This is a genomic window from Pseudomonas sp. SZ57, from assembly GCF_009495975.1.
Lineage (GTDB): Bacteria > Pseudomonadota > Gammaproteobacteria > Pseudomonadales > Pseudomonadaceae > Aquipseudomonas > Aquipseudomonas syringae.
Genome location: NZ_WIBD01000032.1, coordinates 1 through 57,671, shown reverse-complemented (window position 1 = coordinate 57,671; position 57,671 = coordinate 1). Strand labels below are relative to the sequence as shown.

The 57,671-nt window shown below is 58.8% G+C and carries 52 protein-coding genes (1 of these 52 running past the window's edge); 44 read left to right on the top strand and 8 right to left on the bottom strand.

Annotation, left to right across the window (positions count from 1 at the left end; all coding sequences use genetic code 11):
- Positions 1-394, top strand: partial view of a helix-turn-helix domain-containing protein gene (locus GE543_RS24670; protein WP_153222573.1) — the final stretch only. It extends 476 nt beyond the left edge of the window; the window shows 394 of its 870 coding nt (coding positions 477-870); its start codon lies off the left edge, out of view; the stop codon is at positions 392-394.
- 51 nt (positions 395-445) lie between these two features.
- On the opposite strand, the gene ppnN is transcribed toward GE543_RS24670, so the two are convergent.
- Positions 446-1,819, bottom strand: coding sequence for a nucleotide 5'-monophosphate nucleosidase PpnN (gene ppnN / locus GE543_RS24665; protein WP_003391287.1), 1,374 nt, complete (start codon positions 1,817-1,819; stop codon positions 446-448).
- Between the two features lie 450 nt (positions 1,820-2,269).
- On the opposite strand from ppnN, the gene GE543_RS24660 reads away from it, so the two are divergent.
- From GE543_RS24660 to GE543_RS24650, 3 genes are all read left to right on the top strand, one after another.
- Positions 2,270-2,944 carry a TIGR04211 family SH3 domain-containing protein gene (locus GE543_RS24660; RefSeq protein WP_003316760.1) on the top strand — a complete coding sequence of 225 codons (675 nt, stop codon included), beginning with the start codon at positions 2,270-2,272 and terminating at the stop codon, positions 2,942-2,944.
- Positions 2,945-3,329: 385 nt separating this feature from the next.
- Positions 3,330-4,931, top strand: a complete 1,602-nt coding sequence (locus GE543_RS24655; protein WP_153222572.1) for a tetratricopeptide repeat-containing response regulator — start codon at positions 3,330-3,332, stop codon at positions 4,929-4,931.
- Complete coding sequence (locus GE543_RS24650) at positions 4,928-5,623, top strand: sensor histidine kinase KdpD (RefSeq protein ID WP_003412487.1); 696 nt, start codon at positions 4,928-4,930, stop codon at positions 5,621-5,623. Before GE543_RS24655 ends, GE543_RS24650 begins: the two co-directional genes overlap by 4 nt.
- A gap of 63 nt (positions 5,624-5,686) precedes the next feature.
- Here the strand turns inward: GE543_RS24650 and GE543_RS24645 are convergent, their stop codons facing one another.
- On the bottom strand, positions 5,687-6,496 hold the full coding sequence (locus GE543_RS24645; protein WP_046237342.1) for a glycosyltransferase family 2 protein: 810 nt from the start codon (positions 6,494-6,496) through the stop codon (positions 5,687-5,689).
- Positions 6,497-6,731: 235 nt separating this feature from the next.
- On the opposite strand from GE543_RS24645, the gene GE543_RS24640 reads away from it, so the two are divergent.
- The 3 genes from GE543_RS24640 (at position 6,732) to GE543_RS24630 (ending at position 10,551) form a co-directional block, all read left to right on the top strand.
- Positions 6,732-7,643, top strand: coding sequence for a methyltransferase domain-containing protein (locus GE543_RS24640; protein ID WP_032699188.1), 912 nt, complete (start codon positions 6,732-6,734; stop codon positions 7,641-7,643).
- Positions 7,644-7,839: 196 nt separating this feature from the next.
- Positions 7,840-9,081 (top strand): glutamine synthetase family protein, encoded by a 1,242-nt coding sequence (locus GE543_RS24635; RefSeq protein ID WP_178118668.1) that lies wholly within the window; start codon positions 7,840-7,842, stop codon positions 9,079-9,081.
- A 54-nt stretch (positions 9,082-9,135) separates the two neighbouring features.
- Positions 9,136-10,551: an MFS transporter gene (locus GE543_RS24630; RefSeq protein WP_153222570.1), complete on the top strand. Its 1,416-nt coding sequence runs from the start codon at positions 9,136-9,138 to the stop codon at positions 10,549-10,551.
- Between the two features lie 67 nt (positions 10,552-10,618).
- Here the strand turns inward: GE543_RS24630 and GE543_RS24625 are convergent, their stop codons facing one another.
- The 4 genes from GE543_RS24625 to flgA form a co-directional block, all read right to left on the bottom strand.
- Positions 10,619-11,365: a flagellar brake protein gene (locus GE543_RS24625; protein ID WP_046269231.1), complete on the bottom strand. Its 747-nt coding sequence runs from the start codon at positions 11,363-11,365 to the stop codon at positions 10,619-10,621.
- A gap of 82 nt (positions 11,366-11,447) precedes the next feature.
- Positions 11,448-11,915, bottom strand: coding sequence for a flagella synthesis protein FlgN (locus GE543_RS24620; RefSeq protein ID WP_003316769.1), 468 nt, complete (start codon positions 11,913-11,915; stop codon positions 11,448-11,450).
- Positions 11,916-11,964: 49 nt separating this feature from the next.
- Positions 11,965-12,279 (bottom strand): flagellar biosynthesis anti-sigma factor FlgM, encoded by a 315-nt coding sequence (gene flgM / locus GE543_RS24615; protein ID WP_003404324.1) that lies wholly within the window; start codon positions 12,277-12,279, stop codon positions 11,965-11,967.
- Between the two features lie 161 nt (positions 12,280-12,440).
- A complete protein-coding gene (gene flgA, locus GE543_RS24610; RefSeq protein ID WP_003417867.1) occupies positions 12,441-13,199 on the bottom strand; it encodes a flagellar basal body P-ring formation chaperone FlgA in 759 nt (252 codons plus the stop codon).
- A 77-nt stretch (positions 13,200-13,276) separates the two neighbouring features.
- Between flgA and GE543_RS24605 the strand changes: the two genes are divergently transcribed.
- Positions 13,277-14,203 carry a chemotaxis protein CheV gene (locus GE543_RS24605; protein ID WP_003316772.1) on the top strand — a complete coding sequence of 309 codons (927 nt, stop codon included), beginning with the start codon at positions 13,277-13,279 and terminating at the stop codon, positions 14,201-14,203.
- A 51-nt stretch (positions 14,204-14,254) separates the two neighbouring features.
- Positions 14,255-15,082, top strand: a complete 828-nt coding sequence (gene cheR / locus GE543_RS24600) for a protein-glutamate O-methyltransferase CheR (protein ID WP_003347319.1) — start codon at positions 14,255-14,257, stop codon at positions 15,080-15,082.
- 93 nt (positions 15,083-15,175) lie between these two features.
- Here cheR and cynR read toward each other — a convergent pair whose 3' ends face one another.
- The gene (gene cynR / locus GE543_RS24595; protein WP_153222569.1) at positions 15,176-16,090 is read right to left on the bottom strand and encodes a transcriptional regulator CynR; all 915 of its coding nucleotides are present in this window, start codon (positions 16,088-16,090) and stop codon (positions 15,176-15,178) included.
- A 73-nt stretch (positions 16,091-16,163) separates the two neighbouring features.
- Between cynR and cynS the strand changes: the two genes are divergently transcribed.
- From cynS to GE543_RS24560, 7 genes are all read left to right on the top strand, one after another.
- Positions 16,164-16,631 carry a cyanase gene (cynS, locus tag GE543_RS24590; RefSeq protein WP_003412468.1) on the top strand — a complete coding sequence of 156 codons (468 nt, stop codon included), beginning with the start codon at positions 16,164-16,166 and terminating at the stop codon, positions 16,629-16,631.
- Between the two features lie 10 nt (positions 16,632-16,641).
- Positions 16,642-17,115, top strand: coding sequence for a nuclear transport factor 2 family protein (locus GE543_RS24585; protein ID WP_153222568.1), 474 nt, complete (start codon positions 16,642-16,644; stop codon positions 17,113-17,115).
- Positions 17,116-17,392: 277 nt separating this feature from the next.
- Positions 17,393-17,800, top strand: a complete 408-nt coding sequence (flgB, locus tag GE543_RS24580) for a flagellar basal body rod protein FlgB (protein WP_003316778.1) — start codon at positions 17,393-17,395, stop codon at positions 17,798-17,800.
- A 3-nt stretch (positions 17,801-17,803) separates the two neighbouring features.
- Positions 17,804-18,244 (top strand): flagellar basal body rod protein FlgC, encoded by a 441-nt coding sequence (gene flgC, locus GE543_RS24575; RefSeq protein WP_002554316.1) that lies wholly within the window; start codon positions 17,804-17,806, stop codon positions 18,242-18,244.
- Positions 18,245-18,259: 15 nt separating this feature from the next.
- Positions 18,260-18,949 carry a flagellar hook assembly protein FlgD gene (flgD, locus tag GE543_RS24570; RefSeq protein ID WP_003412461.1) on the top strand — a complete coding sequence of 230 codons (690 nt, stop codon included), beginning with the start codon at positions 18,260-18,262 and terminating at the stop codon, positions 18,947-18,949.
- 25 nt (positions 18,950-18,974) lie between these two features.
- Positions 18,975-20,303 (top strand): flagellar hook protein FlgE, encoded by a 1,329-nt coding sequence (gene flgE, locus GE543_RS24565; RefSeq protein WP_003412459.1) that lies wholly within the window; start codon positions 18,975-18,977, stop codon positions 20,301-20,303.
- Between the two features lie 197 nt (positions 20,304-20,500).
- Positions 20,501-22,246 (top strand): flagellar hook-basal body complex protein, encoded by a 1,746-nt coding sequence (locus GE543_RS24560; RefSeq protein ID WP_153222567.1) that lies wholly within the window; start codon positions 20,501-20,503, stop codon positions 22,244-22,246.
- On the opposite strand, the gene GE543_RS27190 is transcribed toward GE543_RS24560, so the two are convergent.
- The gene (locus GE543_RS27190) at positions 22,247-22,438 is read right to left on the bottom strand and encodes a hypothetical protein (protein ID WP_032699181.1); all 192 of its coding nucleotides are present in this window, start codon (positions 22,436-22,438) and stop codon (positions 22,247-22,249) included.
- 283 nt (positions 22,439-22,721) lie between these two features.
- Here GE543_RS27190 and GE543_RS24550 point away from each other — a divergent pair, with 283 nt between their 5' ends.
- The 28 genes from GE543_RS24550 (at position 22,722) to GE543_RS24415 (ending at position 57,505) form a co-directional block, all read left to right on the top strand.
- Positions 22,722-23,462: a flagellar basal body rod protein FlgF gene (locus GE543_RS24550; protein ID WP_371927257.1), complete on the top strand. Its 741-nt coding sequence runs from the start codon at positions 22,722-22,724 to the stop codon at positions 23,460-23,462.
- Positions 23,463-23,508: 46 nt separating this feature from the next.
- A complete protein-coding gene (gene flgG, locus GE543_RS24545) occupies positions 23,509-24,297 on the top strand; it encodes a flagellar basal-body rod protein FlgG (RefSeq protein WP_003404338.1) in 789 nt (262 codons plus the stop codon).
- Between the two features lie 84 nt (positions 24,298-24,381).
- Positions 24,382-25,095 (top strand): flagellar basal body L-ring protein FlgH, encoded by a 714-nt coding sequence (flgH, locus tag GE543_RS24540; RefSeq protein ID WP_003370084.1) that lies wholly within the window; start codon positions 24,382-24,384, stop codon positions 25,093-25,095.
- A 13-nt stretch (positions 25,096-25,108) separates the two neighbouring features.
- Positions 25,109-26,218: a flagellar basal body P-ring protein FlgI gene (locus GE543_RS24535; RefSeq protein WP_003404340.1), complete on the top strand. Its 1,110-nt coding sequence runs from the start codon at positions 25,109-25,111 to the stop codon at positions 26,216-26,218.
- 10 nt (positions 26,219-26,228) lie between these two features.
- The gene (gene flgJ, locus GE543_RS24530; RefSeq protein WP_153222566.1) at positions 26,229-27,473 is read left to right on the top strand and encodes a flagellar assembly peptidoglycan hydrolase FlgJ; all 1,245 of its coding nucleotides are present in this window, start codon (positions 26,229-26,231) and stop codon (positions 27,471-27,473) included.
- A 10-nt stretch (positions 27,474-27,483) separates the two neighbouring features.
- The gene (gene flgK / locus GE543_RS24525; protein WP_003404346.1) at positions 27,484-29,544 is read left to right on the top strand and encodes a flagellar hook-associated protein FlgK; all 2,061 of its coding nucleotides are present in this window, start codon (positions 27,484-27,486) and stop codon (positions 29,542-29,544) included.
- Between the two features lie 13 nt (positions 29,545-29,557).
- Entirely contained in the window at positions 29,558-31,150 is a 1,593-nt protein-coding gene (locus tag GE543_RS24520; RefSeq protein ID WP_153222565.1) for a flagellar hook-associated protein 3, read from the top strand.
- A gap of 89 nt (positions 31,151-31,239) precedes the next feature.
- Positions 31,240-34,812, top strand: a complete 3,573-nt coding sequence (locus GE543_RS24515) for a glycosyltransferase (protein ID WP_371927256.1) — start codon at positions 31,240-31,242, stop codon at positions 34,810-34,812.
- 113 nt (positions 34,813-34,925) lie between these two features.
- Positions 34,926-37,832, top strand: a complete 2,907-nt coding sequence (locus tag GE543_RS24510; RefSeq protein ID WP_153222564.1) for a TIGR00180 family glycosyltransferase — start codon at positions 34,926-34,928, stop codon at positions 37,830-37,832.
- A gap of 307 nt (positions 37,833-38,139) precedes the next feature.
- On the top strand, positions 38,140-39,066 hold the full coding sequence (locus tag GE543_RS24505; RefSeq protein ID WP_003316797.1) for a ketoacyl-ACP synthase III: 927 nt from the start codon (positions 38,140-38,142) through the stop codon (positions 39,064-39,066).
- Between the two features lie 328 nt (positions 39,067-39,394).
- Positions 39,395-40,243, top strand: coding sequence for a flagellin domain-containing protein (locus GE543_RS24500; protein WP_003417847.1), 849 nt, complete (start codon positions 39,395-39,397; stop codon positions 40,241-40,243).
- A gap of 72 nt (positions 40,244-40,315) precedes the next feature.
- Positions 40,316-40,708 carry a flagellar protein FlaG gene (locus GE543_RS24495; protein ID WP_003412442.1) on the top strand — a complete coding sequence of 131 codons (393 nt, stop codon included), beginning with the start codon at positions 40,316-40,318 and terminating at the stop codon, positions 40,706-40,708.
- Positions 40,709-40,791: 83 nt separating this feature from the next.
- Positions 40,792-42,243 carry a flagellar filament capping protein FliD gene (fliD, locus tag GE543_RS24490; RefSeq protein ID WP_003412440.1) on the top strand — a complete coding sequence of 484 codons (1,452 nt, stop codon included), beginning with the start codon at positions 40,792-40,794 and terminating at the stop codon, positions 42,241-42,243.
- 123 nt (positions 42,244-42,366) lie between these two features.
- Positions 42,367-42,756, top strand: a complete 390-nt coding sequence (gene fliS / locus GE543_RS24485; RefSeq protein ID WP_032699175.1) for a flagellar export chaperone FliS — start codon at positions 42,367-42,369, stop codon at positions 42,754-42,756.
- 24 nt (positions 42,757-42,780) lie between these two features.
- Positions 42,781-43,077 carry a flagellar protein FliT gene (gene fliT / locus GE543_RS24480; protein WP_003316802.1) on the top strand — a complete coding sequence of 99 codons (297 nt, stop codon included), beginning with the start codon at positions 42,781-42,783 and terminating at the stop codon, positions 43,075-43,077.
- 178 nt (positions 43,078-43,255) lie between these two features.
- Positions 43,256-44,731: a transcriptional regulator FleQ gene (gene fleQ / locus GE543_RS24475; RefSeq protein ID WP_003316803.1), complete on the top strand. Its 1,476-nt coding sequence runs from the start codon at positions 43,256-43,258 to the stop codon at positions 44,729-44,731.
- 122 nt (positions 44,732-44,853) lie between these two features.
- Positions 44,854-46,068 carry a PAS domain-containing sensor histidine kinase gene (locus tag GE543_RS24470; protein ID WP_003417845.1) on the top strand — a complete coding sequence of 405 codons (1,215 nt, stop codon included), beginning with the start codon at positions 44,854-44,856 and terminating at the stop codon, positions 46,066-46,068.
- Positions 46,068-47,483, top strand: a complete 1,416-nt coding sequence (locus tag GE543_RS24465; RefSeq protein WP_003417844.1) for a sigma-54 dependent transcriptional regulator — start codon at positions 46,068-46,070, stop codon at positions 47,481-47,483. The genes GE543_RS24470 and GE543_RS24465 overlap by 1 nt, the downstream gene beginning before the upstream one ends.
- Before the next feature lie 242 nt (positions 47,484-47,725).
- Positions 47,726-48,055: a flagellar hook-basal body complex protein FliE gene (gene fliE, locus GE543_RS24460; protein WP_003344011.1), complete on the top strand. Its 330-nt coding sequence runs from the start codon at positions 47,726-47,728 to the stop codon at positions 48,053-48,055.
- Positions 48,056-48,070: 15 nt separating this feature from the next.
- Positions 48,071-49,855: a flagellar basal-body MS-ring/collar protein FliF gene (fliF, locus tag GE543_RS24455; RefSeq protein ID WP_003412431.1), complete on the top strand. Its 1,785-nt coding sequence runs from the start codon at positions 48,071-48,073 to the stop codon at positions 49,853-49,855.
- Entirely contained in the window at positions 49,848-50,864 is a 1,017-nt protein-coding gene (gene fliG / locus GE543_RS24450; RefSeq protein WP_003316807.1) for a flagellar motor switch protein FliG, read from the top strand. The genes fliF and fliG overlap by 8 nt, the downstream gene beginning before the upstream one ends.
- Positions 50,865-50,879: 15 nt before the next feature.
- Positions 50,880-51,698 carry a flagellar assembly protein FliH gene (gene fliH / locus GE543_RS24445; RefSeq protein ID WP_003417840.1) on the top strand — a complete coding sequence of 273 codons (819 nt, stop codon included), beginning with the start codon at positions 50,880-50,882 and terminating at the stop codon, positions 51,696-51,698.
- Positions 51,688-53,046: a flagellar protein export ATPase FliI gene (gene fliI / locus GE543_RS24440; protein ID WP_003417838.1), complete on the top strand. Its 1,359-nt coding sequence runs from the start codon at positions 51,688-51,690 to the stop codon at positions 53,044-53,046. The genes fliH and fliI overlap by 11 nt, the downstream gene beginning before the upstream one ends.
- Before the next feature lie 6 nt (positions 53,047-53,052).
- On the top strand, positions 53,053-53,502 hold the full coding sequence (gene fliJ, locus GE543_RS24435) for a flagellar export protein FliJ (protein ID WP_003412422.1): 450 nt from the start codon (positions 53,053-53,055) through the stop codon (positions 53,500-53,502).
- A gap of 84 nt (positions 53,503-53,586) precedes the next feature.
- The gene (locus tag GE543_RS24430; RefSeq protein WP_153222563.1) at positions 53,587-53,934 is read left to right on the top strand and encodes an STAS domain-containing protein; all 348 of its coding nucleotides are present in this window, start codon (positions 53,587-53,589) and stop codon (positions 53,932-53,934) included.
- Positions 53,894-55,600, top strand: a complete 1,707-nt coding sequence (locus GE543_RS24425) for a SpoIIE family protein phosphatase (protein WP_371927254.1) — start codon at positions 53,894-53,896, stop codon at positions 55,598-55,600. The genes GE543_RS24430 and GE543_RS24425 overlap by 41 nt, the downstream gene beginning before the upstream one ends.
- Before the next feature lie 34 nt (positions 55,601-55,634).
- Positions 55,635-55,991: an Hpt domain-containing protein gene (locus GE543_RS24420; protein ID WP_003412415.1), complete on the top strand. Its 357-nt coding sequence runs from the start codon at positions 55,635-55,637 to the stop codon at positions 55,989-55,991.
- Positions 55,992-56,101: 110 nt separating this feature from the next.
- A complete protein-coding gene (locus GE543_RS24415) occupies positions 56,102-57,505 on the top strand; it encodes a flagellar hook-length control protein FliK (protein WP_153222562.1) in 1,404 nt (467 codons plus the stop codon).
- The last annotated feature ends 166 nt before the right edge of the window (positions 57,506-57,671 follow it).

Genomic DNA, 57,671 nt, shown 5'->3' with positions numbered 1-57,671 from the left:
GGTCAATGTGCTGGCGGTGTGGCTCAGTCGGCGCAGCAGTGAGCATGCCGGCGAAGAGACTCATGCGATGGATCGCGGCCGCGAGCATTTGCAGGTGTTCATGCATCAACTGGAGGCGAGTTTTCGCGAGCACTGGTCGATTGACCAGCATGCTCGGGCGATGGGTATCAGCGCCGCGCACTTGAATGCACTGTGTCGGCGGCTGTGCAACCAGTCGGCCTTGCAGATCATCAGTGAGCGCTTGTTGCTGGAGGCCAAGCGCAACCTGATCTACACCACCCTGACCATCAATCAGGTCTCAGACAGCCTGGGTTTTTCCGAGCCGGCGTATTTTTCGCGCTTCTTCAAACGCTCTACCGGGCAGTCGCCCAAGGCCTTTCGCCAGCAGAAATAGAAACGGGGTGCTCAAGAGCACCCCGTCGGCTTGCAGCATGCCGTTATGCGGTCAGGTCACGACCTGGTAGCACGGCACATACGCCGCGCCGCCTGGCAGCTTCATGCGGTGCTGATCGACGAAGGCCTGCAACAGCTTGTCCAGCGGGCCCATGATCGATGGGTCGCCGTGGATCTGATAAGGACCATGCTGCTCGATCAGACGAATGCCCTTGTCCTTGACGTTGCCGGCGACGATGCCGGAAAACGCCCGGCGCAGGTTGGCGGCCAGTTCGTGAGTCGGCACATCGTGGTTCAGTTGCAGTCTGGACATGTTCTCGTGGGTCGGATCGAAAGGGTGCTGGAAGCTTTCCTCGATCTTCAGCAGCCAGTTGAAGTGAAACGCGTCGTTACGCTCGCGGCGGAACTGCTTCACTTCCTTCAGGCCCTGCGTCATCTGCCGGGCAACGTCCGCCGGGTTGTCGATGATGATCTGGTAGTGACGCTGCGCCTCTTCACCCAGCGTGGCACCGACAAACGCGTGCAGTTGCTGCAGGTAGGGTTCGGTGTTTTTCGGGCCGGTCAGGATTACCGGGAATGGCACATCCTTATTGTCCGGATGCATCAGAATGCCCAGCAGATACAGGAACTCTTCGGCCGTGCCTGCGCCACCGGGGAAGATGATGATGCCGTGGCCGACGCGGACGAACGCTTCGAGGCGTTTTTCGATGTCCGGCAGGATGACCAGCTCATTGACGATCGGGTTGGGCGCTTCGGCGGCGATGATGCCCGGTTCGGTCAGGCCCAGGTAGCGACCGCCAACGATGCGCTGCTTGGCGTGCGCGATGGTCGCGCCTTTCATCGGGCCTTTCATCACGCCGGGGCCGCAGCCGGTGCAGATGTCCAGGCTGCGCAGGCCCAGTTCATGGCCGACTTTCTTGGTGTATTTGTATTCTTCGGTATTGATCGAATGGCCGCCCCAGCACACCACCATCTTCGGCTCGACACCGGCGCGCAGGGTACGAGCGTTGCGCAGCAGGTGGAACACGTAGTCGGTGATGCCCTGGGAATTGCTCAGGTCGATGCGCTGGCTGTCCAGCTCGCTTTCGGTATAAACGATGTCGCGCAAGGCGCTGAACAGCATTTCGCGGGTGCTGGCGATCATTTCGCCGTCGACGAATGCATCGGCCGGAGCGTTGAGCAGCTCCAGGCGAACGCCGCGGTCCTGTTGATGGATGCGGACTTCAAAACTCTCGTACGCTTCAAGAATGGTCTTGGCGTTATCGACGTGGGCGCCGGTATTGAGAATGGCCAGGGCGCACTGGCGAAACAGGGTATAGGTGCTGCCTGAACCGGCCGCGCTGAGCTGCTGCACTTCACGTTGGGACAGGGTTTCAAGGCTGCCTTTCGGGCTTACGGTGGCGTTAATCACTTGTCTTGGGATCATTCTATTTTCCATTAGAGCGATGCAGTCGAGCATCAGGATGGCGAATATCGAGAACATTCGCCCCTGTGGAGCCTTTTCTACAGCACTTGGCCGGGAAAGCAAACGTCGGACCGCAGACGTCCCCTGTTTGAGCCGTTGTGCGTCATCGCAGATTGAATCGGCAGGCGAATTCTTTTGAAAGCAGGCACTTGCTTCGCTGACCGTGCGGCTGAATTTTGACGCGGACAACGGGCAATAGTGAACCTGACCCCTTTAACGGAGTCTGTTAGCTGATGGACTTTCTGGACGGCCTGCATGAAAGGGATCATCAGGTGCTTTTTCAACGCGCCTGATAGGCAGACATTCCGTCCGGGCAGGAGTTGCAAAACCGTTGATCACTTGCCGCTCCCATCCTTAGCCGGCCCGTTAAACGAGGCTTTATTTTCATTTCAGATAAAGATAATTATCGCCATGTCTCGTCATTTTTCCGCACTTCTTTCCCGAGCCCCTGGCCTGTTCGCCGTTTCGCGTCGCTTGCTCGGCGCAGGCCTGGTTGGCGCTGCATTGACCGTTGTCATGCCTGGCAGCGCACAGGCCGCAGGCAGCGATCGCTGGGTCAGCGACAGCCTCACCACCTATGTACGCAGCGGACCAACCGATGATCACCGGATCGTGGGGACGCTGAAATCCGGGCAGAAGGTCGAGCTGCTCAGCGCTTCGGGCAAGTTCAGCCAGGTGCGTGGCGAAGGCGGTTCCACGGTGTGGATTCCGAGCAGCGACTTGCAGGAAGTCCCTGGGCAGGCCGAGCGTGTGCCACAGCTGACTCAGCAGGTCGCCGATCTGACCGAGCAACTGGCGGGCATCGACAATACCTGGAAGACCCGCGTGCAAGGCATGCAGGAAACGCTGGACGCGCGTAAGAAACTGGTCGATGAACTGGAGGCGCGCACCAAGACCCTCAACGATCAACTGGCCGACTCTCAGGCTGAATTGCGTGCCACTCAGGCGCGACTTGGCGATGAGAACAAGCAGGTGATGATGCGTTACATGGTCTACGGCGGCAGCATTGCCGGTGCCGGCTTGCTGGTCGGCCTGATCCTTCCGGCGTTGACCAAGGGCCGCAAGAAGAACGACGGCTGGGTGTAAACCGCCTGCACCACCTCACATGCCAGCGCCCCGCGCTGGCATGTTGTCCGCCGCGCTGTGCGTTGCCGATGTGTGACAGACCTCTCCGAAAATGCCTTTCCCCTGCCGCAATTACGACCCAGCCCACACTCTTTATGCCTGCCTGACACCGGGTTCGTGCGCGAAGTTGATGTTCGTTCTACAGTTTCTGCGTGGATGGTCGAAAAACTGAGTGTTGCCCTCAACCTCGCGCTCTGACGCATAGGGGGAGGGTGACGGCAAGTTGTATTGTGGCTCTTTGCCATCAGTTATTATGTGCGTCCTGAAAAATGGGCTGCCGAGTCGGGCCTGAATGATTTTCAGGCCGCGGGTCTCATATTTCACCCTCTCCTGTGCAGGAATCCGGATGCTGGCGTACAACCAAAAAAGCTTTCTTATCGTTGATGATTTCTCTGACTTTCGCAGTTCAGTGAGATCGATGCTGCGTGAGCTGGGCGTCAAGGAAGTGGACACCGCCGACACCGGCGAGCAGGCTCTGCGCATGTGCTCGCAAAAGCGTTATGACTTCGTGCTGCACGATTTCAACCTGGGTGATGGCCGCAAGAACGGCCAGCAGGTGCTGGAAGACCTGATGATCGAGCGCCTGCTGAGTTACGAAAGCGTATTCATCATGGTCACTGCCGAAAACAGTCAAGCGATGGTCATGAGTGCGCTTGAGTGGGAGCCGGATGGTTACCTGACCAAGCCGTTCAACCGCGCCGGGCTGGCCCAGCGGCTGGAAAAGCTGGTGCAGCGCAAGACCTTGCTCAAGCCGATTCTGCAGGCCCTCGACCGTCGCAAACCGGCCGAGGTGCTGGCCGCGTGTGACAAGCTGATCGAGCAGGACCCGCGTTATGCGCCGTTGTGCCTGCGCTACAAGGCCGATGCCTTGCGTGACCTGAAGCAGAACGAGCCCCTGGAAGCGTTCCTCAAGACCATTCTGGCTGATCGGGCCACGCCGTGGGCCTATGGTGCATTGGGCAGCCTGCTGCTCAAGCGCGGCAAGACCGCTGATGCACTGGCTGTCTACGAACAGGCAATCAAGGCATTTCCAACCATGCCTGTGCTGTTCGACGGCCTGGCTGATGTGCTGGTGGCACTTGGCGATGGCAAGCGCGCGCAGTCTGTGCTGGAAAGCGCAGTGCGCCTGTCGCCGCTGGCGGTGCGTCGACAGAAGCTGCTGGGCAAGCTGGCATTGGGCAACGATGACTTCGAAAGTGCCTCCAAGGCCTATCGCCAGGCCGTCTCCCAAGGTCAGCATTCGCGTTTCAAGGATCCGGAAACCAACCTCGGGTTGGCGCATGCCTTGATCAGCAAGGGTGGCGATCAGGGGCTCGATGCGCGTACCCGTGTCGAGATCAACAACGCCCTCGTCGATGTCGCCAAGGAGCATGGCGATGACGAGGGGCTGCAAGTACGTACCCGGCTAATGAAGGCGGCCAGCCTGCAGCATTCGGACCCGGAAGCCGCAGCAAAGCTCACCGAGCAGGCAATGGCCAGGCTGGATGGCATGGAGCAGGTGCTCAGTGCCGACGCCGCACTGATGGTGGCTGCGCAACTGAAGAAGCTCGGTCAGGAAGAGGCCGGTGCCGGCGTCTTGAAGAGTTGTGCCGGGGCCTACGGCGACGATCCAGCGGTGATGAAAAGCATTGCCAGCATGACCGATGATCCGGCGATTCTGGGGGCCAGCAAGGCGGCTGTCGATTTCAACCTGCAAGGCGTGCGCAGCTACAAGGCCGGCAACCTCACCGAAGCACAGGCGTTTTTCCGCAGTGCGCTTGGCTTGCAGCCAAAGAACATCAGTATTGCGCTGAACATGGTGCAGTCGCTGCTTCACCCTGGCCAGAACCTGGGCCAGGCCGGAATTGACGAGTGTCGTGCCAGCCTGACCACGCTTGGCAAGATTCCGGAAAGCGATCCACGCTATGAGCGCTACCATAAACTCAGGGAGAGGGCGTTTAGCGCATGAGTGAAGAGACAGAGCAGGGCCTCGACTTTTCCATGGTGATCGCCTCCACGGTGCACGACATGAAGAACTCGCTGGCGACCCTGACCCAGGCACATAGCCAGTGGCAGGCGAAGCTTTCGGTCCAGCAGCGCGACACCTCGGAGCATGGCGTCATCGACTATGAGTTTGCCAACCTCAACGGCATGCTCGTGCAGTTGCTCGGCCTCTACAAACTGGGTGTCAACCAGATGCCGTTGCGTCCTGACTACCACGAACTGGACGATTTCATCGAAGCGCAACTGGCCCATCACCAGGACGTGCTGGCCAGCCGCGGGATTGCCGCGCGTCATGCGATCGATGTGGCAAGCCCCTTGGGCTTTTTCGACCGCGAACTGATCGGCTCGGTGGTGGGCAATATCATCGTCAACGCCATCGGCTTTGCCCGCGAGCAGATTTCTGTGAGTGTCGGTGATGAAGGCGGGCAGTTGAAGATCACCATCAATGACGACGGTCCGGGCTACCCGGCGTATCTGATCGAGCGCCAGACCGACTATGTGCAGGGCATCAACCAGGGCAGCGGCAGTACCGGCCTGGGCTTGTACTTCGCTGCACACATTGCCCGGCTGCATGTACGCAACGGCATGCGCGGGCGCATTGAAATCGCCAACGGCGGCGTGCTGGGCGGGGCGATGTTCAGTATGACCCTGCCCTGAGGCAGCGGTCTTTCAACGAGTACCCCGCAACGCCTTGTCAGGATTGCGGGGCGGGCTCGGCGCTTAGATATTCAATCCGAAGTTCTGTTTGATGCTGTTCAGGCTGTCCATCAGTTCCTGATCAGACGCCAACGGATGTCTGACCGGTTCGCAGCCGTGCTTGAGCGTGAAGTGTTCAATGGCTGCGAGGGCGTTTTTGCGGTGCAGGGTGTCGGACGAAATCGTTGAGCCCTCGAGCGTCCAGGGCTCGTCCCCCAGATACAGCTGTGAATTATCGATGTCGGCAAAAAACCAGAAAGGCGGGTGCATGTTCTGGTTGATGATGGCCAGGGTGTGATCGACGTGTTCAAAGGCGTTGTGATACGTCTCGTCCATCAGGCCGGCGGCTTCCAGGCTGCGTCTGGAATAGTAGGAAAACGCGCCGACGCAATGGCGGTACAAGGGCAGGTTGATGCCATTGCCGTAGTCAATCCTGTACACCGCGTTGGCCTCGCCGGACGGCGTCTTGTTCATCAGACCATGCTGGCTGTAATTGAGGTGCTGAATGCCGGTCAGCGTCGAGGTCAGAATATAAAGCTCGAATACTTCCGGACTTTTTATATAGATGTCGTCTTCGATCAGGAACAGGTGTTCACACCCCGCATCCATCAGTCGCGACAAGGCTCTGTTCTTGGATTTTCCAACGCCGAGGTTGGTTTCGTTGTTGAAGAAGACCTCGCTGTCATACGCGGAAAACTCCGGGTACACCTCGCCGTCATTGATGATGACAACGCAGTCGATGATCTCGGCAGGCAGGGAATCGTAAAGCTTTTTCAGCAGCGCAGGACGGTTGTAGGTGATGATTCCGCAGCCAACCTTTTGACCATTGATCATGGTGATCCTCTGTTCTCTCGGGCGTTAGCGTGATTGTTGTTGATTGGCGTCGCAGCGTGGCGGGCAGTTCAAGCCCGCGCTGACGTAAATCGATGTATGTACGCGGTGGATTGCAATATTTGCGCCAATTGCTGGCACGCCAAAGGCCTGGGGCGGTGCTGGTTAAAGTTTTAGCGGACACCGCCGAAATCGTTGAAAGGCTGTATTCGATATCACGATGAGCGGTGGGTGGGTGATGCTGTTAGCTAAAAAGTACTGCCAGGGGCACGGTATAGAGTTGGGCGCAGCGGCTCACAACGCGTTCAATCTTGCCCATTGCCTGAACGTTGCGCCGTGCAACGGCGTCGATTTTCTGCACCCTCGTGACATGGAAGACTATCAGCAGTACTTCGTCGAGCAGATGAAAGTGTCGGGCGATGTTTCGAAGGTCGACATGCTGGGCGATTTTCAATGCATCCATACGGCAGACTCGTCGGTTGACTATCTGATCAGCTCGCACGTCATCGAGCACGTCCCCAACCTGCTTTCTGCCTACGTCGAATCCTTCCGAGTGCTGAAGAACGGCGGGGTGTTCTTCTGCATCTTTCCCAAGCGCACCGCAGCCAAGACTGATCGGGCGCGTCGTTTGACGACGCTGGCGCAGATGATCGAGGACTATGAAAACAAGGTCGACATGACCACCGTCACTGAAGGCGAGTGGCGCGGTCACTATCAGGTCTTTTCCCTGCAAAGCATGCTCCGTGCGGTCAATTACGTTAACTCGTCAGGCCTGGGGTGCTGGTACATCGAGTGCGTGGAAGAAACCGATTCGAAAGTAGGCAACGGCCACACCGTCGTGCTGCGCAAAGTGGAGGGCCTGTCTGCCGAAAAGTGGCAGGACGTCGGCGACTTCAACACCCAGTTCAACCAATTGTTGATGGTAGGCAAGCTTGAGAACGCGCTGACGCTGACCAAGATCATGCTGTCATTCAATTTTTTCGATGCCACCAGGCTGCATCTCGCCGGCGCCCTGAGTCGTCAATTGGGCAATGTGGCCGAAGGCGTCGAATTCCTGCGTCAGGCCCTTGTGGTCGACCCGGAAAACGAAGACTACCGAAAAGAGTTCATCGAAGTGACCGGGACGCCTTTCCATAACCCGGTTCTCTGACGCGGCAGGCCGACAGCCTGAAGCGGGATGCTTGAAGATTGCAGTCTGAAGGTTGAAGCTTGGCGTTTGCAGCTCAACTGAAAAGGACTGACCCATGACAGGCAATGACCCCCATTCGCAGCAAGAGATGCTGATGGGCATTGATGAAGTGGAGTGTGTAACCCCGGATTTGAATGGTGTGCCGCGCGGCAAGGTGATGACGGCTGAAGGTTTTCTCGAGGGCCGCCGTTTGCAGCTGGCGCGCGGCGTGTTGTTGCAATGCATCATGGGCGGCTATCCGCCGGCGCGCTTTTACGGCAGTGATGACGGCGATCTGGCGCTGATCAGTGATCCACAGCAGCTCCACCGTCTGCCCTGGAGCACGTCGCCGCGTGCCCTGGCCATCTGTGATGCGCAGGACCTTGATGGCCAGCCCTGCATGCTCTCTACCCGTAATCAGCTCAAGGCGGTTATCGCCCGTTACGCTGCGCAGGACCTGGTGCCAGTGGTGGCCACCGAACTCGAGTTTTTTGTCTTCGCGCCCAATCCCGAGCCGCTTTATCCGTTTGAGCCGCCGACAGGGCTGGACGGGCGATGCGAACAGGGGCACTCGGCATTCAGCGTCAGTTCCAACAACGGTTTGCGACCTTTCTTCGCCGAGGTGTACGCCTGCATGGCAGCGTTGGGGCTGCCGCGTGACACCGTGATGCACGAGATGGGGGTCAGCCAGTTCGAGATCAACCTGCTGCATGGCGATCCGCTGCTACTGGCCGATCAGACTTTTCTGTTCAAGCACCTGCTCAAGGAGGTTGCGCTCAAGCACGGGCTCATCGTGGTGTGCATGGCCAAACCGCTCGCGCATACGGCGGGCAGTTCGATGCATATTCATCAGAGCGTGGTGGCAGCAGAGACCGCAATGAACGTCTTCAGTGATGCGCAGGGTGAGCCGACCGACACGTTTCGTCATTTCATTGCTGGCCAGCAAGCCTGCATGGCGGACTTCACCGCGCTGTTCGCGCCCAATGTGAATTCCTACCAGCGCCTGTGCCATCCGTATGCGTCGCCCAATAACGCCTGCTGGTCCTACGACAATCGCGCTGCCGGATTACGTATTCCGTCGAGTGCAGCGGCGGCCAGAAGGGTGGAGAATCGCCTGCCGGGCGCTGACGCCAATCCTTATCTGGCCATCGCTGCAAGTTTGGCGGCCGGGCTGCATGGCATCGAGCAACGACTGGAACCGACGCCGCCGTTGCAGGGCGAACTGGAGGTGCCGGAAGAATTGTCGTTGCCGTGTACCTTGCACGCTGCTCTGGAGCGTCTGAAAAGCAGTCAGTTGGCCAAGGAACTGTTTGGTCATGAATTCATCGAAGGCTACATCGCGTCGAAGGCCCTGGAACTGACCAGTTTTCTTGACGAGATAACCCCCTGGGAACGGCGCGTGCTGGCTGCTCAGGTTTAAGAATCGCAGTGTCGGGCTCGCCCAGTCGGGCGACTCCCTATTTTTGGAAAGTTGATGCGCCAAATCTGGAAGTCCTTTCGAGCGCTTTATTTTGCCTCGTTGATGATGTTGATCGGCTCGGGTCTGCTGAGCACTTATCTGGCCCTGCGCCTGGCCGCCGATCAGGTTGACAGCCTGTGGGTTGGTGCGTTGATGGCTGCCAACTATTTCGGTCTGGTACTGGGCGGCAAGATCGGTCACCGCCTGATCGGCCGTGTCGGGCATATTCGCGCCTACGCCACCTGTGCCGGCATCGTCGGTGCGGCAGTGCTCGGGCATGGCCTGATCAGCTGGTTACCCGCCTGGCTGGTGCTGAGGGTGATCGTCGGTCTGGGCATGATGTGCCAATACATGGTCATCGAGAGCTGGCTGAACGAGCAGGCGGCCGCCAAACAGCGCGGCATGGTCTTCAGCGGTTACATGATTGCATCCTATCTGGGGCTAGTGCTGGGTCAGCTAGTGCTGGTGGTGCACCCGCAACTGGGGCCTGAGCTGCTGATGCTGGTAGCGCTGTGTTTCGCACTGTGCCTGGTGCCGGTCGCCATGACCCGCGCGATTCACCCGGCACCGCTGCATCCGGCGCCACTGGAGCCGCGCTTCTTCATGAAGCGTGTGCCGCAGTCGCTGACGGCGGTACTGGGCGCCGGTCTGATCATCGGTTCGTTCTATGGTCTGGCACCGGTCTACGCCGCCGAGCAGGGGCTGTCCACCGAGCAGGTCGGTCTGTTCATGGGCTGCTGCATTCTGGCCGGGTTTCTGGTGCAGTGGCCGTTGGGCCTGCTGTCCGACCGCTATGACCGTTCCGTGCTGATGCGCATCTTTGCCGCGGCACTGGTGGTGGCGTCATTACCGCTGGCGGTGTTTCCCAGCGTGCCCGTCGAGGTGCTATTCGGTGTCGGTTTTCTGGCTTCGCTGATGCAATTCTGCCTCTATCCGCTGGCAGTGGCCTTCGCCAATGACCACGTCGAGGCCGAGCGCCGAGTGTCGCTGACGGCCATGTTGCTCATGACCTACGGCATCGGCGCCAGTATCGGTCCGCTGGCTGCGGGTGTGGTGATGAAGCTGTTTGGCGGGCACATGCTGTATGCGTTCGTGTGTGGCGCTGGTGTGATTCTGGTACTGCTGATCAGGCCAAAGGCGGTCACTCACCTGCACCAGGTCGAAAACGCACCGCTGCACCACGTTGCGATGCCGGACAGTATGTCCAGTTCGCCACTGGTGGTTGCACTTGACCCGCGTGTCGACGAGCAGGTGGTTCAGGAACAGATGCAGGCAACCGTTGAGCCAGAGCCGGATTCCGAGGTCGTGTCCGAAGCAGAGGTCGATACGGAAAGCGAGGTTCTGGTTCAGGCCGAGCCGGCTGCCGAGGCGGAAACGGCTGAAGCCGATGAGCATGAACGCGAGCGTGAAAGCGAGACCTGGAAGGCCTGACGAGTAGCGCAGGGCAGTGCACGATTGCGGCAGCAATGCCGCAATCGTTGGGCGATTCAGCTGAATGTCAGAAGTCGTCGTCTTTGTCGAAGCGTCGTGCTTCGCGCTGTAACTGATAGACGAAACGTTCGACCTGACGCTGCACCAGCCCACTCATGTTGTGGAAGCGCACGCCGGCAAAGGTAGTGTTGATTCTTTCTTCGAAATGCAGATGGCGTAACTCGACGGGCGCTGTCATGGCGCCGAAAGGCAGCTTGGCAACGAAACGCTCGTATACCTGGCCCAATTGCATGCGATCAGACACGTCGCCCTCGAAGCGCAATTTGCAACCGGTGGCAGAAATGTCCAGCAGCTTGCCGGCCAGCGTGAATTTCAGGCGGTCACCGCCAATTTCGACATCGACCAGCTGCGCCAGCTTCAGCGCGGCGCGGAAGGCGTTGCGGCGCTGGTGATAAACCACTTCCTCAGGCATCGGGCCACGGTACATGCGTTGACCGTCGGTGCTGAGGATGTCCATCTGCGCAGTACTTTCCCAGGCAATCCGCACGCCGTCGTGAAAGCCTTCGACACGGAAGGACTCGCCGTTGCTCAGAAAGCGTTCACCATCGCGGGGGATCATTTCGTCGAGAGCCATGACATTGTTGTCACGGTCGACTTCAAGCAGATAACTCTGAAAGCGCTGGGGACGCTCATGAAAGGTAATGATCAGAGGATCATGACTCTCGAGTAGCAGCCGCAGGTTAGCGGCAATTTCCAAAGGTGTATTGAGAACCTTCGGGGGCTGCGGAGCATCGTCCGCGCTTGAGCCATTCACGTTCTTGAATCTCCAGGCAAAATACTACGGCAACGCAACAGCAGGCATTCTGCCACTATGCACGATACCTTGATACAGGAAGTTACGCCTGACTCAGAGGGCGTGGTTTTGCTCTAAGCGCAGTCGACCCGCGACTGTCATAGAGTGTAGGCGTATCGCCACCGTTCAAGATGCGAAGCTGGTGAGCGGTACTGACCTGTTGCATCTGGATCAGACTACCATTGCGCTCGTTGAGCGTCTGGCATTCATTGATCAACGTATTCAGTTCGTCGGCGGCCAGCAGCAATTGCTCACCGATATCCGACTGGCTGGCCAGTTGCTGGAGACCACTGCGATTGGCTGGCAGCCCCATGCCCGCAAGCACCTGGCTACGTTTGCGACCATGCTGGTCGAGAAGAATGACCAGCGCCTGTTTCTGCGCCAGCACCTGCTCCATCTCGCCCATGTCGCGGCCGTGAAGAATCAGTGATTCGGCCTGCAACAACTCTAGAAGCTGTCGGGCCGAAACCATGTCGTCAGTGATCATCTGCAGCAAAGTAGTGTCTTGCATCGCATGCTCTGGTTTTTAAGCGTCCAGAATATCCAGCGCCAGCCTTCGCTTAGCGTTGGGTTTCGAAATTCAACAGTTTGCTGGCGACACGGTTGCTGTCCACTGTGTAACTACCGTCGGCGATGGCCTGTTTGAGCTCGGCAACGCGAGCACTGTTGACGGTTGGCAGATCGGTCAGCTTGTCCGTGATTTTCTGCAACTGTTGAGCCTCACTGCTCAAGGAAAAAGTTTCCCCGGTGCTTTTGACACCTGCGGTGACGGCAGGGGCTGGGGCATCGGTTTTGGCGGTGTCTTTACTGGCGCTGGTGCGTGAAGCACCGGCAACAGACTGTGAGTTGTTAAGGCGACTGAAATCTATGACCATGATTGAAAAAACCTCTGGGTGTTTGGACGCTTGCCTTGTTTTCGGCCAACCCCCATCAAACTTTAGGCTGATTGTGAGAAAGCTTCCCAATAGACGACATTTGCCGTCGGGCATTCCCCGCAGTCTAAAAAAAACACACCCTTCGCGCCACCATCAATGCACTACATAGCGACTTCCACCTGCCCTGGGCCGGTGACACTTGCTTTGATCACCCGCTGGGAATTGAGGTTTTTCACCCGTATCTGTTCGTTGAAGCCTCCATCGGACATCGCTTCGCCGGGCATGCGCACCGCCAGCGAGCCGCTGCGGGCGATGATCACCACCTGATCGCCCTTGTGAACCATTTGTGGCTGCTCAAGCGCCACCGGGGTAATGACCTGGTCGATGACCATCTGTCGGACAACCTTCTGACCGACCGCCTGATCCAGCGACGCCAGGAAACCCTGACCCAGGCTGCTGACATCCCGCTCGCGCATCGCGACGTCTTCTTCGGTGACGATCGCGTCACGCTTGAGCGGGCGCATCACGGTAACGACGTTGCGATACAGCAGCACCTGGGCGGGCACAAACACCGTCCAGGGCGAAGAACCTTCGCAGCGTACCCGCACGGTAACCCGGCCAACCGGGCGCGGGCTTTCCAGTGTGGCTGTCAAATCCTTGTCGCAGGCACCCATCCTTAAACGCGGGTCGAGTTGCTTGACCTGTATCTCATGACGCCCGTCAATCTGGTTGGTTGCCAAATAGTCTTCTACTGTGAACTCAAGAAACCCTTGGGTGACGCCGATAAGCTGCTCAGGCAGTGTGAAATTCTCGGCACGAGCGAGGGTCACCGTGCTGGAAAGGCACAGCAGGGCGATTGCGCACAGAAGCCTGCGGGTTTCTAATGCGAGGTGTCGAGAAATTGTCGTCTTTGCGTTCATGAAGTAATAAATAGCAAAGCCCGTGCCGCTTGTTGATCTGGTGTCTGGGCGGCGGTCATTTTGTAAGGGGGTTCGGCATGGCAGGTGTAATGGATTCGGTAAACCAGCGAACTCAGCTGGTGGGTCAGAATCGCCTGGAGCTGCTCTTGTTCCGTCTCGACGGCAAGCAGCTCTATGGGATCAACGTCTTCAAGGTAAAAGAAGTACTGCAATGCCCGAAACTCACCATCATGCCCAAATCGAGCAAGATCGTTCGGGGCGTGGCCAATATTCGTGGCGGCACGATCCCGATCATGGATCTGGCAATGGCGACAGGTTCCACGGGGATGATTTCGCTGGTTAACTCCTTCGTCATCATTACCGAGTACAACACCAAGGTTCAGGGCTTTCTGGTGCATTCTGTCGAACGCATCGTCAACATGAACTGGGAAGAGATTCATCCACCACCCAAGGGCACCGGGCGCGATCATTACCTGACCGCCGTTACCCGGGTTGATAACCAGCTGGTGGAAATCATCGACGTCGAGAAAATTCTCGCCGAAGTGGCGCCAGTGTCCGAAGAGATCTCGGTCGGTGTCATTGACGCCGAGGTTCAGCACAAGGCTGTCTCCCTGCGCGTGCTGACGGTCGACGACTCGTCGGTGGCCCGCAAGCAGGTGAGCCGCTGCCTGGAAACCGTCGGGGTGGAAGTCGTAGCGCTCAACGATGGTCGTCAGGCGCTGGATTACCTGCTCAAGATGGTCGCAGAAGGCAAAAAACCTGAAGAAGAGTTCCTGATGATGATCTCCGACATTGAAATGCCGGAGATGGATGGCTATACCCTTACCGCAGCAATACGTAATGATCCACGCATGCAGAAGATGCACATCACTTTGCATACCTCGCTGTCAGGGGTATTCAACCAGGCGATGGTCAAGAAAGTCGGCGCGGATGATTTTCTCGCGAAATTCCGGCCTGATGATCTGGCGGCCAGGGTCGTTGCGCGGATCAAGGCAGCAGAATAACCAGCCGGGGGCGTCGTCCCCGGTGATTCACATGATTTGAGAGGCGGCACTTTGTCTACGGGTAATTTGGATTTTGATCAGTTCCGGGTATTTCTGGAAAAAGCCTGTGGCATCCTGCTTGGGGAAAACAAGCAGTACCTGGTGTCCAGCCGCCTCAACAAATTGATGGAGCAGCAAAGCATCAAGTCGCTTGGCGAGTTGGTCCAGCGCATTCAGACCCAGCCGCGCAGTGGTTTGCGCGAGCAGGTGGTCGATGCGATGACCACCAACGAAACCCTGTGGTTTCGCGATACCTATCCGTTCGAAGTGCTGAAGAACAAGGTGCTGCCCGAGCAGATCAAGGCCAGCCCTGGTCAGCGACTGCGCATCTGGTCGGCCGCCTGTTCGTCGGGTCAGGAACCGTATTCGCTGTCGATGTCCATCGATGAGTTCGAGCGAGCCAATCAGGGGCAGCTCAAATCGGGCGTACAGATCGTCGCAACCGATCTGTCGGGCTTGATGCTCAATAACTGCAAGACCGGCGAGTACGACAGTCTGGCCATCGGCCGCGGCCTGTCGCCGGATCGTCTGCAGCGCTTTTTTGACGTAAAAAGCCCGGGCCGCTGGGTGGTCAAGGCGCCGATCAAGAGTCGCGTGGAGTTCCGCTCGTTCAACCTGCTCGACAGCTACGCCTCGCTGGGCAAGTTCGACATCGTTTTCTGCCGTAACGTATTGATCTACTTCTCGGCCGAAGTGAAGAAAGACATCCTGCTGCGTATCCACGGCACGCTCAAGCCAGGCGGCTATCTGTTTCTGGGGGCTTCCGAAGCGCTCAATGGTTTGCCGGATCACTACCAGATGGTTCAGTGCAGCCCCGGGATCATCTATAAGGCCAAGTGACGACCTGTCAGTTGCCTGTCATGAAAAAAGAGACCTTCGGGTCTCTTTTTTTGTGCGCGGCCGAAAACAGCTCTGATCGTCTGCCCATCGGTTTCATGTTTGCGTACTGCTGCCGCTCACCAGTTTTGCAAAAGCGTTGGCGGCGGCGCTCTGGTAGCCGTTTTTACGCCGCAGCAGTGCGACAGTCCGCCCAGGCAGGGCAGGGATGGTCTGAACTTCGCGCAATCCAGGCTGCTCGCGAACGATGGCATCGGGAAGAATGGTCGCCATGCGACCCTGGGCGACGACCTTGAGCAAAATGGCAATTGAGTTCGCTTCCAAGCCGACCGTCGGCTTGAAGTTGTGCATCTGGCACCAGGCATCCAGCAACTGGCGAGTGGCGAATCCGGGGGCGAGCAAGGCAAAGCGAAGTGTTTGCAGGTCCTCAAGTGTCAATGCGGCCTGCTTTTCGGGGCCAGGCTTGGCCATGACCAGGCACAGTTGTTCATCGAACAGAGCCTGGCTGTCTATCTCGACAGCATGACTGCCGGCAAAACCGATGGCCAGATCGAGCGCGTCACTGATCAATGCCTCGGTAATCTGCTCCAGAGGCAGCTCCGTGAGGATGATTGCCACTCCCGGATACAGCGCACTGAAGCGGTCGATCAGCGGTGCTATCAGGTATTCACTGAAGGTGGGCGTGACGCCGAGGCGCAATTGTCCGCGTGACAGATCGCTGACATCGTTGAGCGCACGCTTCCCGGCCTCCAGCTCAAGCAGGCAGCGACGCGCGTGGTCCAGATACACGCGGCCGGCATCGGTCGGCACGACACTGCGGCGGGTGCGGTCGAACAGCTGCACACCCAGACTGCTTTCCAGTTGCCTGATCTGCTGCGACAACGCCGGTTGCGAGACATGCAGGGCCTCGGCTGCCCGGGTGAAATTGCCATGGTCGGCGACTGCCAGCAAATAACGTATATGGCGTAACAGCACAGCATCACCATAAGTCAGGATTATGGTGATGATCATAAATCAGTCTTGGATCTTATGGTGATAGTCGTCGATGCTGTGATTGACGTGAATTCATTCCGGAGGGTTACCTATGCCGCACAGCAATATTTCCAGAGCGCCGCGCCAGCATCTGACTGAACGTGTGTTGCAGGCCAAGACTGCAAAGAACCTGACCTGGGCGGGGCTCGCAGAAGGTACGGGGTTGAGCGTAGTGTATGTCACCGCTGCGTTGCTCGGTCAGCACCCTTTGCCGGAAGCGGTGGCCGAGGTAGTCGCCGAGCGTCTCGGGCTGGACCGGGACGCAGTCGCCGAACTGCAAACCATCCCGATGCGCGGCAATGTCGAAGACGTCTCAAGCGACCCGACGATCTACCGCTTCCATGAAATGGTTCAGGTCTACGGCACAACGCTGAAAGCACTGGTGCATGAGCAGTTCGGCGACGGCATCATCAGCGCAATCAATTTCAAGCTCGACATCAAGAAAGTCGACGATCCGGAAGGGGGCGAGCGAGCCGTGATCACCCTCGATGGAAAATTCCTGCCCTACAAACCGTTCTGAGGACGCCGAGATGAGTGATAAAGGAAGACCGCCATTGCCACCCTTCACCCTGGAGACTGCAGTCCAGAAAGTCCGTGGCGCCGAGGATGGCTGGAATTCGCGCGATGCGGCGAAAGTCGCGCTGGCCTACACCGAAGACACCTACTGGCGTAACCGCAGCGAGTTCATCAATGGCCGCGCAGAGGCTCAGGCCTTTCTGGAACGCAAGTGGCGCAAGGAACTGGACTACCGGCTGATCAAGGAGCTCTGGGCATTCACGGATAACCGCATCGCCGTGCGTTATGCCTATGAATGGCATGACGACTCCGGCAACTGGTTCCGTTCGTATGGCAATGAAAACTGGGAGTTCGCTGCAAACGGCCTCATGCAACGGCGCTTTGCCTGCATCAACGATTTGCCGATCGCCGAGTCCGAGCGCAAATACCATTGGCCATTGGGGCGCCGACCGGATGATCACCCGGGTTTGAGTGAGCTGGGTCTCTGATCAATCGTCAAAGGGACCTTCGGGTCTCTTTTTATTGGGTGTCTGATTGAGGCAATGATTAAGGGCCGCCATTGCGAAGCGGCAATCCGGTACTGGCAAAAAAACGGCACCCACCTTGCCGCTTTACCCCTCCACAGCGGAAATGCCTTGCCGCTTTTCTGGCATTGCCGCCTCGCCGCCGCCTGCAGACCCTGCAAACATTGGCTTTTACAACATGGCACGCCGATTGCTTTGTCAGTAACAACAGAATCAGGTCAACCGGCAAAGGTTTCCCGAAATGAGCATCAGCTTCGATAAAGCGCTAGGCATACATGAAAAGGCCCTCAACTTCCGGGCTCAGCGGGCAGAGGTGTTGGCCAACAACATTTCCAACGCCGACACCCCGAACTTCAAGGCCCGTGATCTGGAGTTTTCTTCGGTGCTGGCTGCCGAAACCGACAAGGCCCAGAACGGTCACTTCGCGCTGAACAAGACCAACAGCCGCCATATCGAAGCCGAGGGCATGGGCAATGACGACGGGACGCTGATGTATCGCACGCCGTCGCAGCCTTCGCTGGACCAGAACACCGTTGATTCCCAGGTCGAGCAGGCCAGCTACACCGAGAACGCCATGGGCTTTCAGGCCAGCTTCACACTGCTCAACAGCAAGTTCAAGGGGCTGGTTGCAGCCCTTCGCGGAGAATAATTCATGTCACTAGCCAATGTGTTCAACATTGCCGGTAGCGCCATGAGTGCCCAGACCACGCGTCTGAACACCACGGCCAGTAACATCGCCAACGCCGAGACCGTGTCTTCGAGCATGGACCAGACCTATCGCGCCCGTCACCCGGTGTTCGCCACCGTGATGCAGGGCCAGCAGTCCACAGGTGGTTCGCTGTTCCAGGACCAGGGCGAAGCCGGGCAGGGCGTTCAGGTCAACGGCATCATCGAAGACAGCTCGAACCTGGAAGCACGTTACGAGCCCAATCATCCTTCCGCTGACAAGGACGGGTATGTCTATTACCCCAACGTCAATGTCGTGGAAGAAATGGCCGACATGATTTCTGCCAGCCGGTCTTTCCAGACCAACGCAGAAATCATGAACACCGCTAAATCCATGATGCAGAAGGTTCTGACCCTCGGTCAGTGATAGAAGGCGAAAGTTATGGCCGTTGATAACACCTCAGCAACCAGCGTCTCATCGACGTTTCTGAATACGCTGCAGAACCCGACACCGACCAAGACGGACTCTACCGGCACGCTGGGCAAGGATTCGTTCCTGCAACTGCTGGTCACGCAGATGAAGAACCAGAATCCTCTGGACCCGCAGGACAACACGCAGTTCGTGGCGCAACTGGCGCAGTTCAGCAGCCTTGAAAGCATGCAGAACCTGACGTCGACGGTGGACACGATCGCCAGCAGCTACAAGTCGTCGCAGGCCTTGCAGGCCTCGTCACTGGTCGGTCGCTCGGTGATCATCGATGCGAGCAGTACCTCGGTCGATACCACCAAAGGCCTGACCGGGTCGATCGTGGTGCCGAGCGAGAGCTCGCTAACGACTGTCAAGGTGTACGACGCGCAATCGAATCTGGTCGACAGTGTCGACCTGGGCACGCAAAAAGCCGGTACTACCAGCTTTGCCTGGGACGGTACGGACTCAAGCGGTACCCAGCTGCCATCGGGCACTTACAGCTTCAAGGCTGAAGGCTCGGTCGAAGGCAAGAACACACAGTTTTCAACTTACCTGCCCGCCACGGTCAACAGTGTCACGTTGGGTGTCAATGGCGCAGAAACAACGCTTAACCTGGCCAGCGGCAGTGTTGCCCTGTCCAAAGTTCAAACTATCGGATTGTAGAGCCGCTACGGCGCAGGAGTGAAACATGTCTTTCAATATCGGCCTTAGTGGGCTCTATGCTGCAAACAAAAGTCTCGACGTTACCGGTAACAACATTGCCAACGTCGCGACAACCGGTTTCAAATCGTCACGTGCCGAGTTCGCTGATCAATATGCTCAGTCGATTCGCGGTACTTCCGGCAATACCAGTGTCGGCAGTGGCGTGACAACCGCTGCGGTTTCCCAGCAGTTCTCTCAGGGCAGCCTGACCACCGGAACAGCCAACAGTCTGGACCTTGCCATCAATGGCGACGGGTTCTTCATGATGAGCAATAACGGCGAGAAGCTGTATACCCGTGCCGGTGCATTCCACACCGACAAGGAAGGCTACGTCGTCAATAGCAGCAACATGAAGCTGCAGGGTTACAACGTTGACGCCAATGGCGCTGTGGTGACCGGCGCGCTCAGCGATCTGCGTGTGAACGCGTCCAACCTGGACCCCAAGGCGACGACCACGATCACCAACTCCGCCAACCTGAACTCGACGACTGCGTTGCCGACCGTTGCGACGTTCGATGCGACCGATACCAATAGCTACAACGTCAAATACAGCACCCCGACTTACGACACTCAGGGTAATGCTCACACCCTGGATCAGTATTTCGTCAAGACCGGCACCAATACCTGGTCGATGTATTCCCTGATGGACGGGCGCAGCATTTCCGATCCGACGTCCACCGCGCCGGACAAGAATGACCTGACATTCGATTCTTCGGGCAACCTGGTGACCACCGCCGGCGGCGCCGTTCCTACTGACAGTGCCAACATCAAGTTCAACGCTGACGGTACATTCGCCGTGAGCAACTGGGTACCTGGCGTGCAGGTCGGTACTGGCACAACAGCCACCTGGGCAGCCAACGGCGCGACGGGCGCAGCTTCGATCAAGCTGGACATGTCGACCACTACCCAGACCGCTTCGGTATCCGGTCTGCTCAAGCAGGATCAGAATGGCTACGCCACTGGCCAGCTGAGCGGCATGAACGTTGACTCGAGCGGCAATCTGTTCGCCACCTACACCAACGGCAAGTCGCAGGTGATCGGTCAGACTTCGCTGACCAGCTTTGCCAACGTGCAGGGTCTGGCGCAGGCCGGCGGCACCAACTGGCGTGAAACGTTCGCTTCCGGCGTACCGGTGAGCGGCGCTCCACAGTCGGGTACCTTGGGTTACATCACCGGTCAGGCGCTGGAAGAATCCAACGTCGACCTGACCATGGAGCTGGTTAACCTGATCAAGGCGCAGAGCAACTATCAGGCTAACGCCAAGACCATTTCCACCCAAAGCACTATCATGCAGACCACTATTCAGATGACGTAACACGCGTTGTTTGATACGTGTTGAAAGAGCCCCTGTAAAAAGGGGCTTTTTTATGGGTGTCTGCAAAGTATTTTGTTATGTTTTTTTTAGTACTGAAAGTTACGGATGACTCCCGCATCCTACTTGGAAACTTCCTACGCACGATGATGTGAGAATAAAACTCCTCTATGAATTGCCTTTACGGCAAGGGAGTTCTCATGTCATTCAATACAGCGATCAGCGGTATTCATGCTGCCAATAAACGACTGGAAGTAGCGGGTAACAATATTGCCAACGTCGGCACCCTGGGGTTCAAGTCGTCTCGTGCGCAGTTTTCTGCTTTATATGCGTCCGCACAGTTGGGGGCCGGGCAGCACGCTGTTGGGGATGGCGTACGACTTGCTTCGGTGCAGCAGAATTTCAATCAGGGTGAAACGGTGATCAGTTCCGGCAATGCGCTGGATATGCGTATTCAGGGCAACGGTTTTTTCGTGGTCAGTGATCAGGGTTCACTGGCCTATACGCGGGCCGGCGCCTTTTTGAAGGACGCTGCCAACTTTGTCGTCGACAGCGATGGCGGGCGCTTGCAGGGTTACGCCGCAAACGACAAGGGCGAGATTGCCAGTGGTATCCGCACGGACTTGCAGATCGATACGTCCAACGTCGGTGCCAGGGCTACGACCACGGTGGCTGAAACCATCAATCTGGATGCCTCGCTGCCTTCGCTCGCTCGCTTGCCGACCTTTGACCCGGACGACCCCTCGACCTACACACGGGTTGCTACCCGGACCATCCAGGATGTGGGCATCACTCCGGTGCCCGCAGCCAATCATGAGCTCAAGCAGTATTTCGTCAAGACCGAGGCTAATCAGTGGTCGATGTATGTACTGGTGGACGGGCGCAATCCGGTGGATCCCGACAGCGTAACGCCGTTGCAGGTAAGCCTCGAGCTGAAGCCTGACGGTTCTTTGTCGTACAGCGGCAATGATCAGCATCTGCGCAAAGTTTCGGACACCGAGTTTGCCTTGCAGGGTTGGGTGCCTGCCGCGCAGATCAATGGCGCCTGGGCGGCGAATGGCTCCCTGAATGGCGGAGCTGTTTCGTTGCCGTTGAACGACGCCGGGGCCAGTCTGCTCGACCCGGGCGATACGGTCATGCATCGGCCGGTTCCGGACTTCAATCCCGCAGATCTGAACACTTACAGCAGGATGTTTGGTAACCAGATCTTTGACAGTCAGGGCAACACCCATGAGCTGAAACAGTATTTCGTGAAAGACGGCACCAACAGCTGGCGCCTGCACGTGCTGATCGACGATCGAAATCCGCAGAACCCCGGTTCCAGGGCGCCGCTGACGGCGAACATTGTTTTCGATTCCCATGGCGCTGTCGCGTCGTTGACCGGCAGTCCGGGCCTGAGCAGCAACGGCGATCAGCTGAAACTCACGGGCTGGTCGCCGGTGATGGCGGTTGATCCTGGCACCAGTCGCGAGCGCTGGATACCCAACGGGGCGGCTGGCAGTGCTGACGGCATCACCATCGACTTCACCCATCTGCTTCAGCACAACGCTGCCAGTTCGCGCTCCGCCGCATACGTGGATGGCCATTCGGCAGGGGAGTTGAAAAGCCTCGACGTCGGCCGGGACGGCATTCTGCGTGCCGGGTTTACCAATGGCATGACCAAGCCCATCGGTCAGGTGATGCTCGCCAGTTTCGCCAATCCGCATGGCTTGCAGCCGCGTAGCGATACACGCTGGACCGCCACCGCCGATTCCGGAGTGGCTGAATATGATGTGCCGGGCGTCGGTACGCTGGGCAGCATCGTCAGTGGCGCGCTGGAGGGGTCGAACGTCGTGCTGGCCGATGAGCTGATTGCGCTGATCCAGGCCCAGACTGCCTATCAGGCCAACTCCAAGGCGATATCCACCGAAGTGACGCTGATGCAGACGCTGATTCAATCGACCTGATCAGATCGAGCAGTCGGCTTTGATGAAGTGGCCTTTCAAGCGTTTCCAGCCTGGGCCCGGGCTGGCCTGGGCGCAGACGATCCGGCTGTCGCCCTGCCATTTGTAATAGCGGGCGGGAGCGGCCTGGGAGAGCAGGGCAAAGGTCATCAGGCTCGCGCTCGCGATACCGATGATGCACGCACGAAAAGGCATGACGGTTCCCGGTCAGGGTTGCGGTGTCGGCAAGATTATCACTGTCGATCCGGTTCTCGGCGCAGTTCGATGAAGTTTTTTTGGCGGTGTTTCCTGCCTGGCAGGCGGCAGGCGGCAGTCCACCGCCGCTATTGGCTGGCGCTCTGTCCCAAGGCGATCGGCGATCGCCAGTTTTTACTGGCTAATCAGGCATTTGTATCGAGCCTGACAAGTTGGTTCAAAAATTGCTTTAACCCTTTCAGAACAGCTACAGGCGGCAAGCGTCTGTCGGAGGAGGAAGACTGTGGACAAGTTGCTTTACGTCGCAATGAGCGGTGCATCCGAAAACGCGATCGCGCAAAAGGCTCATGCCAACAACCTGGCAAACGTCTCGACCAGCGGTTTCATGCGTGACCTTGAACAGGCCCGCTCGATGCCGGTGTTTGGCGAGGTGATGCCATCGCGCGCCTATGCCATGAGCGAGCGTCCCGGGACCGACTTTTCCGCCGGTGCCATGGTGCAGACCGGTCGTGAGCTGGACATCGCCGTCAAGGGTGATGGCTGGATCGCCGTGCAGACGCCCGACGGCGGTGAAGCCTACACCCGCAGTTCCGGCATGAACATCGACGCCCTAGGCGTGTTGCGCGACGGCAGTGGTTTGCCGGTTATGGGCAACGGCGGTCCTATTGCCGTGCCGCCTCAGCAGCAGATCGAGATCGGCGCCGACGGCACGATCAGCATTCGTTCGCTGGGCGAGAGTCCGCAGGTGATGGCGCAGGTTGACCGCATCAAGCTGGTCAGGCCTGACCTGAAGACCATGGAGAAGGGCCCTGACGGCCTGATCCACACCAAGACCGGCCGGCCTGCCGACGCAGACGCCACCGTTCAGGTCGAGTCCGGCTTTCTGCAGGCGAGCAACGTCAACGCGGTCGAGGAAATGACCTCGGTACTGGCCTTGTCCCGTCAATTCGAATTGCACGTCAAGATGATGAAGACCGCCGAAGAAGACGATCAGTCTATGGCTCGCGTCTTGCAACTTGGCTAATCAATGACAGCTTGCGCCGACAAACCGGCGCTCGAGGAGAACACACATGCTTCCTGCACTATACGTCGCCAAAACCGGCCTTGCCGCTCAGGACACCAACCTGACCACCATCTCCAACAACCTGGCGAACGTCTCGACCACCGGTTTCAAGAGTGACCGTGCCGAGTTCCAGGACCTGCTGTATCAGATCAAACGCCAGCCGGGTGCCCAGTCCACTCAGGACAGCGAACTGCCTTCCGGCCTGCAACTGGGTACCGGTGTGCGCATTGTCGGCACGCAGAAGAACTTCACTGCCGGTAGCCTGCAGACCACCAACAACCCGCTGGACCTGGCGGTCAACGGTCGTGGTTTCTTTCAGGTGACCCAGCCGGACGGCACCATTGCCTACAGCCGTGACGGTACGTTCCACCTCGACGCCAACGGCCAGATCGTGACCGCCAATGGTTATGCCCTCGAGCCTGCGATTGTCGTTCCGCAGAACGCCCAGACCTTCACGGTCGGCCAGGATGGTACTGTTTCCGTCACGCTGGCAGGTGCAACCGCTACGCCGCAGATCATCGGCAACATACAGACTGCAGACTTCATCAACCCGGCCGGTCTGCAGGCTATGGGTGGCAACCTGTACCTGGAAACCGGTTCGAGCGGCGCGCCGCAGATCGGCACTCCTGGCCTTAACGGCCTGGGCCCGACCCTGCAGAACACCCTGGAAAACTCCAACGTCAGCACCGTTGAGGAACTGGTCAACATGATCACTACCCAGCGCGCTTACGAGATGAACTCCAAAGTGATCTCGACCGCTGACCAGATGCTGCAAAACCTGACGCAGAACCTGTAAGTCCTTGATGTCGCTGCTCGTAGAACCGCTCAATCCGATGGGGCGCCTGATAAGCGCCTGTTACACCGCGAGGTTTCAAGTGTCATGAACCGCCTTAGTGTTCCGCGTTTTTCAGTGTTGATCGCTTCATTGTGCGGGATCACCCTGCTGTCCGGCTGTGTTGCGCCGACGGCCAAGCCCAATGACCCTTATTACGCTCCGGTGTTGCCGCGTACGCCCATGTCGGCGGCTGCCAACAATGGCGCCATCTATCAGGCCGGTTTCGAGCAGAATCTGTACGGCGACCGCAAGGCCTTCCGTATTGGCGACATCATCACCATCACGCTTTCCGAGCGTATGGCGGCGAGCAAGGCGGCCACTTCGGCCATGACCAAGGACAGCACCAACAGCATTGGTCTGACCTCGCTGTTCGGTTCGGGTCTGACCACCAACAACCCGATAGGCGGCAACGACCTGAGCCTGAACGCCGGTTACAACGGCGCGCGCACCACCAAGGGTGATGGCAAGGCCGCACAGAGCAACAGTCTGACCGGTTCGGTCACCGTGACGGTTGCGGATGTGCTGCCCAACGGCATTCTGGCGGTGCGTGGCGAAAAGTGGATGACCCTCAACACCGGTGACGAACTGGTGCGGATTGCCGGTCTGGTCCGGGCTGACGACATCGCGACCGACAACACCGTGTCGTCCACCCGTATCGCTGATGCACGTATTACCTATTCGGGGACCGGAGCCTTTGCCGATACCAGCCAGCCAGGCTGGTTCGACCGGTTCTTCCTCAGCCCGTTGTTCCCTTTCTGATAGCGGGATAGACATGATCAAGCTCAAGCAACTGATAGCGGCGACCTTGTTGTTGTCCACAGCGTTCGGCGTCCACGCCGAGCGTCTGAAGGACATCGCGAGCATCTCCGGCGTACGGGCCAACCAGTTGATCGGTTACGGTCTGGTCGTGGGTCTCAACGGTACAGGGGACCAGACCACCCAGACCCCGTTCACCCTGCAGACCTTCAATAACATGCTGTCGCAGTTCGGCATCAAGGTTCCATCCGGTTCGGGCACCGTGCAGTTGAAGAACGTCGCGGCAGTTGCCGTTTATGCAGATCTGCCAGCGTTTGCCAAGCCGGGCCAGACGGTCGATATCACCGTTTCTTCGATCGGTAACTCTAAAAGCCTGCGCGGTGGTGCGTTGTTGATGACACCGATGAAAGGTGTCGACGGCAACGTTTACGCCATCGCTCAGGGCAACCTGGTGGTCGGCGGTTTCGACGCGGAAGGCCGTGACGGTTCGAAGATTACCGTCAACGTCCCGTCGTCGGGACGCATTCCTGGCGGAGCTTCGGTCGAGCGCTCGGTGCCGAGCGGCTTCAATCAGGGCAATACCCTGACCCTGAACCTGAACCGTTCCGACTTCACCACTGCCAAGCGGATTGTCGACAAGATCAACGAATTGCTGGGCCCGGGCGTCGCTCAGGCGTTGGACGGTGGTTCGGTGCGTGTGACCGCGCCGCTTGATCCGGGCCAGCGTGTTGACTACCTGTCGATTCTGGAAAACCTGGAAGTCGATCCGGGCCAGACCGCTGCCAAGGTCATCATCAATTCGCGGACCGGCACCATCGTCATCGGCCAGAACGTCAAGGTGTCGCCTGCTGCCGTTACCCACGGCAGCCTGACCGTGACCATCACCGAAGACCCGATCGTCAGCCAGCCGGGCGCATTGTCCGGTGGTCAGACTGCGGTAGTGCCTCGCTCGCGGGTCAATGCCCAGCAGGAGCTGCACCCGATGTTCAAGTTCGGTCCAGGCACTACGCTGGATGAGATCGTTCGCGCGGTCAATCAGGTGGGCGCTGCGCCCGGTGACCTGATGGCCATTCTCGAAGCCCTTAAGCAGGCCGGCGCGTTGCAAGCCGACCTGATCGTGATCTGAGGATTCGAGCATGGATATGCCCAAGAGCGGAATTTCGTCGGCGGTCGATTCGGGTGCCTATACCGACGTCAACCGTCTGGCGTCGCTGAAGCATGGCGACAAGGACAGTGTGGAAAACCAGAAGAAGGTGGCCCGCGAGTTCGAATCGCTGTTCGTCAGTCAGATGCTCAAGGCCATGCGCTCGGCCAACGAAGTGCTGGCCAAGGACAATCCGATGAACACCCCGGCCACCCGGCAGTATCAGGACATGTATGACCAGCAACTGGCGGTCACGCTGTCCACCCGTGGCAACGGTATCGGCTTGCAGGACGTGCTGATGCGCCAATTGTCGAAAGACAAGGGGATAAACCACGCCGCGCCGGTCAATACGACCGACGCTGCAGCGGCCGCTACTGACGCTGCGCCGGCCAAGACCGGCCTGGCGACCAGTGTCTACCAGCGTCCGTTGTGGGCCACGCGCTCGGCGGCTGCCGATCAGGCGGCGGCTGCGGCATCGGCGTCCGGAGAAGGGCGCAATGACATGGCGATGCTCAACTCGCGCCGTCTGTCCTTGCCCGCCAAGCTCACCGATCGTCTGCTGGCTGGCATCGTGCCGTCCGCCACAACGGCGGTCAGCAACAGTCCGGTACCCGCTCGCGCGACAGCCGGCACTACAGGCAACAACGGCGACTGGACACTCGATCCGAACCTGGCACCCGCGCCGGAGTACGTGCGCTCCATGGCTCAGCCACCGCTGGCACCGGCCAAGCGTGCGTTCAGCAACGCCGATCAGTTCGTCGAAACCATGCTGCCACTGGCCAAGGAAGCCGCAGCGCGTATCGGCGTCGACCCGGTCATGCTGGTGGCGCAGGCGGCACTGGAAACCGGTTGGGGCAAATCGATCATGCGTCAGCAGGACGGCAGCAGCAGTCACAACCTGTTCGGCATCAAGGCGGCAGGCAGCTGGAAGGGTGCCGAAGCGCGCGCGATCACCAGCGAGTTCCGCGACGGCAAGATGGTCAAGGAAACGGCGGATTTCCGTTCCTACGATTCCTACGCCGACAGCTTCCACGACCTGGTCAGTCTGTTGCAGAACAACAGCCGGTATAAAGAAGTGGTCAATTCGGCCGATAAACCGGAACAGTTTGTAAAAGAATTGCAGAAGGCCGGCTACGCCACTGACCCGGACTATGCCAGCAAGATTTCGCAGATTGCGAAGCAGATGAAGAGTTACCAGACTTACGCCGCTGCAGCGGGCTCTTCCACGACTTTATAAGGTTTGACTCATGTCGCTGATTTCAATTGGGCTCTCAGGTATCAATGCCAGCAGTGCCGCGATCAACACCATCGGTAACAACACGGCCAACGTGGACACCGCTGGTTACTCGCGTCAGCAGGTGCTGACCACGGCTTCGGCGCAGATCGCTCTTGGTCAGGGTGTAGGTTACATCGGTACCGGCACCACGCTGTCCGACGTACGTCGCATCTACAACAGCTATCTGGACACCCAATTGCAATCGAGCACCGCCCTCAGCGCGGATGCAGTGGCTTATTCCGGTCAGGCCAGCAAGACCGACACATTGCTGTCCGACAGTGCGACGGGGATCTCCGTGCAGCTGGCGGATTTCTTCACCAAGATGCAGGGCATCGCCACCAGCGCCACGCAGTCGGCAGAACGCTCGTCGTTCCTGACCCAGGCTGGCGCGTTGAGCGCACGCTTCAACTCGGTGTCGTCGCAGTTGTCCACGCAGAACGATAACGTCAACACGCAGCTCAACACCTTCACCAAACAGGTCAACGAGCTGACCACCACGCTGGCGAGCCTGAACAAGCAGATCACACAAGCGTCGGCGGGCAATGCCACACCGAACACCCTGCTTGACTCGCGCAGTGAAGCGGTTCGTCAGCTCAACGAGCTGGTTGGCGTGAAAGTGGTCGAGAACAACGGCAACTTCGACATTTATACCGGCACCGGACAATCGCTGGTCAGTGGCGGCACGTCCTACAAGATGTCGGCCAGCCCGAGCCCGTCCGATCCGTTGCAGTACAACGTGCAGATTGCCTACGGCCAGACCCAGACCGATGTGACCTCGGTGCTTACTGGCGGCTCGATCGGTGGTCTGTTGCGTTATCGCAACGAAGTGCTGGTGCCCGCGACCAATGAACTGGGCCGTACCGCGATGGTGCTGTCCGATCAGGTCAACAGCCAGATGAGCCAGGGTATCGACAGCAAGGGCAACTTCGGTTCGAACCTGTTCTCCAGCATCAACAGTGCGGATGCCATCACCCAGCGCAGCGTCGGCAAAACCACCAACAGTGTCGGCTCCGGCAACCTCAACGTGACGATCGGCGACACCAGCAAGCTGACCGCCAACGATTATGAAGTGACGTTCAGCGACTCATCGAATTTCAGCGTGCGCCGTCTGCCTAATGGCGAGAGCGTGGGTGCCGGTTCGCTGGCTGACAATCCGCCCAAGCAGTTCGATGGCTTCAGTGTGAGCCTCAACGGCAATACGCTGGCAGCCGGTGACAGTTTCAAGGTCATCCCTACCCGTACTGGCGCCTCGGGGATTTCGGTGGTGCTGACCGATGCCAAGGACATTGCAGCTGCCGCGCCGTTGACGGCAACCGCGGGTAGCAGCAACTCCGGCACCGGCGGCTTCACTCAGCCGGTGCTGAACACCAAGTCCGATATCTACGACAGCACCCAGACCGCTGACCTGCGCAATGCGCTCAAAGACTCCACCCCGATGAAACTGGTAATGGGTGCGGTCAGCAGCACCGGCGTGCAGAGTTATACCCTGATCAATGCGAGTGGCGGGGCGGTGCTTGACCAGAATGGCAACGCTGTCAGTGGTTCGATCATTCAAGGTCAGGCCAACACCGTCAAATTGAACGTTGGCTATACCGACACCACGACAACGCCAAGCAGCAAAACCGCTTTTGAACTGCAAATGACCATTTCCGGCTCGCCGGTTGCCAATGACACGTTCAGCATCGGCATGACCGGCGGCGGCTCGTCCGATAACCGCAATGCGTTGGCGGTGGTCGGCCTGCAGACCGCCAAGACTGTCGGCGTCGTCAACGGTGGTGTGGGTACCAGCCTGTCCGGTTCGTATGCAGATACGGTGTCAGTTGTGGGTACGCTGGCGAGCCAGAGCAAGAACGATGTGACCGCCACAGCGGCCGTTGTCAGCCAGGCGAAGTCGTCACGCGATTCGGTCTCGGGTGTATCGCTCGATGAAGAAGCGTCCAACCTGATCAAGTACCAGCAGTACTACACCGCCTCTTCGCAGATCATCAAGGCGGCACAAACCATTTTCAGCACGCTGATCAACAGTCTTTAAGGAATCGTGAGCCATGCGTATCTCGACTACCCAGTTCTTCGAATCCACGAACACCAATTATCAGCGTAACTATTCGAACCTGAACAAGACCAGCGAAGAGGTTTCCAGCGGCATCAAGCTTAATACTGCGGGCGATGATCCGGTGGGTGCGGCGCGCGTACTGCAACTGACCCAGCAGAACTCCATGCTGACCCAGTACGAAACCAATATCGGCACGATCAATACCAACGTTGTGACTACCGAAACGACGCTGACCAGCATCATCGACACGATGCAGGCAGCGCGCGATCAGATCGTCTCGGCGGGCAGTGGCGCCTTTACCGACTCCGACCGTCTCGCCAAGGCGTCGGCGCTCAAGCAGTACCAGAGCCAGATTCTGGGCTTGATGAACAGCCAGGACCCGAATGGTCAGTACATATTTTCCGGTTCCAAAGCTTCGACGCCACCTTATGCGCAGAACGCTGACGGCTCCTACAGCTACAAGGGCGACCAGACCAGCGTCAATCTGGCGGTAGGCGACGGCCTGGTAATGGCCAGCAATACCACAGGTTTCGAGGCCTTCGAGCAGTCGGTCAACACCACCCGAACGTCTGCCACACTGCTTTCGCCTGCAACCGATGACGGCAAGATCGGCCTGAGCAGTGGTCTGGTGACGTCCACTCCGACCTATAACGCCAGCTACCAGGGCGGCGAGCCGTATACGCTGACCTTTCTCAGCGGCACGCAGTTCAAGATCACTGACGCCAGTGGTACTGACGTGAGTTCCGATACCTCGTCTGGCGGCAAGTTTTCCCACGGCTCGTTCGATGCCCAGACGTTTACCTTCCGTGGCGTGGAAATGACCCTCAACGTCAACCTGCCAGCCGCTGACCGGGTCTCGGACGCTACCGCAGATGCGGCGCTGGCCAATCGCAGCTACCAGCTGGCGTCGACACCGGACAGTGTTTCCACCTCGCGCAGCGCCGGCAATACCTCGACGGCGACCGTCAGCAGCTCTGCCGTGGGCAATACCGCTGCGGACCGTACCGCGTTCAACAATACCTTCCCCACAGAAGGCGCAATCCTCAAGTTCACCAGCCCGACCGATTACGACCTGTATGCTGCGCCCTTGACCAGTAGCAGCAAGCCAGTGTCCAGCGGCACCATGAGCGGCTCGACGGCCAACGCCTCCGGGGTGAACTTCAATATCAGCGGCACACCGGCTGCCGGCGATCAGTTCATCGTCGAGTCTGGCACGCATCAGACCGAGAACATTCTCAATACGCTGACAGCGGCGATCAAAGCCCTGTCGACGCCCACCGATGGCAACCTGGTGGCCTCGCAGAATATGACGGCGGCGCTGAACAAGGCGCTGGGCAACATGAGCAGCTCCATCGAACAAGCTTCTACAGCACGTTCCAGTGGCGGTGCGCGTCAGCTGGCGGCAACCGCCCAAGGTACGACCAACGATCTGCTCAAAGGCAACAACACCACTGAGCAAGGCACTTACGTAAACGCCGACATCGTCGAGGCGACCACGCGCCTGACATTGCAGAAAACCATGCTGGACGCTTCTCAGCAGGTGTTTACCATGCTATCCAAGTTGAACCTGTTCAGTCAGCTTTGAGTTCTGACGTTGAGCATCCGCCGTCTTTTTTCAGCGGTGAGGGGGGCCACTCGACTGAAGGGCCCCCAGCCGCTCGCGAGTCAGTCATAGTGAATTCAGTCCCCCTCGTCAGTATCGTCATTCCCGCCTTCAATCCGCGCTTCTTCCGCGCAGCGCTGCAAAGTGCGCTCGACCAGGTCTACGACAATCTCGAAATCATCGTCTGTGACGATTGCCGTAGCGACGAGATCAAGGCGATTTTCGACGAACTGGTGGCTCCCGACAGCGACCGGGCCCGTTACCTGCGCAATCCTCAGCGCCTGGGGTTTCAGGGTAATCTGCTCAAGTGTCTGGAGCAGGCGAGCGGCGAGTACATCAAGTTTCTCTGCGATGACGACCGCCTCTATAACTATTGCGTTGCGCATCAGGCGCAAACCCTCGATACCTATAAGGATGTCCAGCTCGTCGTCAGCAAACGCCATCTGGTGGACGTCGATGATTATGTCCTGCCGGCCCGCATGGAAAACGTTGGTCTGGTGCCCTACGACGCTGTGTTCAAGGGCGAGGACATGCTGGCGATTTTCGAGCGCACGCCACGCAATTATCTGGGCGGCTTCAGTGGCGCGCTGATGCGTCGCGCCGATGTCCAAGAATACCTGCCGTCCATTGCGCTGCCGCAGGGTTTCGTCGCGCTGCTGGATTTCACGCTGTTCATCTGCCTGCTGCGACGCGGCAATCTGGTTGTGCTGCACAGTATCCAGAGCACCGAACGCCTGCACCCGGGGCGCTTGAGCAGTCAGGGCGATATGTACCAGAAAGCCACCACCGAATGGGGCTGGCTGAACGAAATGCTCAAGGCGCGTAGCGGCGAAGACGCACCGGCCCAGGGCTGGGTGCGTTTTCTGCCTCTGCGCCGCGCGCACGAAGAACCGCGCGAGTGGGATGAGGTCGGCCTCTACGGGGTGATGGCTGGTCGCCAGGGCATCATGATGAGCCGCGTCGGCAGCAGCAGTGACAGCTACGCAGAGCTTTACACCGAGTGGCTGTCCTGCCGCCGGTTTTCCGAGCCGCAAAAAAAGTTGCTGGAACAGCGCATCGTCAGTTGGGCCTGGCAGCCACGTATCGTGCCGGTGATCATCGATGCGGATGGCGATGCCGAGGCCCTCGATATCACCTTGCGCAGTCTGGCCGAACAGGACTATGCCGCAGACTCTGTGGTGGTGCTGACCAATGCCAGTGTCGACGATCCGCAGGTGCTGCGTTTTTCTCTGCAGCCGGACTGGGCTCGGCAACTGAACGAAGTATTGCCACTGCTGGACAGTGCCGACTGGGTCTACCTGTTGCGCTCCGGTGACCGGCTGACGCAGCCAGCGCTGCTGATTCTGGCGGAGCGTATCGCTCAGACTCCCGGGCTGCTGTGTGTCTACAGCGACGAAGGCGCGCTGGTCGAGGACGAGTCCAGAGAGCCGATTTTCAAACCCGGATTCAACCTGGACCTGCTGCGTGCCTATCCCTATGTCGGGCGCACGCTGGCGTTCGAACGTCGAAATCTGCTGGACATGGGCGGTTTCGATCCGGCCTTCGATGAGCTCGCCCCGCACGATGTGATCTGGCGCCTGGTCGAGGGGGCAGGGCCGCAGAGTATCGAGCACATCGCCGAAGTGCAGGTCGAGTCGCGTCTGGCATTCGCTGACTGGCTGTCACTGCCTGGTGTCATCAAGCACAGCGAGCCTCTGGTTGCAGCCCACCTGTCACGGATCGGCAGAGAACACGTGATTCATCACGATCAGTTGCCGTTGCTCAATCGCATCGAGTACGTTCACCCGTCGCTGCCTCTGGTGTCGATCATCATCACCGCCAGGGATCAACTGGGCGCCCTGGAGCGCTGCATAGACAGTCTGCTCAGCAACACCACCTACCCGAATTACGAAGTCCTGATCGTCGACAACGCCAGCGAAAGCGCCGAAGCCCGGGCATGGTTCACGGCGATGAGTGAGCTGGGCAGCGACAAGCTGCGGATTTTTTCCCTGTCCGAGGCTGGCAGCGAAGCAACCGCCCAGAATCATGCCGCCGGTCAGGCGCGTGGCGATTATCTGCTGATGCTCAGCGCCTATGCCCTGATTCATCAGGCGGACTGGCTGCAGGGGCTGATCCACCATGCCCAGCGCCCCGAGGTCGGGATCGTCGGCCCACGTATTCTCAATCCGCAAGGCAATATTCTGTACGCCGGCATGGTCATGGGCATGGATGGCCTGGCCGGTCGGCCGTTCATCAATTTCCCCGCAGGGGCCAGCGGCTACATGCAGCGTCTGCAATTGACCCAGAACTGGAGCGCGGTCAGCGGCAATTGCCTGATGGTGCGCAAGGACGTGTTCGACGCTGTTGGCGCACTGGAGGCGGCGACCTTCACCCAGGGTCTGCAGGACCTGGACCTGTGCATGCGCGTCGGGCGCGAGGGTTACCTGATCGTCGGTACCCCGGATTCATCGCTGGTACTGGCTGAGCCTGCTGCCGCCGAACGTAACGAGACGTCTCGTCAGGTACTCGACAACGAGCAGAAATCGTTCTTCCAGAAGTGGCTGCCGAAGATGGCCAGGGATCAGGCCTACAACCCCAACCTGTACCTCAACGAGGCGCTGTCGTTCACCCTGGACCCTGGTCTGCTGACGGGCTGGAGCCCGTTTTGCACCCGCCATCTGCCTTTCATTTTCGGTATGGCGGTCAACTCCTCGGCGGTGGGTCACTACCGGGTCAGCCAGCCCCTGCTGGAGTTGATGGCGGCCGGGCGGGTGGTTGGCCGGATGACTTACGAGACCGCAACGCCCGTCGAAATAGAGCGCCAGTCGCCAGATGTCATCGTTTTCCAGGGGCGTTACACAGAAGCCAAGGTCCCGGACATCGAGCTGGCGAAGAACTACTCCAATGCCATGCGTATTTTCGAGCTTGATGACTACATCGCCGATGTCCCCGAGCGCAACGAGCACAAGCGCAACATGCCGGACAACATCGGCGCCATGCTGCGCAAGGGTATAGGCCTGTGTGACCGTGTGGTCGTGTCGACTCACCCGCTGGCCGAGGCGCTGTCGAGTATGCACAGCGACATTCGCGTCGTGCCGAACATGCTGGCGACCCACTTGTGGAGCAACCTCAGGACTCAGCGTCGCAGCTCGGACAAGCCGCGTATCGGCTGGGGCGGCGGAACCAGCCATCGCGGGGATCTGGAGCTGATTGCCGATGTGGTGCGCGAACTGGCTGATGAAGTCGAGTGGGTGTTCTTCGGCATGTGCCCGGATCTGCTCAAGCCCTACATCCATGAGTTCCATCCGGGGGTCAGCCTGAAAACCTACCCGGCCAAGCTCGCCAGCCTGAACCTTGATCTGGCGTTGGCACCGCTGGAATTCCATATTTTCAATGACTGCAAAAGCAACCTCAGGTTGCTTGAGTACGGCGCGTGCGGCTACCCGGTGATCTGTTCCGACACCGAGGCGTATCGCGGCCATCTGCCGGCAACCCGGGTGTACACCAACAGCTCCGAAGAGTGGTTGCAGGCGATCCGCATGCACTTGTCCGACCCCAATGCCAGTTACCGCATGGGCGACGAGTTGCGCGAGACAGTACTGCGTGACTTCATGTTGCGCGGCGAAAACCTGCAATATTGGGCCAACGGCTGGTTGCCGGACTGATCCGATCCGTTTGAACACGCACCAGCGGTTGCCCGCTGGCGCGGCCACGCTACGCTCTTGCTTCAACGCCCGCTGCGGTTGAAGGCGCAATCGATTCGTTATAAGGAAAGATCATGCAAAGCCATTCGGGAAATGAACACACCGCTTTGAATCAGCGTCTGACCCTGCTGTTGATGGCCAGGGACCAGCCAGACTTTCTGCGCCGCGCCTTGAAGTATTACAGCGAGTTTCCTTGCAACCTGATAGTGGTCGATGCGTCGGCCCGGCCTGATGCGGAAATTGCCGCAAGCGCTGGCTTGCATTACCTGCACAGTGACGCGCTGGCCAGTGCCAGCCTTGGCGTCAGGGTGGCAGAGGGGCTCAAGCAGGTGACCACGCCCTTCGTGGTTCAGGCTCCGGTCGACAGTTTTTTACTGCCTGATGCACTGCGCGCAGCGCTGAGCTTTCTTGAGGCCAACCCGACCTACGGTGCCTGTCAGGGCTACAGCCTGAGCTATCAGGCGCAGGTCGGTCAGGTAGATTATTTCCGCCGCGATCGCAAAACCTGCGAAGACTATGCCTCGGAGGACGCGGGCGAGCGGGTTCTGGGTTTCATGAGCGAAAGTCTGTCGCTGCTCAGCGCAGTGACGCGCACGGAACTGGCGCAGCAGTGGTTCACCTCGGTTAACGATGACACCGAGCTGCACTGGCAGGAAATCGGCCACATGAACTATCTGGTTGCGGCGGCCCGCCTGCGCATCCTGCCAATCCCTTATGCACTGCACTTCACCTCGGGCAAGCAGGCCGAGCTACGCCATGGCTTGGCCATTGCCGCCGCCGTCAGGCACACCGATCCCAAGGCCAGAGCATCCCGCGATGCGTTCGCCAAGAAACTGGTCGCGCTGCTCGGCGTAGGCTCGGGCTTCGAAGGCGCACAGGGCGAGCAGAAGATTCAGGCCGGCCTTGCCGCCATGGGCGAATGCCTCAAGACTCAGGGCTTCCAGGGCGATGAGAAAATCATCAGCGCGGTGTGGAATGTCGGCCTTGAGCAATCGGACGCGCTGTTCGAGCCTCGTCAGTTTGTCGAAATGCCGTTCTACAACCAGGCGTTGTTCGATGAGCTGGCCAGAATCGAATTCCTGATCCACCTCATGCCAGCGGGTCGTTTGCAGCTTGAAGGGCTGGAAGCGGTGCTGCTCAAGCAGGCTGAATTGTTGCGCGAGCAGAGCAACCCGGATGCTGAAGCGCGCATCAGCCGCCTGTGGTACGCCTACGAAACCTACGCCTTCAACCAGGGTGTTGTGCAGAGCCTGATCGCGGAGTTGATCAGCGGCAAAGGCAAGGACAGTGAAAAGCAGATCGAAATGGTTTCGGCCTGGAGCCAGCGTCTGCAGGCGGCATCCGCTTTCGACAACGGTCGGCTGCTCGATGGCATGGCTTCCGGTCAACTGCTCAACTGGCTCGATTCGCGTGATCCGGCGCCTGAGGCCCTCAAGCAGATCAGCGACAAGCTCGCCAGCAAACCGGCCGGGTCGCAGATCGGTATCCTGTTGCTGGACCTGGACGCGGACGTATTCAAGCTGCAGGCCACGTTCGACAGCCTGATCAACAGTCATTACAAGGCCTTCAGGGTGGTGGTGTTCACCACCGGGGAATTGCCAGCCGTGACCACGCTGCACAATACCCTGCACTTTGTGAAAGTCACCGAAAGCAACTACGTCGACAAGATCAATCAGGTCGTCAAACAGTCGCCCAGCGACTGGCTGATGCTGGCACAGGCCGGCGAAGAGTTCACCCGCAGCGGTCTGCTGCTGGCCAGCGCTGAGCTGATCGATGCGGCGCAGTGCCGGGCTGTTGCCGTGGACGAGATTCAGCGTCAAGCCAATGGCACGCTGACCTCGGTGTTCCGTCCCGGCTTCAATCTTGATCTGCTGCAAAGCCTGCCGGCACTGATGGCCCGTCACTGGCTGGTGCGTCGCGAATTGCTGGTCGAGGCGGGTGGTTACTCGCGCGAGTTTCCCGAGGCGCTGGAATTCGATCTGTTGCTGCGTCTGATCGAGCAGGGCGGCATGAGCGGCCTGGCCCATCTCAGCGAACCGCTGCTGATCTGTGATGCGCCCGAGCTGAAAGACAATCCGGACGAACAGAAAGCGCTCAAGCGCCACCTTGGCAAGCGCGGTTATCAGGCGGAAGTCAGCTCGGCGCAGCCTGGCACCTACAAGATCGATTATCGCCACGCTCATCGGCCGGTAGTTTCGATCCTGCTGCACAGCCAGGACAACCTGCCCGAATTGCAGCGCTGTCTGCAAAGCATTCTGCAACGCACCCGCTATCAGCGTTATGAAGTGCTGATCGGTGACAACGCCAGCACCTCTGCCGAACTGTCGACCTGGCTTGACCGGCAGGAGCAAGTGTCGGGTCGCGTGCGGGTGTTCCGTGCCGAACAGCGCATGAGTCCTGCAGCGCTGCATAATCTGATCAGCCAGGAAGCCGGTGGCGAATACCTGATCCTGCTGGATGCCGAAAGTCAGATCGTCAATGTCGGCTGGATCGAGTCACTGCTCAACCAGGCGCAGCGCCCGGAAGTGGGCGTGGTAGGCGCCAAGCTGGTGGATGGCGAAGGTGCAGTGACTCAGGCTGGTCTGGTGCTGGGACTGAATGGCGGCGTGGGTTCGGGGTTTGTCGGCGAGCCGAAGACCGCCACCGGCTACATGCAGCGCCTGGTGGTCGAGCAGAACTACTCTGCCGTGTCATCGGCCTGCCTGATGATTGCCAAGGAGCTGTACAACGCCGTGGGCGGCCTGGATGAAGAGGCATTCGCCGAAGCGCTGGGCGATGTCGACCTGTGCCTCAAGGCTGCGCAAGCCGGCTACCTGACCGTATGGACGCCGCATGTGCAGGTGGTGCATTCCGGTGTGCTGCATGGCCCGCAGCAGGCGCGCGAAGCATTGATGGACAAGTGGTCAGCGCAGTTCGCGCAGGATGAAGCCTACAACGTCAATCTGGATCTCCACGGCAAGGGCTTCACTCTGGCCGTTTGAGTCGTTTACCCTCGTAAAACCGGCTGCCTCGCGGCCGGTTCGCTGCCTTGAAGGCTTCCTCGTAGTAAGCTTCAGGCCAGGATCCAGTGCATGTCCCCTCGACGCAAATTATCCTAAAGCATGCAGACGGGAGTGACCTGCAGGTCATAAAGTGCATCTCCACTGTATTGTTTTACAGGGAGCGACATGCGCCTGACTTGCTTTAACCTGCCAAGCGCCCTGAAAATGTCCGTAAATCACCCCTATTCGGTAGCGCCCCGATTTCGTCGGGACGAAAAATGACCTGTTTACTCATCGGGAAGCCATGATGATTGGCATTAAAAGCATAGCGAGTTACGTGCCTGTTGCAGGTGTTGATAACTACGCTCAAGGCGCCAAATTCGGCAAGGATGAAGAATTCATCCTTGGGAAAATCGGCTCCACCTTCCTGCCGCGCAAAGACGCCGGCCAGGAAACCTCGGATCTGTGCGTTGAGGCAGCCAACACACTGTTTGCCAATAATCCGCAGCTCAAGCGCGAAAGCATCGATGTGCTGATCGTCGTCACCCAGAATGGCGACGAGGAAGGGCTGCCGCATACCGCAGCCATCGTTCAGGACAAGCTGGGGCTGTCGACCAACGTCGCTGCATTCGATATATCGCTGGGCTGTTCCGGCTATGTGTACGGCATTTATGCGATCAAGGGCTTCATGGAAGCGGCAGGCTTGAAAAACGGCTTGTTGATCACTGCCGACCCGTATTCGAAAATTGTCGACCCGGAAGACCGCAACACCACCATGCTGTTCGGTGACGCGGCGACGGCCACCTGGATGGGCGAGGGGGCCGAATGGCAGCTGGGCAAGGCGAAATTCGGTACCGATGGTTCCGGCGCGCCACATCTCAAGGTCAGCAACGGCATTTTCTTCATGAACGGTCGCCAGGTGTTCAACTTCGCACTGTTGAAAGTGCCAGCGCATCTGCATGAGCTATTGGCCGAGTCGGATCTGACGCCTGACGATATCGATGCCTTCTGTATTCACCAGGGCAGTGCCGCGATCGTCGATGCGGTCGCGCGGCGCTTCGAAGACAAGCCCGAGAAGTTTCTCAAGGACATGGTCGAAACCGGCAACACCGTGTCATCGAGCATTCCGCTGCTGATCGAAAAGCACGTGCTCGGCTCTTCATGGAAGCGGGTCGCCTTGAGTGGTTTTGGTGTGGGGCTGTCCTGGGGCTCTGCAATTATCTATAAAGACTGAGTTCGCCTCGTCTTACAAAGAACGCCTGCGGATAACTCCCCGGGCGTTTTTAAATTAAATAGTGATCCACGTCACACTTTTAACTTCGTGGCACAACGCGCTCGCCTGTCGCCACTTCTGACTGTCATGAATTTCTCTCTGTTGCGTCGCGGGTTTATGCCCCCAAACCCTTGTTTTATAAGGGGTGTCACGATGATGGCAAAATATTAAAAAAAAACACTCAAGCAACCTGCCATCGCGACGATAACTATTACGAAGGTTCTCTAGGCACACCCGGCGCTTGCAGGGGCCGGAAGCCACGTAGTACCAAACCAACGAGGAATTCATCATGGCTTTAACAGTAAACACCAACGTAGCATCGTTGAACGTCCAGAAGAACCTGGGTCGCGCTTCCGACGCGCTTTCGACCTCGATGACTCGTCTGTCTTCCGGTCTGAAAATCAACAGCGCCAAAGACGACGCTGCTGGCCTGAACATCGCCACCAAGATCAACTCGCAGATCAAAGGTCAGACCATGGCGATCAAAAACGCCAACGACGGTATGTCCATTGCTCAGACCGCTGAAGGCGCGCTGCAAGAGTCGACCAACATTCTGCAACGTATGCGTGAACTGGCTGTTCAGTCGCGAAACGACAGCAACAGCGACACTGACCGCGTTGCGCTGAACAAAGAATTCACTCAGATGAGTTCGGAACTGACCCGTATCGCTCAGAGCACCAACCTGAACGGCAAAAACCTGATCGACGGTTCTGCCAGCACCATGACTTTCCAGGTTGGCTCCAACTCCGGCGCCTCGAACCAGATCACTCTGACTCTGAGCGCCAGCTTTGACGCAAACACCCTGGGTGTCGGTTCGGCCATCACCATCGTCGGTTCCGACAGTGCTGCTGCAGAGACCAACTTCTCTGCTGCAATGGCCGCTATCGACTCGGCTCTGCAGACCATCAACAGCACGCGTTCTGATCTCGGTGCTGCACAAAACCGTCTGACCAGCACCATCTCCAACCTGCAGAACATCAACGAAAACGCCAGTGCTGCACTGGGTCGTATCCAGGATACCGACTTCGCTGCTGAAACTGCACAGCTGACCAAGCAACAGACCCTGCAACAGGCTTCCACCTCTGTTCTGGCTCAGGCTAACCAGCTGCCATCCGCTGTACTGAAACTGCTTCAGTAATATCGGCGTGAGTTTTAGCGGGGGAGTACTTAACAGTGCTCTCTCGCTTTTTTGCTTTCTGAGGTGATGGTCATGGATATGAGTGTGAAGTTGAACGTGACTTATCCGGCCGTTCAACCGGCGAGTCAGGCCCTTGTGCCGGACGCGTCCGTTGACAAGCCTGCCGATAAGGCGTCCGTCGAGCGCGTTGCCGCCACGGCCGAAAGTAAAGGCTCCGGTCTGCACAAGGATGATTCCAAGGACGATGCCAAAGTCAAGGCAGCCGCTGAGGACATCCAGAAATTCTTTCACGAGGTCAAGCGCAATCTTGAGTTTTCGATCGACGAAGATTCTGGCAAAGTCATTGTCAAAGTGATTGCAAGTGATTCCGGTGAAGTAGTACGACAGATTCCCAATGCAGAAATCCTGAAGCTGGCCGATAGCCTGAGTGATGCGAACAGTTTGTTGTTCCGCGCCAAGGCCTGATCGCCGGTACGGTATGTGTTGTCGGGTCACTCGCCTTTTGAAAGGGCAGCGAACCCCGCAGCATTCTTGAAGGGAGAAGCACCATGGCAAGTCCGATTACCTCTACAACAGGCCTGGGTTCGGGTCTGGCAATTTCCGCCATCGTCGAAGGCCTTGTCGGTGCTGAAAAAGCGCCCAAGCAAAACCAGATCGACAAGCAGAGCGCCTCCACGACCGCATCGCTGTCGGGTGTCAGTCAGCTGACGTCGGCCTTGGCTGCGTTTCAGAAAACACTGGATACCCTGGCCAGTTCCACCACGCCTGCCTTTCAGGGTTTCGCTGCCACATCGGCCAACGAGTCAGTGGTCAAGGCGACCGCCGGTAATACGGCAGTCAACGGCACTTATGCGATTAATATAAGCCAGCTGGCAACGCCTTCGAAGGTGGCTACCGCCGCGCTGAGCTCGTCGCAGTCGAGTGCTATTCCGAGTGGTACTCTGAAAATCACTCAAAATGGCACTGATTACAACGTGGCGATCGACAAGACCTCGACGCTGCAGGAAGTGCGCGACAAGATCAACTCGACGCTGCAGGGTAAGGGCATCACCGCCAACATCATCAACGACGACAGCGGTTCCAGGCTGGTGTTCAGTTCGACCACGACCGGCAAGGGCAGTGATATTTCGGTGACGGGTGCTTCCGGCCAGGAAGCACTCAACATCGATGGCACCAAGTTGATGAGTGAATCCAGTACCGGCGCTGGTGCGATTACCGATGTCGCCAAGGACGCCGCATTCACGGTCGATGGCCTGAGTCTGACCAGCAAGACCAACACCGTGAGCACGGCGATTTCCGGTCTGACATTCGAGCTGGTCGCGCCTAGCGCTTCTTCTGCTGCTTCGGCATCGACCACGGTCACGGTAGCCACCAACACCGATGGTCTGAAAACCTCATTGCAGTCATTCGTCGACTCCTACAACACGCTGGTTTCACTGGTGTCGTCGTTGACCAAGGGTACTGTCGACAGTCAGGGTAAATACACGGCCGCTGCGCTGACCGGCGACTCCACGCCGCGTGCGCTGCTGGCAACGATACGTGATCAGATTTCCACGGCTACGTCGAATGCCGGCTTGAGTTCCCTGGCGCAGTTGGGGATCAAGACTCAACAGTCTGACGGCAAGTTGACGTTGAACACCACCGAATTGACTACAGCGTTGAGTGACAAGAAGCTGGGCAGTCAGATTCAGGCGATGTTCACCGGCGTGACCAATGCTGACGGCACGAGCTCGGGTGGCTTGATCGCACGCATGAACACTGCGCTTGAGCCGTATACCAAAGCTGATGGCGTTCTGGCTGGCAAGACCACCAGCCTGAATAAAGTGCAGACGCGACTGGCCAGTGATCAGGAAGCGCTCAACCGTCGTATAACTACGCTGACGGAAACCCTCACCAAGAAATACAACGCAATGGACCTCGTGGTCGGTCAGTTGAAGGCAACGGCTTCAAGCATTACTTCGATTTTCGATGCGATGAACGCCCAGAAAAACGCCTCGTAAAAAATGAGTGCAGAAGTACCAGGAACCCGACTCTGTGTCGGGTTTCTGCTTTTGGGCTAAAGTTTCTGCGCACTGCGTCGATAGCTTGAGTATCAGTATTCTGGATTTGTTACGAGGCCCATTATGAATCCGATGTTAGCGTTGCGGCAGTATCAGAAGATCGGCTCCCAGGCTCAGACCTCGGAGGCCAGTCCTCATCGTCTGGTTCAAATGTTGATGGAAGGTGGCCTCGACCGCATTGCTCAGGCCAAGGGCGCCATGGCGCGCAAGGATATCGCCAGCAAGGGCGTGCTCATCAGCAAGGCCATCGACATCGTTGGCGGCCTGCGCGAGGGGCTGGATCTGGAGAACTCACCCAGTGACACGCTGCTCAGACAGGACAGTCTCTATCACTACATGATGACGCGCCTGGCGGAAGCCAACGCTCGCAATGATCAGAAGATACTCGATGAAGTCGCCGGCCTGTTGATCACCGTCAAGGAAGGCTGGGACGCTATCGGCACCTTGCAATAATCTGCTGGTCTGAGGAGAACAATAATGAGTGCTGCGCTCAAGCGTATCGAAGAAACCCGCGAAGCCTTGGTAGGTGCGCTGGCAGATCGTGACTGGGAGGCTATCGTCAAGCTGGACCTGGCGTGCCGCGAATGCGTCGACGCGGTGGTCAGCGAAGCGCCTGACGACGAACCTGCATTGCGCAGCAACCTTGAGGAGTTATTGGGTGTCTACAGGCAGCTGATTGATGTTGCAACCGGCGAGCGTCAAGCGGTTGTCGAAGAAATGACTCAAATCCAGAATGCGAAGAGCGCGACGAAGGTATACCATCTGTTTGGTTAATGTTTAATTGTCATTTTTATTGTTCGACAAGAATTTCGCCATAAATTTGACTGTGTCCGTTTTTTTGACTTAACTAGTGATGTTTACTATTTTCTGGCGTCTCAAGGTTTATACAGCTGAGAAAGCCAAGCTGCCCCCCAATCATGGGCATTGAGTTGACTAGGGAAGTTGCTATTGCATGTGGCGTGAAATCAAGATTCTGCTAATCGATGACGATAGCCAGCGCCGCCGGGATCTGGCGGTGATCCTGAATTTTCTTGGCGAAGAAAATCTCTCCTGTTCCAGTCAGGACTGGCAGCAGGTGGTCGGCTCTCTGGCGTCTCCACGAGAAGTACTCTGCGTACTGGTCGGTAGCGTAAACGCGCCGGGTAGTTTGCAAGGGCTCCTTAAGACCATCGCGGCATGGGATGAGTTCCTTCCTGTGCTGCTGATGAGCGAAAATTCTTCTGTCGAATTGCCCGAGGATTTGCGCAGACGAGTCCTTTCCGCACTCGAAATGCCACCCAGCTACAGCAAGCTGCTCGATTCGCTGCACCGTGCCCAGGTCTATCGCGAGATGTACGACCAGGCTCGCGAGCGCGGCCGTCATCGTGAACCGAACCTGTTCCGCAGTCTGGTAGGTACCAGCCGCGCGATTCAGCACGTGCGGCAGATGATGCAGCAGGTCGCCGACACCGATGCCAGCGTACTGATTCTGGGCGAGTCGGGCACTGGCAAGGAAGTGGTTGCGCGTAATCTGCACTATCACTCCAAGCGTCGTGATGCGCCGTTCGTGCCGGTCAACTGCGGTGCCATTCCGGCCGAACTGCTCGAAAGCGAGCTGTTCGGACACGAGAAGGGCGCGTTTACCGGCGCGATCACCAGCCGTGCCGGCCGTTTCGAGCTGGCTAACGGCGGTACCTTGTTCCTCGACGAAATCGGCGACATGCCGCTGCCGATGCAGGTCAAGCTGTTGCGCGTCCTGCAGGAACGCACCTTTGAGCGTGTGGGCAGCAACAAGACGCAAAGTATCGATGTGCGCATCATCGCCGCGACGCACAAGAACCTCGAGACCATGATCGAGCTGGGCAGCTTCCGCGAAGATCTTTACTACCGTCTCAATGTGTTCCCGATCGAAATGGCGCCGTTGCGCGAGCGTGTCGAAGACATCCCGCTGCTCATGAACGAATTGATTTCGCGCATGGAACACGAGAAGCGCGGTTCGATTCGCTTCAACTCCGCCGCCATCATGTCGCTGTGTCGCCATGCCTGGCCGGGCAACGTTCGTGAGCTGGCCAATCTGGTCGAGCGCATGGCGATCATGCACCCGTACGGCGTGATCGGCGTGGCCGAACTGCCAAAGAAGTTTCGCTACGTCGACGACGAAGACGAGCAGATGGTCGACAGCATGCGCAGCGAGATCGAAGAGCGTGTGGCGATCAACAGCAATACGCCGAACTTCGCTTCCGGCGCGATGCTGCCGCCTGAAGGGCTCGATCTGAAAGACTACCTCGGTGGTCTGGAGCAGGGCCTTATCCAGCAGGCGCTCGACGACGCCAACGGTATCGTTGCCCGCGCTGCGGAGCGCTTGCGTATTCGTCGTACCACGCTGGTCGAGAAGATGCGCAAGTACGGTATGAGCCGTCGTGAGGGCGATGAACAGGCAGATGATTGACGCCGGTTTTTTGTGCCAAAAACCAAGCCCCTGATTTTTCAGGGGTTTTTTTTAGGCACGGGGATTGCTAAGTCTCTCTTAACACACCGTTTACTGACGGTTAGCCACGAGAGAGATGAATCATGTCCCAGGCCGCCCAGCTGACTTCCGCCCTATCTGTTCAGGCTCAGTACTCCCCGGAGCTGGAAAGTCGTCAGGGGCTTGAGCAGGCATTCTCGCTGTTCAATCAAATGTCGGCGCAACTGACCGATTCCTACGGCTTGCTCGAAGCGCGCGTCACCGAACTCAAGGGCGAACTGGCTCATGCCGGCGCCCAGCGCCTTCAGGAGCTGGCGGAAAAAGAACGCCTGGCCAACCGTCTGCAGAATCTGCTTGATCTGTTGCCTGGCGGGGTGATCGTCATTGATGGCATGGGCGTCGTGCGCGAAGCCAACCCTGCTGCCATCGATCTGCTCGGGCAGCCGCTGCTGGGCATGCTCTGGCGTCATGTGATCAGCCGTTGCTTTGCCCCCCGAGAGGACGACGGTCACGAAGTCTCCCTCAAGGACGGTCGCAGGCTCTCCATTGCCACGCGCTCACTGGATGCCGAGCCGGGTCAGTTGGTATTGCTCAATGACCTGACCGAAACCCGTCATCTTCAGGAACAGCTGGCCCGTCACGAGCGTCTGTCTTCACTGGGGCGTATGGTCGCTTCTCTGGCGCATCAGATTCGTACACCGTTGTCCGCTGCGATGATCTACGCCAGCCATTTGACCGAGCAGGAACTGCCGGTCGAAACCCAGCAGCGTTTCGCCGCGCGGCTCAAGGATCGTTTGCATGAGCTGGAGCATCAGGTTCGCGACATGCTGGTGTTCGCCCGGGGCGAGCTGCCGCTGACGGATCGCCTGACGCCCGGTGCTCTGTTTCAGGCGCTGCAAAATGCTGCTGCGACGCATGTTCAGGGCGTGTCGGTGCGCTGGCAGTGCGACAGCATCGATGGCGAGTTGCTGTGCAATCGCGACACACTGGTCGGCGCACTGCTCAATCTGATTGAAAACGCTGTCCAGGCCAGCGCTGGCCGGACGCTGCTGAAAGTCCACGCCTACAGCCGCGGCAATGAGCTGCGGATCTGCTTCAGCGATAACGGCAGCGGCATTGACAAGGCAGCGCTGGCGCGCATCGGTGAACCGTTCTTTACCACCAAGACCACCGGCACAGGGCTTGGTCTGGCCGTAGTGACGGCAGTGTCGCGTGCGCATCAGGGACGCGTGCATTATTTGTCGCGGGTCGGCCGTGGTACCTGCGCCATTATCAGCCTGCCGTTGATCCCGGCTTGCAGTTCGACAGGTAATAACTGATGCCGATCAATGTGCTGCTGGTCGAGGATGACCGTTCGCTCCGGGAAGCGCTTGGGGAAACCCTCGAGCTGGCTGGTTATGACTATCAGGCGGTTGGTTCCGCCGAAGAGGCGCTGGTGGCCGCTGAGGCGCAGCCATTCAGTCTGGTCATCAGTGACGTCAACATGCCGGGCATGGACGGTCACCAGCTGCTGAGTCTGTTGCGCAGCCGGCATCCGCAATTGCCGGTGCTGCTGATGACCGCACATGGCGCGGTCGAGCGTGCGGTCGACGCCATGCGCCAGGGCGCAGCGGATTACCTGGTCAAACCCTTCGAGCCCAAGGCGCTGATCGCGCTGGTTGCGCGGCATGCACTGGGACGTCTGGAGCCTGCCGAGCGCGACGGGCCGATTGCCGTCGAGCCTGCCAGTATCCAGTTGCTGAACCTGGCCAGCCGCGTAGCAAAAAGCGACTCCACCGTGCTGATCTCCGGCGAGTCCGGGACCGGTAAAGAGGTCTTGGCGCGTTTCATTCATCAAAACTCGCCCCGTGCCGATAAGCCTTTTATTGCGATCAACTGTGCGGCGATTCCGGACAATATGCTGGAAGCCACGTTATTCGGTCATGAAAAGGGTTCGTTTACCGGCGCGATTGCGGCCCAGGCTGGCAAGTTCGAGCAGGCGGACGGCGGGACGATACTGCTGGACGAGATTTCCGAGATGCCTCTGGGGCTGCAAGCCAAGTTGCTGCGTGTGTTGCAGGAACGCGAAGTCGAGCGCGTGGGCGCGCGCAAGCCGATCGTTCTGGACATTCGCGTCGTGGCGACCACCAACCGCGATCTGGCGGGTGAGGTGGCGGCGGGGCGCTTTCGTGAGGATCTGTTTTATCGCCTGTCGGTATTTCCATTGGCATGGCAGGCGTTGCGTCAAAGGACTGCCGATATTCTGCCGTTGGCCGAGCGGCTTCTGGCCAAGCACGTCAATAAAATGAAGCACGCGCCGGTTCGCCTTTCCGCCGAAGCGCAGCAGTGTCTGGTGAGCTATCCATGGCCCGGAAATGTGCGGGAGCTGGATAACGCCGTGCAGCGAGCCTTGATTCTGCAGCAGGGCGGGGTGATTCAGGCGCAGGATTTCTGTCTGTCCGGGCCGGTCACCAGCCTGCCTGTTGCCGCACCGGTCGAGGCTGCCGCGGCTGTGACCGTCATTACTGCGGCGGAGAATGCAGGTGCCGTTGTCAGTCCGGAATCTGCCGGCGCGCTGGGCGATGACCTCAGGCGTCACGAGTTTCAAATGATCATCGACACCCTGCGTTCTGAACGGGGACGTCGCAAGGAGGCTGCGGAACGCCTGGGTATCAGCCCGCGTACATTGCGTTACAAGCTGGCGCAGATGCGTGACGCCGGAATGGACGTGGAAGCCTATCTGTTTGCCACATGAACGAAGCACACTGATTGCCGCTCCCGATCGGCGGTCACTGAATATTTTTGCTGTGATACAAGCCTGAAATAATCCCGGCGGCCCATGAATACGGGCGGTGCGGCGCGAACTCGTGTCAAGCGACATGATGCACTCATCTGGTGTGGCAAATAGCCGCCATCTAGCTGGCATCGTTGTTGCTATACCTTCTGTACCCGCTGAATCAGTGTCAAAAATTTGCGGGCCTTACGAGAGATATGTCCATGAGCCAAGGTGTTGAATTTAATCGCTTGATGTTGGATATGCGGGCCATGCAGATGGATGCGATGTCTGCGCCCAAGCCCGTATCCGGTGCGCAGGAAGCCGGTGCCAGCAGCTTCGCTGACATGCTTGGCCAGGCCGTCAACAAAGTCGCGCAGACCCAGCAGGCTTCCAGCCAGTTGGCCAATGCATTCGAAGTCGGCAAGAGCGGCGTGGATCTGACCGACGTCATGATTTCGTCGCAAAAAGCCAGCGTGTCTTTTCAGGCGTTGACCCAGGTGCGTAACAAGCTGGTTCAAGCTTACCAAGACATCATGCAGATGCCGGTTTAAGGGACGTACTGAGTCATGGCCGAAGCAGCTGCCGATACCGTTCCTGCAAGAGCGGACGCTTCCGAAAGAAAACCGTTGTTCGGTATGTCTTTTCTGGAAAATCTTTCCGAAATGACCATGCTGCGTCAGATCGGCCTCATGGTCGGTCTTGCCGCGAGCGTGGCCATCGGCTTCGCCGTGGTGCTCTGGTCCCAGCAGCCTGACTATCGTCCGCTTTATGGCAGTCTGGCGGGCATGGACAGCAAGCAGATCATGGACACCCTGACTGCAGCGAACATCAACTACACCGTCGAGCCGAACTCCGGTGCGCTGCTGGTCAAGTCCGATGATGTGCAGCGTGCGCGCATCCAGCTGGCTCAGGCCGGCGTGGTACAGAACGACGCCAACATCGGTTTCGAAATCCTCGACAAGGATCAGGGGCTGGGCACCAGCCAGTTCATGGAGGCCACGCGTTATCGTCGCGGGCTGGAAGGCGAACTGGCACGGACCATTTCGGCACTGAACAACGTCAAGGGTGCCCGTGTGCACCTGGCAATTCCGAAAAGCTCGGTATTCGTCCGTGATGACCGCAAGCCAAGCGCTTCGGTACTGGTCGAGCTGTACGCCGGTCGTTCGCTGGAGCCGAGTCAGGTCATGGCTATCATCAACCTGGTGGCCACCAGTGTTCCCGAGTTGAGCAAGTCGCAAATTACCGTCGTCGACCAGAAGGGCGCTCTGCTTTCCGATCAGGCGGAAAACTCCGAGCTGACCATGGCCGGCAAGCAATTCGACTATAGCCGGCGCATGGAAGGCATGCTGACCCAGCGTGTGCAGAACATCCTGCAGCCGATTCTGGGCAATGACCGCTATAAGGCCGAAGTCTCGGCAGTGGTTGATTTCAGCGCTGTCGAATCGACCGCCGAAAGCTTCAACCCTGACCAGCCTGCCTTGCGCAGCGAGCAGTCGGTCAACGAACAGCGTTCCAGCAGTTCCAGTTCGGGCGGTGTGCCGGGTGCCTTGAGCAATCAGCCTCCCGGTCCTGCAACCGCTCCGCAAAACGCCGCAGCCGGTGCTGCGGGTGCCGCCGGCCCTATCGCTCCAGGCCAGCCCCTGCTCGATGCCAACGGTCAGCAGATCATGGACCCGGCAACCGGCCAGCCTGCGTTGGCGCCATACCCGGCCGACAAGCGCGTGCAGTCGACCAAGAACTTCGAGCTGGACCGTTCGATCAGTCACACCAAGCAGCAGCAGGGCCGTCTGACCCGCCTTTCGGTCGCGGTAGTGGTCGATGACATGGTCAAGACCAACGCGGCCAATGGCGAAGTCACCCGTGCTCCGTGGAGCGCGGCGGATCTCGCTCGCTTCACGCGTCTGGTACAGGATGCCGTCGGTTTCGACGCCAGCCGCGGCGACAGCGTCAGCGTGATCAACGTGCCGTTCTCCAGCGAGCGCGCTGAAGTGCTGCCTGAAGCGTCGTTCTATTCGCAACCCTGGTTCTGGGACATCGTCAAGCAGGCTGTTGGCGTGATCTTCATCCTGATTCTGGTGTTCGGTGTACTGCGCCCGGTGTTGAACAACATCACCAACGGCAAGCGCAAGGAACTGGCAGGTTTCGGTGGCGACGCCGAACTGGGTGGCATGGGCGGTCTGGACGGCGAATTGTCCAACGATCGCGTAAGCCTGGGCGGCCCGCAGAGCATTCTGCTGCCAAGCCCGACCGAAGGCTATGACGCACAGCTGAATGCAATCAAGAGTTTGGTGGCTGAGGATCCTGGCCGTGTGGCTCAGGTTGTGAAAGAGTGGATCAACACTGATGAATGAACGAGCCATGGTAGCCAAACTCTCCAAAGTTGAAAAAGCGGCTGTACTGTTGCTCTCGCTGGGCGAAACCGATGCGGCTCAGGTGCTCCGGCACATGGGCCCCAAGGAAGTCCAGAAGGTCGGCGTGGCGATGGCGCAGATGCGCAATGTGCATCGCGAGCAGGTCGAAGAGGTCATGAGCGAATTCGTCGACATCGTCGGTGATCAGACCAGCCTTGGCGTCGGTTCCGACGGCTATATCCGCAAGATGCTGACCCAGGCACTGGGCGAGGACAAGGCCAACGGCCTGATCGACCGGATCCTGCTGGGTGGCAATACCAGCGGTCTGGACAGCCTCAAGTGGATGGAGCCGCGTGCCGTTGCCGACGTGATCCGTTTCGAGCACCCGCAGATTCAGGCCATCGTGGTCGCCTATCTCGACGCCGACCAGGCGGGCGAGGTGCTTGGGCATTTCGATCACAAGGTCCGCCTCGATATCATCCTGCGCGTGTCGTCGCTCAACACCGTACAGCCAGCGGCTCTGAAGGAATTGAACCAGATTCTCGAGAAGCAGTTCTCCGGTAACGCCAACACGTCGCGTACCACACTGGGTGGTATCAAGCGTGCGGCCGATATCATGAACTTCCTCGACAGCTCGATCGAAGGTTCGCTCATGGACTCGATTCGCGAGGTCGACGAAGACCTGTCGGTGCAGATCGAAGACCTCATGTTCGTCTTCAACAATCTTTCCGACGTGGACGATCGCGGTATCCAGGCGCTGCTGCGCGAAGTATCCTCGGACGTGCTGGTACTGGCGCTCAAGGGCTCGGACGAAGCGATCAAGGAAAAAATCTTCAAGAACATGTCCAAGCGTGCCTCCGAGCTGCTGCGCGACGACCTGGAAGCAAAAGGTCCGGTGCGTGTCAGCGATGTGGAAACCGCCCAGAAAGAAATCCTCACCATTGCGCGTCGTATGGCCGAGGCCGGCGAGATCGTACTCGGTGGCAAGGGTGGCGAGGAAATGATCTAAGGATTCAGCCGACTCATGTCCAGTTCCAATAAAGAATCGGCCAGCGACCTCATTCGCGCCAAGGACGCCGGGTTGCTCGATATCTGGGCGCTGCCCAGCTTCGATCCGCACGTGGAGCCCGAGCCTGAACCGGAGCCCGAGCACGTCGACGAACCGGCAGAGATGGAAGAAGTGCCGCTGGAAGAAGTCCAGCCACTGACCCTGGAAGAGCTGGAAAGTATCCGCCAGGAGGCCTGGAACGAAGGTTTCGCCACCGGTGAAAAGGAAGGTTTTCACAGCACTCAGCTAAAAGTGCGCCAGGAGGCGGAGGTCGTTCTTGCAGCAAAGGTTGCCAGCCTGGAACAACTGATGGGCAACCTGCTGACACCTATCGCCGAGCAGGATACCCAGATCGAAAAGGCTGTCATTCATCTGGTCGAGCACATCGCGCGTCAGGTGATTCAGCGTGAGCTGGTCACCGACTCGGCACAGATTGCCAGCGTCTTGCGCGATGCTCTCAAGCTCTTGCCTATGGGCGCCCAGAATGTGCGAATTTTCATAAACCCTCAGGACTTCCTGCTGGTCAAGGCCATGCGCGAACGTCACGAGGAGTCCTGGAAGATCGTCGAAGACGAAGACCTGCTGCCGGGCGGTTGCCGGATCGAAACCGAACATAGCCGTATCGACGCCAGCGTCGAAACGCGCATCGCCCTGGCAATTTCCAAGATGCACGACCAGTTGCATGAACAGGTAACCCATCCTGCGGCAGCCGATCTGAGTATCGATCTGCAAGCCTCGCCAGGCACAGTGCCCACTGCTGACGAATCCGACGCGGACACCCTCGATGCGCCTTGATCGCACCAGTTTCGCCAAGCGCCTCGGTTCCTATGCCGAGTCGATCAGCCTGCCTGCCCAGCCCGTAGTGGAAGGCCGCCTGCTGCGCATGGTGGGCCTGACGCTTGAGGCCGAGGGCCTGCGCGCGGCCATGGGCAGCCGCTGTGTGGTCATCAATGACGACAGTCATCACCCGGTAGAAGTCGAAGCCGAAGTGATGGGTTTTTCCGGTGGCAAGGTGTTTCTGATGCCGGTCGGCAGCGTGGCCGGCATTGCGCCTGGCGCACGGGTCGTGCCGCTGGCCGACACCGGTCGGCTACCGATGGGCATGAGCATGCTGGGTCGGGTGCTCGATGGTGCCGGTCGTCCGCTGGATGGTCGCTCGCCGATCAAGGCCGAAGACTGGGTGCCGATGGATGGCCCGACCATCAACCCGCTCAAGCGTGATCCCATTAGTCAGCCGCTGGATGTCGGCATTCGCTGTATCAACGGTTTATTGACGGTTGGCCGAGGTCAGCGTCTCGGCTTGTTTGCCGGTACGGGCGTGGGCAAGAGTGTGCTGCTCGGCATGATGACGCGCTTCACCGAGGCGGACATCATCGTCGTCGGCCTGATAGGTGAGCGGGGCCGTGAGGTCAAGGAGTTCATCGAGCACATTCTCGGCGAAGAGGGCCTGAAGCGTTCGGTGGTGGTCGCTTCGCCAGCCGATGATGCGCCTCTGATGCGCTTGCGTGCAGCGATGTATTGCACGCGAATCGCCGAATACTTTCGTGACAAGGGCAAGAATGTCCTGTTGCTGATGGACTCCCTGACCCGTTTTGCTCAGGCTCAGCGGGAAATCGCGCTGGCCATTGGCGAGCCGCCGGCCACCAAGGGCTATCCGCCTTCGGTATTCGCCCGTTTGCCCAAGCTGGTGGAGCGCGCTGGCAATGCCGAGGCGGGTGGCGGTTCGATCACTGCGTTTTACACGGTGCTGTCGGAGGGTGATGACCAGCAGGACCCGATTGCCGACTCGGCGCGTGGTGTGCTCGACGGTCACATCGTGCTGTCCCGGCGCCTGGCCGAGGAGGGGCATTACCCGGCTATCGACATTGAAGCGTCCATCAGCCGGGTCATGCCTGCAGTGGTCAGCCCCGAGCACATGGCGCGTGCGCAGCATTTCAAACAGTTGTGGTCGCGTTATCAACAGACCCGCGACCTCATCAGCGTGGGTGCCTATGTAGCAGGCGGCGATCGCGAGACGGACATGGCCATTGCGCTGCATCCGGTACTGGTGCGCTACCAGCGCCAGGGCCTGCGTGACAACGAAAGCATACAAGGCAGCAGCGAGGCGCTGGCGTCGATCTTCGCACCAGCGCCTGGCGGCTGATAACCCATGGCCCAGAGTCGAGCGGCGCGTCTGGCGCCGGTGGTCGAGATGGCAGAAGCTGCCGAGCGAACCGCCGCCCAGCGCCTTGGGCACTTCCAGGGGCAGGTCAACCTCGCCAACAACAAACTGCAGGAGCTTGACCAGTTCCGTCAGGATTACCAGCAGCAATGGTTGCAGCGCGGCAGTACCGGGGTTTCCGGACAGTGGCTGCTGGGTTACCAGCGCTTTCTCAGTCAGCTCGATGTCGCCGTTGCCCAGCAATACAAAAGTCTCGAATGGCACAAGGCCAATCTGGATCGGGCGCGCAGCGCTTGGCAGGATTGTTACGCGCGGGTAGAGGGCTTGCGCAAGCTGGTGCAGCGCTACATGGACGAGGCGCGCAGGCTGGAGGACAAGCGCGAGCAGAAATTGCTCGACGAGTTGTCGCAGCGCCTGCCTCGCCATGAACAATTCTGACGTTTGACTCAATCAGACCCGCAGTGATCTCTCTGGCTGGTCTACGCTATCAATGTCTCGGTGATGAAACACTTCGAGGTTCCCATGACAGTCACTTCCAAACTTTCTGACGATCGCCAGACGCTGACCCTTTATATCGAAGGACGCTTCGATTTCAATTCCCATCAGGCGTTTCGCACTGCCTATGAGGACTATCCGCAGTCACTGAACTACGTGGTCGACCTGCGCAGTACGCATTATCTGGACAGTTCTGCGCTGGGGATGCTGTTGCTGCTGCGCGATCACGCTGGCGGTGACAAGGCACTGGTGCGCCTGGTCAACTGCACGCCTGATGTGCTGAAGATTCTGGCCATTTCCAATTTCTCGAAGCTGTTCGAATTGAGCATACCCAGTGCAGCCAGCCCCGAAAAAACTGTGCATTCTGATCGCTGATGACAGCACCAGTGACCGCCTGCTGCTTTCAACGATCGTTGCGCGGCAGGGTCACCGGGTCCTCAGCGCGGGCAACGGTGTCGAAGCGGTTGCCATGTTCAAGGCCGAAAGCCCGCAGTTGATTCTGATGGACGCCATGATGCCGGTCATGGATGGTTTCGAAGCGGCGCGAAGAATCAAGGCGATGACCGGCGAATCGCTGGTGCCGATCATCTTCCTCACCTCGCTCACCGAGGGCGAAGCGCTTGCACGCTGCCTGGACGCCGGTGGCGACGATTTCATGTCCAAGCCTTACAATCCGCTGGTATTGGCCGCCAAGATCAACGCCATGAACCGTTTGCGGGTGTTGCACGAAACCGTCCGCCAGCAGCGTGACCAGATCGCCAGGCACCATGAGTATCTGCTCAATGAGCAGCGGGTCGCTAAGGCGGTGTTCGATCAGATCGCCCACGCCGGTTGCCTGGGGGCGAGCAATATCCGCTACCTGCAGTCCCCCTACGCGCTGTTCAACGGTGACCTGATGCTGGCCGCCTACACACCTGCCGGGCACATGCAGGTGCTGCTCGGGGATTTCACCGGGCATGGCTTGCCGGCTGCGGTGGGTGCGATGCCGCTTGCGGAAGTGTTCTACGGCATGACGGCCAAGGGCTATGGACTGGTTGAAATCCTCCGTGAGATGAATGCCAAGCTCAAACGCATCCTCCCGGTCGACATGTTTTGCTGTGCGACGCTGCTGTGTATCAATCTGCCGCAGCGGCAGGTCGAGGTCTGGAGTGGCGGCTTGCCGGACGGCTACCTGCTGCGCGGCGCGCAGGGTGAGCATGTGCCGCTGGCTTCGAATCATCTGCCATTGGGTGTATTGAGTGTCGATGCCTTCGACGCGCGCACTGACGTGTATCCGTTGGCACCGGGTGATCGCATATTTCTGTTGTCCGACGGGGTGCTCGACACCAGTAACGATGAGGAGGAGCTGTTCGGTGCGCAGCGTCTGCGACAGGTTCTGTCTGCCAATCGCGAGCCGCACTTGTTGATCGAAGAGATCCTCGAGGCGCTCAACGAATTTGGCGGCAAGGCCCGTGACGATGTCAGTCTGCTGGAAGTCAGCGCTGTCGAGGCGCCGCTGGAGAGCCTGCCTGCCATGATGTATTCGGATAGCGGCGCATCCAGCCCGCTGGACTGGTCGGCCAGCTTCGAGTTTCGTGCCTCGACCCTCAAGCGTTTCAACCCGCTGCCCTATGTTCTGCAATTGCTGCTGGAGGTTCATGGCCTGCGTGATCAGGGCGCCGCACTGCATATGGTCCTCGGCGAGCTGTACAGCAATGCGCTGGAGCATGGTGTGCTAGGGTTGGACTCGACGCTCAAGCACGATGCATCAGGCTTCGCCCTTTATTATCAGCAGCGCGCAGAGCGTCTCGACAGGCTGAAGTCAGGCTTTATCCGGGTGAGCCTGCAGGTTGAAGCGGTCGAGCAGGGCGGTCGGCTGACCCTCAGTGTCGAGGACAGCGGTCAGGGATTCGATGTGGAAAAGACCCGGACGCTGACGCCTGCCAGCAATGAACTGTATGGTCGCGGACTGCATCTGGTCTGCGAATTGAGCCGCGAGGCCAGGTGGTCAAGGGATGGCAGGACCGCCTGCGTGGAATTTTCCTGGGAGGGAGTGGCATAATCCTCGCCTGGAGTCTTGATCAAGGAGTGAACAAGTGTCGATTCATCTGGATTACAGCGTATTGAATACCTTGCAGGAGGTCATGGAGGACGAATATCCGACCTTGCTGGATGTTTTCCTCAAGGATTCCGAGCAGCGTATCGCGCAGCTGCGTCTGGCTGTCGGGTCGCGCAATCCTGATTTTCAGGAGTTGAGCCTGACCGCTCACAGTTTCAAGGGCAGCAGCAGCAACATGGGCGCCTTGCAGCTTTCCGAGCTGTGTCGTCAGCTTGAGGAGCAGGCTCGCCAGCAGCAGTTCGCAGGCCTGGCAGAGCTGATTGGCACGATCGACAGCGAATACATGACGATTCGCGGGCTGTTCAATTCCGAGCGGCAGTTGTTCGTCAGCTGAGTCCTGATCCCACCTGTTCGATTGCCGTTACGGGACATCATTTTGAATTGGCCCGCATATTGCTAACTACTCCGGTAAGGCGATAACCAGCAGCTGATGCGGAGACCGAAATGCCCCTTGCTACCAATGCGCTTCTTCAGGCCACAACCTCTGTGACCGCCAGGTCCGGTGTGGCCAACAATGCGGTCAAGTCTGCTGACAGCAGCAAGGACGGGGCCTCCAGCTTTTCCAATGTCTATGCAAAGCAGGCGAAAGACACCGTCCCTGCGCGTGAAGATGCGCCGGTAAAGCCAGCTCGCGACAAGACCGCGCCTGACAAGGACAAGGTTGCCGCCGGCAAGGACAAGCCTGCAAGCGATCAGGCGAATGCCGCCGACAAGTCGAGCGTTGCCGATAGCGGCAATGATTTGCCAGCCAAGCCGGCGGCTGCAGATGATGACGCGGCGCACTCCGACTCGAAGCAGGATGATGCGCAGGCTTCTGCCGATCCGGCGCTGACTGAGGGCCAGGCGGTCGTCGATCCGGCACTTGATCCGGCATTGCAGGCAATGGCCGCACAGGCTCCCGCGGCGCCTGTAGCCAAGGCGCCACCCAGTGCGGAAGTTGTCACCGCACCAGTGGTCTCGGCGCTCACCACCACTCAGGCGGCACCGCCAGCCGTGGCTGAACAAGCCTTCAATCCCGACGCCGATCCGCTGGACGGTCTGGATGCCGTGCAGTTGGCGCTGGAAAACGCCACTGCCAAGACTCAACTGGCTGCCCAGAATGCCCAGGCTGCCAACAAGGCGACGCCGAGCAATGCTGAAGCTGATCCCAATCAAAATATCGTCAATAACCTGTCGGTTTTGAGCGAGCAGTTGCCCTCCGACGGCAGCAGCACTGAAAGCAGCGACAAGTCGTTCAGCGGTTTGATCGGTGAGGGGCTGAAGGATGTCAAAGGCGCCGCCGGCGACACGCGCGTCGACAACTTTGCCGATCGCCTCGCTGCGCTCAGCCAGGCCGCGCAACCTGCACGCACAGCGGCCGCACCTGCTGCGCCCTTGATGAACCAGCCGCTGGCCATGCACCAAAGTGGCTGGACCGAAGGCATCGTCGACCGCGTCATGTACCTGTCGAGCCAGAACCTCAAGACCGCCGACATCAAGCTGGAGCCTGCCGAACTCGGCCGTCTGGATATCCGTATCAACATGGCGCCCGAGCAGCAGACCCAGGTGACCTTCATGAGCGCGCACATGGGCGTACGCGATGCACTGGAAAGCCAGATGTCGAAGTTGCGTGAGTCGTTCGTGCAGCAGGGGCTTGGCAACGTCGACGTCAACGTCTCCGACCAGTCGCAACAGCAGGCCCAGCAACAGGCTCAGGAACAGGCCGGTCGTTCCCAGCGCAGCGGGCGCGGCGGTGGCATGAGCTCGGGTGATAGCTCCGATGAAATCGCAGGCGTCGATGCGGCCATGCCGGTCAGCCAGCCAGCGGCACGTGTGATCGGCACTAGTGAGATCGATTATTACGCGTGAGGCAATCCTGTCCTGGTCTGATTCTCGTGCCAACGCTCCGCTCAGGCATGGAGTTCTTGGTGCTCCGCGTCACAAATCGTCGATGCGAAACAATGTTATGCCTTACACGCAGTCGCTGCTAACGCAGTGCTTTTCGACCGCGGAGGCACAGACGACGCAGAGTGCG

Coding starts and splice junctions, on each gene's coding strand:
- flgE (WP_003412459.1), top strand. CDS start 18,975: ATGTCTTTCAATATCGGCCTTAGTGGGCTCTATGCTGCAAACAAAAGT.
- flgB (WP_003316778.1), top strand. CDS start 17,393: ATGAGCATCAGCTTCGATAAAGCGCTAGGCATACATGAAAAGGCCCTC.
- fliD (WP_003412440.1), top strand. CDS start 40,792: ATGGCAAGTCCGATTACCTCTACAACAGGCCTGGGTTCGGGTCTGGCA.
- fliE (WP_003344011.1), top strand. CDS start 47,726: ATGAGCCAAGGTGTTGAATTTAATCGCTTGATGTTGGATATGCGGGCC.
- fliJ (WP_003412422.1), top strand. CDS start 53,053: ATGGCCCAGAGTCGAGCGGCGCGTCTGGCGCCGGTGGTCGAGATGGCA.
- GE543_RS24535 (WP_003404340.1), top strand. CDS start 25,109: ATGATCAAGCTCAAGCAACTGATAGCGGCGACCTTGTTGTTGTCCACA.
- cynS (WP_003412468.1), top strand. CDS start 16,164: ATGCCGCACAGCAATATTTCCAGAGCGCCGCGCCAGCATCTGACTGAA.
- GE543_RS24630 (WP_153222570.1), top strand. CDS start 9,136: ATGCGCCAAATCTGGAAGTCCTTTCGAGCGCTTTATTTTGCCTCGTTG.
- GE543_RS24510 (WP_153222564.1), top strand. CDS start 34,926: ATGCAAAGCCATTCGGGAAATGAACACACCGCTTTGAATCAGCGTCTG.
- GE543_RS24495 (WP_003412442.1), top strand. CDS start 40,316: ATGGATATGAGTGTGAAGTTGAACGTGACTTATCCGGCCGTTCAACCG.
- GE543_RS24655 (WP_153222572.1), top strand. CDS start 3,330: ATGCTGGCGTACAACCAAAAAAGCTTTCTTATCGTTGATGATTTCTCT.
- GE543_RS27190 (WP_032699181.1), bottom strand. CDS start 22,438: ATGCCTTTTCGTGCGTGCATCATCGGTATCGCGAGCGCGAGCCTGATG.
- fliG (WP_003316807.1), top strand. CDS start 49,848: ATGAATGAACGAGCCATGGTAGCCAAACTCTCCAAAGTTGAAAAAGCG.
- fliS (WP_032699175.1), top strand. CDS start 42,367: ATGAATCCGATGTTAGCGTTGCGGCAGTATCAGAAGATCGGCTCCCAG.
- fliH (WP_003417840.1), top strand. CDS start 50,880: ATGTCCAGTTCCAATAAAGAATCGGCCAGCGACCTCATTCGCGCCAAG.
- flgM (WP_003404324.1), bottom strand. CDS start 12,279: ATGGTCATAGATTTCAGTCGCCTTAACAACTCACAGTCTGTTGCCGGT.
- cynR (WP_153222569.1), bottom strand. CDS start 16,090: ATGATCATCACCATAATCCTGACTTATGGTGATGCTGTGCTGTTACGC.
- flgD (WP_003412461.1), top strand. CDS start 18,260: ATGGCCGTTGATAACACCTCAGCAACCAGCGTCTCATCGACGTTTCTG.
- GE543_RS24650 (WP_003412487.1), top strand. CDS start 4,928: ATGAGTGAAGAGACAGAGCAGGGCCTCGACTTTTCCATGGTGATCGCC.
- fleQ (WP_003316803.1), top strand. CDS start 43,256: ATGTGGCGTGAAATCAAGATTCTGCTAATCGATGACGATAGCCAGCGC.
- ppnN (WP_003391287.1), bottom strand. CDS start 1,819: ATGATCCCAAGACAAGTGATTAACGCCACCGTAAGCCCGAAAGGCAGC.
- GE543_RS24500 (WP_003417847.1), top strand. CDS start 39,395: ATGGCTTTAACAGTAAACACCAACGTAGCATCGTTGAACGTCCAGAAG.
- GE543_RS24585 (WP_153222568.1), top strand. CDS start 16,642: ATGAGTGATAAAGGAAGACCGCCATTGCCACCCTTCACCCTGGAGACT.
- GE543_RS24645 (WP_046237342.1), bottom strand. CDS start 6,496: ATGATCAATGGTCAAAAGGTTGGCTGCGGAATCATCACCTACAACCGT.
- flgK (WP_003404346.1), top strand. CDS start 27,484: ATGTCGCTGATTTCAATTGGGCTCTCAGGTATCAATGCCAGCAGTGCC.
- GE543_RS24430 (WP_153222563.1), top strand. CDS start 53,587: ATGACAGTCACTTCCAAACTTTCTGACGATCGCCAGACGCTGACCCTT.
- GE543_RS24560 (WP_153222567.1), top strand. CDS start 20,501: ATGTCATTCAATACAGCGATCAGCGGTATTCATGCTGCCAATAAACGA.
- fliF (WP_003412431.1), top strand. CDS start 48,071: ATGGCCGAAGCAGCTGCCGATACCGTTCCTGCAAGAGCGGACGCTTCC.
- GE543_RS24620 (WP_003316769.1), bottom strand. CDS start 11,915: ATGCAAGACACTACTTTGCTGCAGATGATCACTGACGACATGGTTTCG.
- flgA (WP_003417867.1), bottom strand. CDS start 13,199: ATGAACGCAAAGACGACAATTTCTCGACACCTCGCATTAGAAACCCGC.
- GE543_RS24520 (WP_153222565.1), top strand. CDS start 29,558: ATGCGTATCTCGACTACCCAGTTCTTCGAATCCACGAACACCAATTAT.
- flgC (WP_002554316.1), top strand. CDS start 17,804: ATGTCACTAGCCAATGTGTTCAACATTGCCGGTAGCGCCATGAGTGCC.
- fliI (WP_003417838.1), top strand. CDS start 51,688: ATGCGCCTTGATCGCACCAGTTTCGCCAAGCGCCTCGGTTCCTATGCC.
- GE543_RS24470 (WP_003417845.1), top strand. CDS start 44,854: ATGTCCCAGGCCGCCCAGCTGACTTCCGCCCTATCTGTTCAGGCTCAG.
- flgJ (WP_153222566.1), top strand. CDS start 26,229: ATGGATATGCCCAAGAGCGGAATTTCGTCGGCGGTCGATTCGGGTGCC.
- GE543_RS24640 (WP_032699188.1), top strand. CDS start 6,732: ATGCTGTTAGCTAAAAAGTACTGCCAGGGGCACGGTATAGAGTTGGGC.
- flgH (WP_003370084.1), top strand. CDS start 24,382: ATGAACCGCCTTAGTGTTCCGCGTTTTTCAGTGTTGATCGCTTCATTG.
- GE543_RS24465 (WP_003417844.1), top strand. CDS start 46,068: ATGCCGATCAATGTGCTGCTGGTCGAGGATGACCGTTCGCTCCGGGAA.
- GE543_RS24635 (WP_178118668.1), top strand. CDS start 7,840: ATGACGGCTGAAGGTTTTCTCGAGGGCCGCCGTTTGCAGCTGGCGCGC.
- GE543_RS24660 (WP_003316760.1), top strand. CDS start 2,270: ATGTCTCGTCATTTTTCCGCACTTCTTTCCCGAGCCCCTGGCCTGTTC.
- fliT (WP_003316802.1), top strand. CDS start 42,781: ATGAGTGCTGCGCTCAAGCGTATCGAAGAAACCCGCGAAGCCTTGGTA.
- GE543_RS24605 (WP_003316772.1), top strand. CDS start 13,277: ATGGCAGGTGTAATGGATTCGGTAAACCAGCGAACTCAGCTGGTGGGT.
- GE543_RS24415 (WP_153222562.1), top strand. CDS start 56,102: ATGCCCCTTGCTACCAATGCGCTTCTTCAGGCCACAACCTCTGTGACC.
- flgG (WP_003404338.1), top strand. CDS start 23,509: ATGCTTCCTGCACTATACGTCGCCAAAACCGGCCTTGCCGCTCAGGAC.
- GE543_RS24505 (WP_003316797.1), top strand. CDS start 38,140: ATGATTGGCATTAAAAGCATAGCGAGTTACGTGCCTGTTGCAGGTGTT.